This is a genomic window from Serratia sp. EWG9 (genome assembly GCF_019913725.1).
Lineage (GTDB): Bacteria > Pseudomonadota > Gammaproteobacteria > Enterobacterales > Enterobacteriaceae > Serratia > Serratia ureilytica.
The window spans coordinates 111,106-167,483 of the sequence record NZ_JADNRO010000005.1 but is presented as its reverse complement, the minus strand read 5'-3'; the positions used below and the strand labels follow the sequence as shown (position 1 = coordinate 167,483).

The following is a 56,378-nucleotide window of genomic DNA, read 5'->3' as shown; positions in this document are numbered from 1 at the left end:
CATCAGCTGATAGATCTCGAACTTGGCGCCCACGTCGATGCCGCGCGTCGGTTCATCCAGCATCAGGATCTCCGGTTGCGTCAGCAGCCAGCGGCCGATGATCACCTTCTGCTGATTGCCGCCGGACAGCGAGCCGATATGGGTGTGATGCCCCGGCGTTTTCACCCGCATGGCGTCGATCACCCACTGGGTGTCACTCTTCATCCGCGCGTTGTCCAGCAGGCCGAGCTTGTTTTTATAATTGCGGATGTTGGAGATCAGCGAGTTGAAACCCACGTCGAGGTAGGCGTAAATCCCGGTGGATCGCCGCTCTTCGGTCACCAGCGCGAAACCGTGGTTAATCGCTTCGTTGGCGCTGTGGTTGTCGATCGCCTTGCCGTGCAGCTTGATAGTGCCCGCCACCTTCTCGCGAATGCCGAACAGCGTCTCGACGATGTCGGTGCGCTTGGCGCCCACCAGCCCGGCGATGCCGAGGATCTCGCCCTGGTGCAGATCGAAGGACACATCGCGGATCGAAGGCTGGCGCAGCGACGTCAGGTTCTTCACCTCGAGGATCACCTCACCCGGCGTGTTCTGCCTGTCGGGGAAACGCTGGCTCAGCGAGCGGCCGACCATCATGGCGATGATCTTGTCCATATCCAGCCCTTCCAGCGGCTGGGTGGCGATCCACTGGCCGTCGCGCAGCACCGTTATCTCGTCGCACAGCTGGAAGATCTCTTCCATCTTGTGCGAGATATAGACGATGCCGCAGCCGCGCTCTTTCAGCTTGCGGATGATGGTGAACAGGTGATTGACCTCTTTCTCCGTCAACGAAGAGGTCGGTTCGTCCATGATGACGATCTTGGCGTCATAGGAAAACGCTTTGGCGATCTCGATCATCTGCATCTGCGACACCGACAGGTTGCCCACCTTTTCGCGCGGGTTGATGTCGATATCCAGCTCGTCGAAGATCGCCTGAGTGTCTTTGAACATCTTGTCCTGATCGACGAACAGGCCTTTGGTCGGGTAGCGCCCCAGCCACATGTTGTCCATCACGGTGCGCTGCAGCACCAGGTTCAGCTCCTGATGCACCATGGAAACGCCGTGCTCCAGCGCTTCCTTCGAGCTCTTGAAGTCGATTTCCCGGCCCTGAAATACAATGCTGCCGCTGTCTTTTTTGTAAATGCCGAACAGGCATTTCAACAACGTCGATTTCCCCGCGCCGTTCTCCCCCATCAGGGCGTGAATGGAGTGCGGACGGACGCGTAAATTGACATTGTCCAAGGCTTTGACGCCGGGAAATGACTTACAAATATCCGTCATTTCCAGCAAAAATTCGCGTGAGCTATCGGCCATAAATACACCTGGCTTAACGATCTTGCAGTCGTAAACATCCCCGCCGGCGGTATCCCTGGTGTTGGCGCCGCAGGCGGGGTCTTAGCGGGATCTCAATTCTTATTTAATGAACTGAGACAGGTTGTCTTTATCTACGCCGACGTAAGGGATACGCACGACTTTATTTTCGATTTTATATTGGGTGCCTTCGGTGGCCGGTTTGCCCGCCGCCAGGTTTTTCGCCAGCTCGAAGGTGGCCTTCGCCTGATTGTCGGCGTCGTTCAGCACCGTGCCCGCCATCGCGCCGGATTTCACCAGCGCCAGCGCTTCAGGCAGCGCATCCACGCCGAACACCGGAATACTGGTCTTGTTGTGCGCTTTCAGCGCTTCCACCGCGCCCATCGCCATGGCGTCGTTGTTGGCGATCACCACTTCGATCTTGTTGGCGTTCGGGCCGGAGAGCCAGGCGTCCATCTTGTCTTTCGCCTGCGCGGTATCCCACATCGCGGTATCCAACTGCAGCTGTTGGGTCTTGATGCCTTTCTCGTTCAGCGTTTTCACCACGTAGGTGGTGCGCGCTTCGGCATCCGGGTGGCCCGGCTCGCCCTTCAGCAGCACGAATTGGATCTGGCCGTCTTTGTTCAGATCCCAGGCCGGATTGGCTTTCCAGTGTTTGGCGATCAGTTCGCCCTGGATCACGCCGGACTCTTTGGAATCGGTGCCGACGTAATACGCCTTGTCATAGCTGTCCAGCGCTTTGCGGGAAGGTTCTTTGTTGTAGAACACCACCGGGATATCGTTTGCGCGCGCCTTATCGATAACCACCGGCGCCGCGGCCGGGTCGACCAGGTTGATCGCCAGCGCTTTCACGCCCTTGGCCAGCAGCACGTCGATCTGATCGTTCTGTTTGGACTGGTCGTTCTGCGAGTCATTCATCAACAGGGTAACGTCCGGTGAAGCCTTGGCGTCTTTCTCGATCGCTTTGCGCACCACCGACATGAAGTTGTCGTCGTATTTGTAAATCGTGACGCCAATACGGGTATCAGCATGGGCTGCGGCGCCAAACATCATGGCAGCGGCCATGGCGGCCAGGGTGAAAACCTTCTTATTCATTGTCAATCTCCGGTTCTGTGTAGGGTATTACTCGTCTTTGAGCCAATGGTCACCGGCAGTGCGCGCACCCCAGGCCAGGCGATTTCCACTCAACACCTGTCGTCCGTGGATCTTGTTATTTCCGAGAAATGCTGTGTCAGCGCGAGATAAACGGTTACAGCGGCAAGGGCCTTTGCGCCTGAAAACGCCTAGAGCATAGACGGCGTGATGTTAATATTCTGTGAATTTTCTCACAGATTGAAAACGGTTACACAAGATTAAATCGTCAGAGAGTGACCGTCGCCTCACTTTGCCAGGGGGCGACAGAATGGCGCCGCACCAGCGTCGGCATGAACAGATGGCTCGCCTGCGGCTCCGCCAGGCCTGCTGCGCCCTGTAATGCCAGCTCGGTCGCCAACGTGGCCATCGAAACGATCGGGTAACGCACCGTGGTGAGTTTGGGGCTGGTGTAGCGCGCGATGGGAATATCGTCGAAGCCGATCAGCGAGAAATGCTGCGGCACCGTGATACCGTTTTCTTTCAGCACCGCCATGGCGCCGGCGGCCATGGCGTCGTTGTAGGCGAACACCGCGCTCAGCTGTAAGTTGCGCCCCAGCAGCTCGACCATCGCCGCCTCGCCGCCCTGCAGATCCGGCGAACCGTACGCGCGCCAGCTGTCGGGCGTCGCCAGCCCGGCGGCGGCCATCGCCTGAGCATAGCCTTGCTGACGCAGCGGCCCGTCTTCGATCGGGTGATTGGAGCCCAGATAACCGATGCGCCGATGGCCCTGCGAGAGCAGAAGACGCATCGCCATGTCAGCGCCACTGACGTTGTCCAGCCCAACGCAGCGCGGCTCATAGCCGGGGATAATTCGATTGATCAGCACCATGCCCGGCACCTGCTCCAGAAAGCCGATCAGTTCGGCGTCGCTCAGGGCTTTGGCGTGAACAATCAGGGCGTTACAGCGCTGACGGATCAGCACTTCGATCGCATGGCGCTCTTTATCCGCCTGATGATAGCTGTTGCCGATCAGCAGATACTTGTGGTGTTTCTGCGCCACCGTGTCTACCGCTTTCACCAGCGCGCCGAAGAATGGATCGGACACGTCCATCACCACCACGCCCAGCGTATCGCTACTTTGGGTCGCCAGCGCCTGTGCATTGGCGTTGGGGCGGTAGCCCAGTTCCGCCACCGCCTGCAGCACCTGTTCGCGCGTCTCTTTGCTGGTCAGCGCGCTGTGATTGAGCACGCGAGACACGGTCGCCACGGAGACGCCGGCGCGTTTCGCCACGTCGCGAATAGTGATCGGATGAACTGGAGGCATGCGGGATCCTGAAATCGGGGTAGTGGCCGGTGGCGCTATCCTACCCCGATTGACCCGCAGCTCTGCGTGAATTACGTCACAGGAAAGAAAACGTTTACATACATTTTTTTAACCTGCCGATGGGCGCTCACTTCAGCGCTTTGGATTCCGTTTCACCGGCGGCCATCTGCGTCAATTTGCGCCACAGCCATTCCATCGGCCCCTGTTCGAAGTAACGCAGCCACAGTGCGGAAAAGACCAGGTTGACCAACCAGACCAGCGGCACAACCGCCAACAGCTGAAGCCGGTCGAACTGCTCATAGAGGCCAAAGCGATAAAACAGCGTAGTGCAGATCAGCGTTTGCAACAGGTAGTTGCTCAGCGCCATGCGCCCCACCTGGCTCAGCCAGTGGGCGATGCGCAGGCGCGACAGCGCGGGCCAGAAACCGTAACACAGCGCCAGATAGCCCAGCGCCTGCAGCGGCGCGCCCAGCTCGCGCGGCACCTGCAGCAGGAAACCGCTCCAGCGATAGTCCCAGTGCACCTGCCATTGCAGCACCACCGCCGGCAGTTGGATCAGCACGGATAGCGGCAACAGCCACGCCGCCTGCCGCAGGTAATAGCCGGAGGAATAGCTGCCGCGCAGCCAGCCGCTGCGCATTAGCCCGGCGCCGAACAGCATCAGCCCCGCCAGCTCCCAGCCATACTGCGCGCCGATGGCCAGCAGGCTGGACGAGAGCAGATCGGCGCGGCTGCGCCAGGCTTCGAAACCGCCCTGCAGCTTCCAGAACTTCTCGTACTGCAATTCCGCCACGCCCGGCTGCCAGAAGCTGCCCGGTTCACCGTGCGAGACAAAACCGAGCAGCAGCAGCACCGCCACGCCGATCAGGTAGAGCACCACGCCGGTTTTCAGCAGCTGGAATGTGTCTTTGGCTTCGCGGATCATGCGCCAGCACACCAGGCCGATCAGCCCGTAGGCCAGCAGAATGTCGCCGTCCCACAGGAAGATGGCGTGCGCGAGGCCGAACAGCACCAGCCATGACAGCCGCGCGCGGATCCAGCTTTTGCCGCGCCGCAGCAGCATTTGCAGCCCGGCGCCGAACAGCAGCGCGAACATCGCCAGGAACTTGGCCTGGGCGAAAAGATCCAGCAGCGCCCAGGTCCAGGCGTCGCGCGATGACGGCATCCCCAGATAGGCCGGATTGAGGTAGGCGGCCTTCGGCAAGCCGAAGGCGCTGATGTTCAGCAATAAGATGCCGAGGATGGCGATGCCGCGCACGCAGTCCAGCGTGGCGATGCGCGGCAGAGGATGACTGTTCATTTTTTATCGCTGTCTTCCGCTCATGAAAAAGGCGCCCGCAGGCGCCTGTTGTCGTTTTGCGAGTCGCCCCGCAACGCCATCACCCCTGGTGATGGCGCACCGCGCGCAGGAACTCCTGGCGGGTATTTTGGCTGGACTTGAACAGCCCCCCCAACGAGGTGGTGGTGGTGGCGCTGGTCGCGTCGCGAATGCCGCGCGCTTTGACACAATAATGGACCGCATCGATCGATACCGCCACGTTATTGGTGCCGAGCAGGGTCTGCAGCGCGACCAGGATCTGCTGGGTCAGGCGCTCTTGCACCTGCGGGCGCTGGGAGAAGAACTGCACAATGCGGTTGATCTTCGACAGACCGATCACCGAGTCTTTCGGGATATAGGCCACGGTGGCCTTGCCGTCAATGGTGACGAAGTGGTGTTCACAGGTGCTGGTCAGCGTGATATCGCGCACCGTCACCATCTCATCCACCTTCATTTTGTTCTCGATGACGGTGATTTTCGGGAAGTTGGCGTAGTCCAGACCGGAGAAGATCTCGTCGACATACATTTTGGCGATGCGATGCGGCGTTTCCGCCAGGCTGTCGTCAGACAGATCGAGATTCAGCAGCTGCATGATTTCGGTCATGTGCTCTTTGATGCGACGCTTGCGCGTTTCGCGATCCAGCACTTCCCCGCGCAGCGGTGTCTCCAGACCACGCTCTTCCAGTGCCGCATGCACCAGCGCGGCTTCTTTACTTAATGATGTCATGTATTTGTTCTCCTGCGGACGGAACCCGCCGGCGGCCTGATAGGGCGTGCGGCCGGCGAATTGCTTGCTCTCGTGACGGCAGAGTTTTCGTGGTGGATAACGTGAACCCGGTCAAGATTTTGCCCCCACTGTAGATGAGAGCGCGGCGATTATCCAGTGATAGTGCTTCATCCAGAGGTGAAATCTTCGCATTTAGCACAATCAGGCCGGCTGCGGGTCTCCACGCTTTTTGTATGGATTTTAATCACCGAGTCGCCGTTTTTTGCGCCAACCGCCGCGCCGGGGTATTCACCGCCAGCCCTCCGGCCACCAACAGCGCTATCACCGCCACATACAGCGCCGGTTCCAGCCGATGGGTCAAGGCGGTCGACAGCGCCGACAGCATCGGCCCAACCAGCTGGCCGATCGCATAACCGGTGGTCAGCAATCCGGCCATGTAACGCGCATGGCGCGGCGCCAGTTCACGGCCGTGCTGAAGGGCAAGCTGCACCACGCAGAGGAAACCGCCGCCGGTCAGCAACGCCCCGAGCGCCAGGCCGGCCACGCCCGGCACTACTTCGGCACTCAGTACGCCGAGCGCCTGTACCCACAGCGTGATCGCCAACCGGGTTTGGGTAGTCAGCCGATGGCGGGTCACAATGCCGATAACGATCCCCAGCACCGCCGCGCCGCCGAACACCGGCCAGACGAACTGTGCGAACAGGCTGTCGGGAAAACGCGCCGCCGCCATCTGCGACAAGAAGGTCGCCGGCAGGATATAGCCGAAGCCGGCCAGGCTGTAGCTCCACACCAGACGCTTGAGCGCCGGCGTCAGCAGCAGCGGCTCCGGGGCTACGTCCGGGCGATGCAGCTCGCCGCTGCGCGGCAGAAAGGCGCTAATCCCCCCGACCAGCACCAGCGCCAGCCCGCCATACACCAGCCAGGCCTGCGCCGCCGTCAGCCCCAGCGCGTTGATGCCCACCGCCAGCATGCCGCTGAGGAAAATGCCGGCGCCCGGCCCGGCGAACACCGCCGCGCTCAGCGCCGGCCGGCCGTAGTGCGCCAACCGCTCGTTGGTCCAGGCCGCCACCAGCACCATCGCCCAGCCGCTGGCCCAGCCGATGACGAAGCGCAGCGCGCCGTGGGTCCATTCATCCTGCGCCAACGCCGACAGCAGAGTCAGCGCCATCGCGCCCCATACGCCCAGCCACAGGCGCCGCTCGACGTGGCGCGTGGCGCGCATCGCGTCGTAGGCGCCGCACAGATAGCCCAAATAGTTGATCGCCGCCACCAGCCCGGCGCCGGTCAGGCTGAACTGGTGGTCAGCGATCATCAGCGGCACCTGAGGGGTGAAAGCGAAGCGGCCAATGCCCATCGCCACGATCAGCGCGGCAAACCCGCTCAAGGCAATACGTAAAGCCATACCGGTATCCAAAAGGTTAAAAGAAAGTTGCCAGTATCATGCCGCAGTATTAAACTCACAAAAACTGAATAATAGTAATCAAGTTCATCACGAAACGAGAATATTATGGATCTAATCCAGCTTCGCATGTTCTGCTGCGTAGCGGAAACCGGCTCGGTCGCCCGCGCCGCCGAGCAGCTGCACCGCGTGCCGTCGAATCTGACCACCCGGCTGCGCCAGCTCGAGCAGGAGCTGGGCGCCGATCTGTTTATCCGCGAAAAACAGCGCCTGCGCCTGTCGCCGATGGGCCATAACTTTCTGTGCTACGCCAATCGCATCCTGGCGCTGAGCGACGAGGCGATGAGCATCACCCATGCCGGCGAACCGGCGGGCAACTTCGCCCTCGGCTCGATGGAGAGCACCGCCGCCACCCGCCTGCCCTCGCTGCTGGCGGCTTACCACCAGCGTTTCTCGCAGGTGTCTCTGTCGCTGACTACCGGCACCTCCGGCGAAATCGCCGATCGGGTGCGCGCCGGCACGCTGGCGGCAGCGCTGGTCGACGGCCCGGTGCCCTATGACGAGCTGAACGGCTGCATCGCCTATCCTGAACATATGGTGGTGATCTCCTGTCTCGATCACGCGCCGATCCACAGCGCCATAGACGCCAACGGCGAAACGCTGTTCGCCTTTCGCGCCAGCTGTTCCTACCGCCTGCGGCTGGAGGCCTGGTTCAAGCGCGAAGGCGCGCGGCCGGGGCAGATCATGGAGATCCAGTCCTATCACGCCATGCTGGCCTGCGTCGCCAGCGGCGCCGGGCTGGCGATGATCCCGCATTCGGTGCTCAGCCTGCTGCCGGGCCATGAGCGGGTTCGGGTTCACACCCTGCCGCCGGACGTGGCCGACACCGCCACCTGGCTGCTGTGGCGCCGCGACGCGTTCGGGCCGAACGTGCGCGCGCTGAAAGAATTGATTATTGAACAGACGGAAACCGCCGCTGTTGATGAAAGCACCCCCAACGATTTATCAGACGTTGTCGATATCGCCTGATTTAAAAAGAAAACCACTGAGGAGACTATGATGGAGATGATCAAAACCCGCGCCGCCGTTGCCTGGGGCCCGAACCAGCCGCTGAAGATCGAAGAAGTCGAGCTGATGCCACCGCAAAAAGGCGAAGTGCTGGTGCGGATCGTCGCCACCGGCGTTTGTCACACCGACGCCTACACCTTGTCCGGCAAAGATCCGGAAGGCGTGTTCCCGGCGATCCTCGGCCACGAGGGCGGCGGTGTGGTGGAAGCGGTCGGTGAAGGCGTCACCAGCGTGGCGGTCGGCGATCACGTGATCCCGCTCTACACCCCGGAGTGCGGCGAGTGCAAATTCTGTAAATCCGGTAAGACCAACCTGTGCCAGGCGATCCGCGCCACCCAGGGCAAAGGCCTGATGCCGGACGGCACCACCCGCTTCTTCAAGGACGGCAAACCGATCTTCCACTACATGGGCACTTCCACCTTCTCCGAATACACCGTGGTGCCGGAGATTTCACTGGCGAAAATCAACAAGGAAGCGCCGCTGGAAGAAGTGTGCCTGCTGGGCTGTGGCGTCACCACCGGCATGGGCGCGGTGATGAACACCGCCAAAGTGCAGCCGGGCGACACCGTGGCGATCTTCGGCCTGGGCGGCATCGGCCTGTCGGCGATCATCGGCGCGCAAATGGCCGGCGCGGGCCGCATCATCGGCATCGACATCAACACCAGCAAGTTCGATCTGGCGCGCAAGCTGGGCGCTACCGATCTGATCAACCCGAAAGACTATGACAAACCGATTCAGGAGGTGATCGTCGAGCTGACCGACGGCGGCGTCGACTTCTCCTTCGAGTGCATCGGCAACGTCAACGTGATGCGTTCCGCGCTGGAATGCTGCCACAAGGGCTGGGGGGAATCGGTGATCATCGGCGTCGCGGGCGCCGGCGAAGAGATCTCGACCCGGCCGTTCCAGCTGGTCACCGGCCGCGTCTGGCGCGGCTCGGCATTCGGCGGCGTCAAGGGCCGTTCGCAGCTGCCGGGCATCGTCGAGCGCTATCTGGACGGCGAATTCGCGCTGAACGACTTTATCACCCACACCATGGGGCTGGAGCAGATCAACGAAGCGTTCGATTTGATGCACGAAGGCAAATCGATCCGTTCCGTCATCCACTTCGACAAATAAGCCAGGAGGCAGAGATGACGTTGTCATTGGAACTTCTCGAAGAGCACCGCATGTTCGGCGGCTGGCAACAGCGTTATCGCCACGCGGCGCAGAGCCTGAATTGCAACATGACATTCAGCATCTACCTGCCGCCGCCGCGCGATGACAACCCGCCGCCGGTGCTGTACTGGCTGTCGGGGCTGACCTGCAACGACGAGAACTTCACGTTGAAAGCCGGCGCGCAGCGCATCGCCGCCGAGCTGGGCCTGGTGCTGGTGATGCCGGACACCAGCCCGCGTGGCGACGAGGTGCCGAACGACGAAGGCTACGACCTGGGCCAGGGCGCCGGGTTCTACCTGAACGCCACCCAGGCGCCGTGGGATCGTCACTTCCGCATGTACGACTACATCAGCGCCGAACTGCCGGCGCTGATCGAACAGCACTTCAGCGTCAGCGATCGTCAGTCGATCTTCGGCCACTCGATGGGCGGCCACGGCGCGCTGATGATGGCGTTTCGCAATCCGCAGCGCTTCCGCTCGGTATCGGCCTTCGCGCCGATCGTCAACCCGTGCCAGGTGCCGTGGGGCCGCAAGGCATTCACCGCCTATCTGGGCAGCGACGAGAGCCAGTGGCTGCAGTACGACAGCTGCCATCTGCTGGCCAGCGGCGCGGAAAAAATGCCGGTCCTTATCGATCAGGGCGATGACGACCAGTTCCTGGCCGATCAGCTGCAGCCGGCGCGGCTGGCCGAACTGGCGCGCCAGCGCGACTGGCCGCTGACGCTGCGCATTCAGCCGGGGTACGATCACAGCTACTTCACCATCGCCACCTTCGTGGAAGATCACCTGCGTTTCCACGCCGAGCACCTGTTCCGCTGATAAAAAAATCCGGGCGGTTTAACCGCCCGGATTTCTTCAAAAGCCATCAATCAGAAAATCGATGGCGGCTTTAATTTGATTCCTGTGCTCATTGACATTACCAACGGCCTTCCCAATCTGCGAAATACGTACGGCAGCCATCTCATGCGTCATAACAAGAAACTTTTCGCCGTTGATCTCAATTTCCGGGCATAAACGTGCAGAAATTTTAACCCTGACGTTATCCAAAGCATAAAGAGGGATCACTAACCGGGTCGAGAGGACATCAATAAGATCGCTTTGAACGTCCAGTAAGTAGGGATAGGCTGATGCCGGATACGTATTGTCATATACGGTAAATTGCATATTTAAAATGTCCGATATTCATCAGACAACAAACCATTTTCTTCAGTGATACGATTAAGTTCTTCTAACGCCGCGCGATTTTGCTCGCGCCACTGTTGAATCTCAATATCCCTGACGCGGACGCTCAATGCGTCCGTCAATACGGATGACACATTGACGCCCAGGGATTTTGCACGCTGGAAAAGATCGCGATCGATGGTTACGTTGACTGTCTTTTTCGTCACATTGTTATTTGCCATATCCATTCCCCATCCCTGTAATATACACGGGTTAAATTTTCATCAATTATACTCGTAAAACAGGGGTATGCCAATTCAGCGATGCCCTCACCCCTTCAGTTTCGGATCGAGCGCGTCTCGCAATCCGTCGCCCAACAGGTTGAACGCCAGCACGGTGATGAATATCGCCAGGCTGGGGAAGATCGCCACGTGCGGCGCGATCACCATATCGGCGCGCGCTTCATTGAGCATCGCCCCCCACTCCGGCGTCGGCGGCTGGGCGCCCAGGCCCAAAAACGACAGGCTGGCGGCGGTGATGATCGAGGTGCCGATGCGCAGGGTGAAATAGACCACGATCGAAGACAGGGTGCCCGGCAGGATGTGCCGCAGGATGATGGTCCCGTCCGAGGCGCCGATGCTGCGCGCCGACTCGATATAGGTCAGGTGCTTCAGCACCAGCGTATTGCCACGCACCAGGCGGGCGAAGGCCGGAATGCTGAAGATCGCCACCGCGACGATCACGTTGGCCATGCCGCTGCCCATGATCGCCACCACGCCAATCGCCAGCAAAATGCCGGGAAACGCGAACAGCACGTCGCAGACGCGCATGGTGAGGCGATCCCACCAGCCCTCATAGTAGCCGGCCAGCAGCCCCAGTAGGGTGCCGATCGCCCCGCCCGCCAGCACCGAGAACACCCCGGCCGCCAGCGAAATGCGCGTGCCCATCAGGATGCGGCTGAAGATATCGCGCCCGAGGGAATCTACGCCCAGCCAGTGCACCAGCGAAGGCCCCTCATTCAGCCGGTCGTAATCGAAGTAATTTTCCGCATCGAACGGCGCCAGATAAGGCGCCAGCAGCGCCGCCGCAATCAGCAGCAGCACCAACAGGCCGGCGACCAGCGCCGCCCGCTGACGGCGAAAACGCCGCCAAAACTCACCCCACGGCGTGCGTACCGCGTTAGGGTCGATAAGCGGCATCGCCTTCAGTGCGGCGTTGCGCCGCCAATGCTTAATCATGCCGCATCCTCATTGGTAACGAATCGCCGGGTTGATCGCCGCGTACAGCATATCCACCAGCAGGTTGATCAGGATGAACTCCAGCGAGAACAGCAGCACCTCGGCCTGGATCACCGGGTAATCGCGCATTTCCACCGAGTCCACCAGCAAGCGCCCCAGCCCCGGCCAGTTGAACACCTTCTCCACCACGATCGAACCGCCGAGCAGGAAGCCGAACTGCAGCCCCATCATGGTCACCACCGGGATCATCGCGTTGCGCAGGCCGTGTTTCATCACCACCACGCTTTCCCGTACGCCCTTGGCGCGCGCGGTGCGCATGTAGTCCTCCTGCAACACCTCGACGAACGAAGCGCGGGTGAAACGCGCCATCACCGCCGCCACCGCCGCCCCCAAGGTAATAGAAGGCAGAATGTAGTGCCGCCAGCTGTCGGCGCCCACCGTCGGCAGCCACCCCAGCTCGACCGAGAACACCTGCATCAGCAGCATGCCGAGCGCAAAAGCCGGGAACGAGATCCCCGACACCGCCAGCGTCATGCCGAGGCGATCCGGCCAACGGTTACGCCACACCGCCGACACCACGCCGATCGCCAGGCCGAACGCCACCGCCCACAGCATGCTGGCCACGGTCAGCCAGAAGGTCGGCATAAAGCGCGAGGCGATCTCTTCGCTCACCGGGCGCTTGGACACCATCGAGATGCCGAAGTCGCCCCGCAGCGCGTTGACGAAAAAGTGCGCGAACTGCTGCGGCAGCGGCTTATCCAGCCCCAAATCCTTGCGCACCAGCTGCACCACCGCCTCGTCGGCCTCCGGCCCCGCCGCCAGCCGCGCCGGATCGCCCGGCAGCAGGTGGACGAACAGGAACACCAGCACCGCCACGATCAGCAGCGTCGGGATCAGACCCAGCAGTCGTTTCAGAAAATAATTGAGCATCTCATTCCTTCCCCCGCCCGCCGCCGTCGGGCCGCAGGCGGGGATGGGCGCCTTATTTCAGATCGGCGTTATCAAAGTTGAACGAGGTATCCGGCATCACGTAGAAACCGCTCAGCTGTTTGCTGTTGGCCGACAACAGACGTTCGGTCGCCAGGAAGATCCAGGGCGCGTCGGCCCAGATGCGATCCTGCGCGTCCTGATACAGTTTCTGCTTCTCGGCGCGATCGGTGGTCGCCAGCGCGTCGGTCAGATCCTTGTCCACCTGCGGGTTACTGTAGAACGCGGTGTTGAACTGCTTCGGCGGCGCCGCCTGGGTGGAGAACAGCGGCGACAGCGCCCAGTCCGCTTCCCCGGTCGAGGCCGACCAGCCGGTGTAGAACAGCCGCACGCCGGTGTCTTTCACCCCGACGCTCTCCACCTGCGCCGCGCGCTGCCCGGCGTCCATCGCCGTCACCGTCACTTTCACCCCCACCTGCGCCAGCTGCTGCTGGGTGAACTGCAGCACTTTCTGCGCGGTGCTGTGGTTGTGGGACGACCACAGCGTGGTAGTAAAACCGTTCGGGTAACCGGCCTCTTTCAGCAGCTCACGCGCCTTGGCCGGATCGTACGGCCACGGCTTGTAGCGGGCGGCGAAGTCGATCGCCGGCGGCACCGGCCCTTCCGCCGGCACCGCATAACCAGCGAACGCCACCTTGATCAGCGCGTCCTTGTTAATCGCGTAGTTCAGCGCCTGGCGCACCTTCGGGTTGTCGAACGGCTTTTGAGTGACGTTCATGCTGATGTAACGCTGCAGGATCGACGGGGCAGCCACCACGTCCAGCTTGGCGTTGCCCTCCAGCACCTTGGCCTGCTCGTAAGGGATCGGGAAGGCGAAGGTCGCCTCGCCGGTCTGCAGCATCGCCGCGCGGGTGTTGTTATCCACCACCGGGCGCCAGGTGATGCTGTCGAGCTTCGGCAGCCCCGGCTGCCAGTAGCCGTCGAACTTCTTCACCTTGACGAAATCGGTCTGGTTCCAGGTCACGAACTGATAGGGCCCGGTGCCGACCGGATGGAAACCGATCTCCTTGCCGTATTGCTTCAGCGCCGCCGGGGAGATAATCGCCGCCGCCGGGTGCGCCAGATTGTTGACGAACGCCGAGAACGGCGCCTTCAGCACGATCTTCACCGTATTGGCGTCCACCGCCTCGGTTTTGTCGATCATCTTGAACAGGTTGTAACGCTTGAGGTGGCTGTCCGGGTTGCTGGCACGATCGAGGTTGATCTTCACCGCTTCGGCGTTGAACGCGGTGCCGTCGTGGAATTTGATGCCCTGGCGCAGTTTGACGGTATAGGTCAAGCCGTCTTTGCTGACCTCATAGCTGTCCGCCAGCACGTTCACCAGCTTCATGTCCTTGTCGAAGCCGAACAGCCCCTGATAGAAAGACTTGGCCACCGCCTGCGACAGCGTGTCGTTGGCGTCGTAAGGATCGAGGGTGGTGAAGTTGGAAGCCACGGCGATCACCGCGTCCTTCGCCGCCCAGACCGGGCCGGTTCCCGCCGCCAGCAGTACGGCGGCCAACAGCGCATTGCGTTTGAATGTGTGCTTCATGTCGCTTGTCTCTCCTGAGGTCTTTAAAAAGCACCGGCGATCGGGTGGCGGGCGACAAAGTGCCCGGCGCCAACCTGCACCAGCGGTGCGGTAACGGGTTCATCGCCCAGCGCGCGCACCGGGCTGGGGATCTCATCGGCCGGCAGCGGCTGCCGTTTGTGGGCGTGAGCGGGATCGGCCACCGGCACCGCCGCCATCAGCTTGCGGGTATAGGGGTGCTGCGGGTTGTCGAACACCGCCTGCCGCGGGCCGATCTCGACAATTTGCCCGAGGTACATCACCGCTACCCGATGGCTGATGCGCTCCACCACCGCCATGTCGTGTGAAATAAACAGAAAAGCGATGCCGAACTCGCGCTGCAGATCGAGCAGCAGATTGACGATCTGCGCCTGAATCGACACGTCCAGCGCCGAGACCGCCTCGTCGGCGATCACCACTTTCGGGTTCAGCGCCAGCGCGCGCGCGATGCAGATACGCTGGCGCTGGCCGCCGGAAAATTCGTGCGGGTAGCGGCGCGCATGCTCCGGCTGCAGACCGACGCGTTCCAGTAGCCAGGCCACCCGCCTTTCCGCCTCACGGCCGCGCATTACGTTGTGCACCAGCAGCGGCTCCATGATGGAGAAACCGACCGTCAGGCGTGGATCGAGCGAGGCGTAAGGATCTTGAAAGATGAACTGAATATCGCGCCGCAGGTGCTGCAGCGCCGGCCCCTTCAACCGATCGATTCGCCGCCCGGCGAAGGTGATGGTGCCGCTCTGGCTGTCCACCAGCTTCAGCAAAGAACGCCCGGTGGTGGACTTGCCGCAGCCGGACTCGCCCACCAGCCCCAGCGTCTCGCCGGGGTAAAGATCGAAGCTGACGTTTTCCACCGCGTGCACCCGGCGAGTGACCCGATTGAACAGCCCGCCGCGCAGATCAAAACGCGTGACCAGATGCTCCACCCGCAGGATCGGCGCGGCGTCTGGCGGCACGGTATCCTGCGGCGCGGCATCACCCTCGCCATCCGGCAGCGGAAACTTCGCCGGCAGCGGCCGATCGGCCATCGCCCCCAGCTTCGGCACCGCCGCCAGCAGCGCCCGGGTATAGGCCTGTTGCGGCGCGGCGAACAGCTCGCGCACCCGATTCTGTTCCACCTGTTCACCACGGCGCATCACCAGCACCCGATCGGCGATCTCCGCCACCACGCCCATGTCGTGAGTGATGAAGATCACCCCCATCTGCATCTCCTGTTGCAGCACGCGGATCAGCTGCAGGATCTGCGCCTGAATGGTGACGTCGAGGGCGGTGGTGGGCTCATCGGCAATCAACAGCGCCGGCTTGCAGGAGAGCGCCATGGCGATCATCACCCGCTGGCGCATGCCGCCGGAGAGCTGGTGCGGGTAGCGCCCCAACACCTCTTTAGCCTCCGGAATGCGCACCAGATCGAGCATGCGCAGCGCCTCCTGGCGCGCGCTGCGGTGGTCCATGCCCTGATGCAAACGCAGCGATTCGGCGATCTGCTCGCCGACCGGAAACACCGGGTTGAGCGAGGTCATCGGCTCCTGGAAGATCATCGCCATATCGGCGCCGCGCACAGTGCGCAGCATGCGCTGCGAGGCGCGCGCCAAATCGAGCAATGCGCCGTCGCGCCGTCGCAACGTCATGGCGCCGCCGACGATGCGCCCGCCGCCCTGCTCCACCAACCGCATCAGCCCCAGCGAAGTGACCGATTTGCCGGAGCCGGACTCGCCGACGATCGCCAGCGTCTCGCCGCGATCGAGATCGAACGACAGGTTGCGCACCGCGTCTACGGCGCCGTCCGCTTGAGGAAAGCTGATGCTCAGATCGCGCACCGTCAGCACCCGCTGCGGCGGCAATGACAGCCCGTCGCCGGCGGGCCGGAATGAAACGTCGGTCATACACCCTCCCGGTGAACGCTTAGCGATAAATCCCGACGGACGGCGCATCGCCGACATAGCCAAAACCGCGGTACATCCCCTCGCTGTTGAACGGCAGCGCGATATTGCCGTGGCGATCGACGGCGATCATGCCGCCGCTGCCGCCCAGCGCCGGCAGCTTCTCCATCACCACCCGATCGCTGGCCTCTTGCAGGCTGAGCCCGCCGTATTCGATCAGGGCGGAGACGTCATAGGCCGCCACGCCGCGCATGAAGATTTCGCCGGTGCCGGTGCTGGAGACCGCCACGGTGGCGTTGTTGGCATAGCAACCGGCGCCGATGATCGGCGTGTCGCCCACCCGCCCGGCCTGCTTGTTGGTCATGCCGCCGGTGGAAGTGGCGGCGGCGAGGTTGCCCAGCGCATCCAGCGCCACCGCGCCGACGGTGCCGAATTTGCGATCGGGATCGAGCGGCTCGCCGGCCTGCGCCGCGCCGTCGTGATCGAGCAATACCCGCCCCTGCTCCGCCTGGGCGCGGTGCAACTGATCAAAACGTTCCTGAGTAAAGAAGAAGTCGGGGGAGACCATTTCCAGGCCGTGGGCGGCGGCAAACTTCTCGGCGCCTTCGGCGGCAAACAGCACGTGTTCGCTGTTTTCCAGCACCGCGCGCGCCGCCAGCACCGGGTTGCGGATGCGGCTGACGCCGGCGACGGCGCCGGCATCACAGGTGCGGCCGTCCATCACGCAGGCATCCAGCTCGTGGGAGCCCTGATGGGTAAACACCGAGCCTTTACCGGCGTTGAACAACGGGCACTCTTCGAGCAGCCGCACCGCTGCGGTCACCGCGTCCAGCGCGCTGCCGCCCTGCGCCAATATCGCCTGCCCGGCGGCCACGATCTCGGACAGCGCCTGAATATACTGCCGTTCCTTTTCCGCACTCAGCGCCGCCCGGGTAATTGCGCCCGCGCCGCCATGAATGGCAATCACTGGTTTGCTCATTTGCCTGACACCCTGTGTTAATCCCGCCGTTGCGCAGCGAATAAGCTGAACGCGGTATCATTATTATTCAGTCTTTTTCGACTCTATTTAGCCCGACTGTGGAAGTACAGCATAACGTCCACGCCCCACTTTTAGCGTAGTCCGCTTAGACCGTTTCGCACCTTGAAATAGCTTATTGGAATAAAAACAGCAGGTTATAAAAAGCGGCAAACCGCTGAGAGTGCGGCTGGGATTATTGGTAATTTCGCGAGAGGAAATAGCGGCATGGGGTCATGAAATAAACGTTCACGCTGAATAATCATTATTTCGACGCCCGGCCTGCCGTTTTTTTCCCGGCCGGGCGAAGATACTCCGCGATTAAAAACCGGAACCGGGTTGCTGTAAAAAGGCCTCTTCTTCCGGCGTGCTGATGCGCCCCAATATCGCATTGCGATGCGGGTAACGGCCGAAACGATCGATGATCGCCTTATGACGCAGTTCGAATTCCAGCTGATCGCCGTTATTGAGCTCGGTATACAACACCAGCGCCTGTTGGTGAATCAGCGGCGATTCCGAATGCATGAACGGCAGATAAAGGAAGCCGCGCTGCTCGCGGCTCAGCCGTTCGCACTCGCCGCTGCGGATCGCCTCCTGCGCCAGAATCAACGCCATGCCGTCGCAGGCGAACGACTGCGGCGTGCCGCGGAACAGGTTGCGGCTGAACTGATCGAGCACGATCACCTCCGCCAGCCGCCCTTCGATGGTGTCGCGCCAGTGAGCCAGCTCTCCCGCCGCCGCCGCCCGCCAGATTTCGCCGAAGCGGCTGTGCAGCAGACGATCGAAATCATCGTCCTTTTTAAACCACATCACCGGTTCGATCTCGTCGAACCAGAACTCGATAACCTGTTTATGCATCATGACTCTCCTCTGTTTTACGCAGTTTATACCCGATCGCCCCAGCGCCGCAGTGCGAAAGATGGCGGGCATAACCCGTTCTCCCCCCCGGCGTTCTCTGCCATAATACCCGCACTTTGTCGCTATCAATGCGCACCCTGATTACGGAGTTCCCCTTATGGATCATTGCCATACTTCCGATCTCATCTCCCTGGAGCAAGCGCTGGAAAAAATGCTCGGGCAGATCGCCCCGCTGCAACAGACCGAATCCGTCGCGCTGACCGCCGCCGCCGGCCGCATCACCGCCGCGCCGGTGGTCTCACCGCTCGACGTGCCGCCGTTCGCCAACTCGGCGATGGATGGCTATGCGGTGCGCCTCGCCGATCTGGCGGCCAATGCGCCGCTGCCGGTCGCCGGGAAAGCCTTCGCCGGCGCGCCGTTCGACGGCCAATGGCCGGCCAACAGCTGCGTGCGCATCATGACCGGCGCGCCGATCCCAGCCGGGGCGGACGCCGTGGTCATGCAGGAACAGGCCGAAGTGAGCGACCAGGGCGTGCGTTTTACCGCCCCGGTAGAAGCCGGCCAGAATATCCGTTTGGCGGGTGAAGACATTCGCCAGGGCGCCAGCGTGTTGCCGGCCGGCGTGAAGCTGGGCGCCGCGCAGCTGCCGCTGCTGGCCTCGCTCGGGGTCGCCGAAGTGCAGGTGATGCGTAAGCTGAAGGTGGCGGTGTTCTCCACCGGCGACGAACTGCAGCCGGTCGGCCAGCCGCTGCAGGCGGGCCAAATCTATGACACCAACCGCTTCGCGGTGCGCCTGATGCTGGAGCAGCTGGGCTGCGACGTGCTCGATCTCGGCATTATCCGCGACGATCGCGATGCGCTGCGCGCCGCCTTCGAACAAGCGGACAGCCAGGCCGACGTGGTGATCAGCAGCGGCGGCGTCTCGGTCGGCGAAGCCGACTACACCAAACAGATGCTCGACGAGCTGGGCCAGGTCAGCTTCTGGAAGCTGGCGATCAAACCCGGCAAACCGTTCGCCTTCGGCAAACTGGGCCACGCCTGGTTCTGCGGCCTGCCGGGCAACCCGGTTTCCGCCGCCCTGACCTTCTACCAACTGGTGCAACCGCTGCTGGCGAAGCTGGCCGGCCACAGCGACTGGCGCCTGCCGCCGCGCTTGCGCGCGCGGGCGCTGACGCCGCTGAAGAAATCGCCGGGCCGCCTCGATTTTCAGCGCGGCGTGTTCAGCAGCAACGCCGCGGGCGAACTGGAGGTGAGCACCACCGGCCACCAGGGCTCGCACGTCTTCAGCTCCTACAGCCAGGGCAACTGTTTCATCGTGCTGGAGCGCGAACGCGGTTCGGTGGCGGCGGGTGAAACGGTGGAGATCGAGCCGTTCAACGCCCTGCTGAGGAGCTGAACATGTTGCCGGAATTGACCGACGCCGAAGCGCTGCGTTACAACCGCCAGATCGTGCTGCGCGGCTTTGACTTCGACGGCCAGGAGAAGCTGAAGGCCGCCCGCGTGCTGATCGCCGGGCTGGGCGGGCTGGGCTGCGCCGCCGCGCCTTATCTGGCGGCGGCCGGGGTCGGCCATCTGGTTCTGGTGGATTTCGACACCGTCTCGCTCTCCAATCTGCAGCGCCAGATCCTGCACCGCGACGATCGCATCGGCCAGAGCAAAGTCGCCTCCGCCAGGCAGGAACTGAGCGCCATCAATCCGCATATCCGCATCGACGCCATCGACGGTCGTCTGGAAGACGATGCGGTTGCGGCAGAGATCGCCGCCTGCGATCTGGTGCTGGACTGCACCGATAACGTGGCGGCACGCGACGCGCTGAACCGCCTGTGCCACGCGCAGCAGAGGCCGCTGGTTTCCGGCGCGGCGATCCGCATGGAGGGCCAGCTCAGCGTGTTCACCTATCAGCCGGGCGAGCCCTGCTACCGCTGCCTGAGCCGGCTGTTCGGCGACAGCGCCCTCACCTGCGTCGAAGCGGGCGTGATGGCGCCGCTGGTCGGCACTATCGGCACCCTGCAGGCGATGGAAGCCATCAAGCTGTTGGCCGAGTACGGTCAGCCGCTGCGCGGCAAGCTGTTGATGTTCGATGCGATGAGCATGCAGTTCCGCGAGATGAAACTGCCGAAGGATCCGCACTGCGAGGTGTGCGGCGGAGAATGACAGATAAAAAAAGGGCGGGGTAATTCCCGCCTGATGCGTTGCCGCGAGGGTTATACGATGCCCTGGCTGCGCAGATAGTCTTCGTAGTTGCCGGTAAAGTCGATCACCTTGTTCGGGGTGATTTCCAGAATACGCGTCGCCAGCGAGCTGACGAACTCACGGTCGTGGGAGACGAAGATCAACGTGCCTTCGTACATCTCCAGCGCCATGTTCAGCGATTCGATGGATTCCATATCCAGGTGGTTGGTCGGTTCGTCCATCACCAGAATATTCGGGCGCTGCATCATCAGCTTGCCGAACAGCATGCGGCCCTTCTCGCCACCGGACAGCACCTTCACTTTCTTCTTGATGTCGTCCTGGCTGAACAGCAAACGGCCCAGTACGCTGCGCACCGCCTGCTCGTCGTCTTTTTCCTGCTTCCACTGGCTCATCCAGTCAAACACGGTCAGGGTGTCGTCGAACTCATATTCGTGATCCTGCGCGTAGTAACCGATACGGGCGTTTTCCGACCATTTCACGGTGCCGTTGTCCGGCTGTGCGTCGCCCACCAGCGTTTTCAGCAGGGTGGTTTTACCGATGCCGTTGGCGCCCAGCACCGCGACCTTCTCGCCCACTTCCACCATCAGGTTCAGCTTGCTGAACAGCGGGCCTTCATCGAAGCCCTTGGTGAGCGCTTCCACTTCCAGCGCGTTACGGAACAGCTTCTTGTCCTGCTCGAAGCGGATGAACGGGTTCTGGCGGCTGGAGGCTTTTACTTCTTCCAGCTGGATCTTGTCGATCTGGCGAGCGCGCGAGGTGGCCTGCTTGGATTTGGAGGCGTTGGCGCTGAAGCGGCTGACGAACGATTGCAGCTCATTGATCTGCGCCTTCTTCTTGGCGTTGTCCGCCAGCAGACGCTCGCGCGCCTGGGTGGCGGCGGTCATGTATTCGTCGTAGTTGCCCGGGTAAACGCGCAGTTCGCCGTAGTCCAGATCCGCCATGTGGGTGCAGACCATGTTCAGGAAGTGACGGTCGTGCGAGATGATGATCATGGTGCTGTTGCGCTCGTTGAGCACGTTTTCCAGCCAGCGAATGGTGTCGATGTCCAGGTTGTTGGTCGGTTCGTCGAGCAGCAGGATTTCCGGATCGGAGAACAGCGCCTGCGCCAGCAACACGCGCAGCTTCCAGCCCGGCGCGATTTCGCTCATCGGGCCATAGTGCTGCTCAACCGGAATACCCACGCCGAGCAACAGTTCGCCGGCGCGCGCTTCGGCGCTGTAGCCGTCCATTTCGCCGTAGGCCACTTCCAGATCGGCCACTTTATAGCCGTCTTCTTCGCTCATCTCCGCCAATGCGTAGATGCGGTCGCGCTCTTCCTTCACCGCCCACAGTTCGGTGTGGCCCATGATCACGGTATCCAGCACGCTGTACTGCTCAAAGGCGAACTGATCCTGACGCAGTTTACCCAGCCGCTCGTTCGGATCGAGGAACACGTTGCCGCCGCTCGGTGCCAGATCGCCGCCGAGGATTTTCATAAAGGTGGACTTGCCGCAGCCGTTGGCGCCGATCAGGCCGTAACGGTTGCCGCCGCCGAATTTGACAGAGATGTTTTCAAACAACGGCTTACTGCCGAACTGCATGGTGATGTTGTTAGTGCTTAACACAGCGCTCGCTCTTTATACATAGGGAATGTGATTTGGCGCGCATTATGCCACAACGGGGTGCAGAGATCGCGGGAAGTTTCGGTGACATTTTGAGCGGCGCCTGCGGCATCCGATCCTTTTCGCAGGCGGCATAGCTGAATTAACGCGGCGGGAACTTCGCGGCAATCATCGCCGCCGTCGGCTGCACGCCGCCCAGGCTCCATTGTTCGGGCGCATGTTCATCGATTCGGACCCAAACCGACTGCCTGAACGCCGGATCGCCTCGCCCTTCTATCTCTACCAGCAGTTCGGTAATGCGGGACAGCAACTCGCTTTTTTGCCGTTCATCCAGCATGCCTTTCACCGTTTGCACATTAACAAATGGCATTATACTCTCCTTGAATATAGATAAGTCTAAAAACAAGACTTAGATTAACGAAGGAAAATGCCCATGTCAAAATCTCCCGATCTCCCTACCGTTTCTCTTGCCCTGTGCGGGCTGGCGCAGGCCGCGGATCTGCTTGGCGATCGCTGGACGTTACTGATCCTGCGCGAGTCATTCTACGGCGTCCGCCGTTTTGAAGAGCTGCGCGAGAATATCGGCGCTTCACGCCAGGCGTTGAGCAACCGTCTGAATGCCATGGTAGAACAAGAACTGTTGGCCAAACGCGCTTACCGGGAGCCGGGCGAGCGCGAACGACATGAATATGTCTTGACGGACAAGGGGCGCAGCCTGGGGCCTATCCTGGTTGCGCTGATGGCATGGGGCCACCGGCATATTCTGCATGACAGCCCCCACGTTCAACTGGTGGATAAACGCAGCGGGCTGCCGGTGCAGCTGGCATTTATCGATGCGCAGGCGCACGTAGTGCCTGAAGACGCGCTGCAAATGTCGGCCGTTGAGCTCCCCCCGGCCTGACTTACCCATTCTGGTCTACGCTTGATACCAGACTGATTTAGGACAAGGATGCTGAACCATGCCACACCTCTATAACACCGCGCTGCTGATCGGCGCCGCGCTGAGCGCCATCGCCGCCCTGCTGCATATTTGGGTGATCGCCGCCGGGCCGCGCGGCTATCGACTGTGCGGCGCCGGCGATCGCTTCATTAAGGCGGCGGAAGCGGGTAAAAAGTTTCCGGCCGTCGTCACCGCCGGCATCGCGCTGGTGCTGTTTATTTGGGCGCTGTACGCGCTGTCCGGCTCGGGCCTGATCGCGCCGCTGCCGCTGCTGCGGCCCGCGCTGTTTATCATCACCTTTATCTACCTGCTGCGCGGCGTCGCCGGCCCTTTCGCCCTGCGCGATACCGGCCGCAGCCAACGCTTCATCGTCGTCAGCTCTCTGATTTGCCTCGGCTTCGGGCTGGTGCATCTGCTGGGGATGACGCAGCGCTGGAGTGCGTTGGCGTAACGCCCTGTTGCTGCAAGACGGCGATAAACGCCTGCGCGGCGGCGCTGCGGTAAGCGCCTTGGCGCTGCAGCAACACCGCCTGACGGGCCGGCATGGCGTTGGCCAGCGCCACCTTTTTCAACTGCCGGTTCTCGCGCGCAATCGCGGCCGGCAACAGCGTGGCGAGCTGCCCGCGCCGCACGATCTCGACGATGGCGCCCAGCGCATTGGCCTCCACCGCCACCTGCGGCCGAAACCCCAACTGCGTGCAGTAGCGATCGATAAACTGACGCGTAGCGAAGTCGCCGCTCAACAAGGCCAGCGGCAGATGCTGCCATTCCGCCAGCGTCAGCGGCTGGCGCCGCGCCGCCAGGGGATGTTCAGCGCCGACCATCAGCTCCAGCGTCTCGCTGAACAACGGCATCGCTTCCACCTCCACCGACTGCGCCATCTCAAAGGCAATCCCCAGATCCAGCCGATCCTGCGCCAGCAGCGCCTCGATTCGTTCTTGCGCCATCTCCTCAATGCTCAGCGTAATCCCCGGGTAGCGGCGATAGAACGCATCGATCGTCGGCCCCACCAGATAGGCGGTGAACGTCGGGGTCATCGCCAGCCGCAAATGGCCGCGCGCCAGCGTCGCCACGTCATGGATCGCCCGCGCGCCGGCGTCCAGATCCTGCAGCGCCAGGCGCGCATAGCGCATCCAGGCCTCACCGGCGTCGGTGAGCTGCACCCTTCTGCCGCTGCGATCGAACAGCGGCGCTCCCAGCGCATCCTCCAACTGTTTGATCTGTTGGGAGAGCGTCGGTTGCGAGACGTGCAGCGCTTCGGCGGCGCGGGTGAAATTGCCCTGTTCGGCAACGGCCAGAAAATATCGGATATGTCGCAGCAGCATAGCGCCCCAGCTATTAGTAAAACCTATAGCCAGCATTATAAATGGGTCTTAGACCCTATAACCAGAAGCGTTCATCATGCCGTCATCGCTTACCCCCCAGGGAGAAAGACAATGAAAGAGGTGATTGAAGGCTTCCTGAAGTTTCAGCGCGAAGCCTTTGTTGAACGCACGGCGCTGTTTCAGCGGCTGGCGACCCGCCAAAACCCGCGCACCCTGTTTATCTCGTGTTCCGACAGCCGCCTGGTGCCGGAGCTGGTCACCCAGCGCGAGCCGGGCGATCTGTTCGTTATCCGCAACGCCGGTAACATCGTGCCGTCTTTCGGCCCCGAACCCGGCGGGGTTACCGCCTCGGTCGAGTACGCCGTCGCTGTGCTGGGCGTGGAAGATATCGTGATCTGTGGCCATTCCGACTGCGGCGCGATGACCGCCATCGCCACCTGCCAGTGTCTGGATCACCTGCCGACGGTCGCCGGCTGGCTGCGTTACGCCGATTCCGCCAAGGCGGTCAATCAGGCTTATCCGCACGCCTGCGACGAAGCCCGGGTCGCGTCATGGTGCGCGAGAACGTCATCGCCCAACTCAACAACATCAAAACGCACCCTTCCGTCGCGCTGGCACTGGATCAGGGCCGCCTGGCGCTGCACGGCTGGGTCTATGACATCGCCAGCGGCGCTATCGAGGCGCTGGACGGCGAAACCCGCCGCTTCGTACCACTCGCCACCCATCCCGAGGTGACCGCCACCCCGGCGATCGCCCGTTTTTAAGCCGACAATAAGGAGCTAACATGACACACTCTCTGCATAACGCCGCCCCGCGCGAAGCGCTCACCGACACCATCATGGCCGCCAAAATTCGCCATAACCTGACGTTCGAAGCGCTGGCTGAGGGCACCGGTCTCAGCCTGGCGTTCGTCACCGCCGCGCTGCTCGGGCAGCATGCGCTGCCGGAACCGGCGGCGCGCACGGTAGCGACCAAGCTGGGGCTGGATGAAGAAGCGGTGCTGCTGCTGCAAACCATCCCGCTGCGCGGCAGCATTCCCGGCGGCGTGCCGACCGATCCGACCATTTATCGCTTCTATGAAATGCTGCAGGTTTACGGTTCCACGCTGAAAGCGCTGGTGCACGAGCAGTTCGGCGACGGCATCATCAGCGCCATCAACTTCAAGCTGGATATCAAAAAGGTCGCCGATCCGGAAGGCGGCGAACGCGCGGTGATCACCCTGGACGGCAAATACCTGCCGACCAAGCCTTTCTAATTGGCCTTTCGCCGGCGGCCTGCGTCGCCGGCAAATTGACAGCCAACCGGCCATTGGCTACATTATCTGCGCTGAAACGCCACCCTGGCGTTTTTCACTGCCCGAGGCCTGTATGTTGGAGATTGTAACCACCCGATAGTCGCTTCCTTGCCGTATGGCGAGGGACTCTGACGTATCCGACGCGCGTTTGCGCGGGGATGCGCGTATCTGGGGTTATTACAGGATCTCCCAACATGAACATTTCCAAAGCGGAACAACGCGTGCTGCACGTGTTGGCCAAAGGCGGCTATATCGCCTTCACCCGCAACGACGCCGGTCGCGTCACCCACGTTGAATGCTACACCCGCGAAGGGCTCGGCCTGGCCGACTGCTCGCTGGCCGTTTTCACCAAGCTCAAAACCAAACGCCTGATCCTCTCTCGCCAGGGGCGCCCTTATCGCGTCACCTTCGCCGGGCTCAAGGCCGTGCGGGCGCAGCTGGATAACCGTTAATCATCGATACCGGCCGGGCAGGCAGCTCGGTCGGCACAGCCTTATTTAATCAGGATACAACCATGAACATCACGTTACGCCACGAAACGCCGGCCGACGTCGGCGCCATCGCCACCCTGACCGCCGCCGCATTCTTGCATGCCGAACACAGCAGCCACACCGAGCAGTTTATCGTCAATGCGCTGCGCGCGGCGGGAGCTCTCACCCTGTCGCTGGTCGCCGAGCAAAATGGCACACCGATCGGGCACGCGTCCGTCTCGCCGGTCGTACTCAGCAACGGCGCCGCCGGGTGGTACGGGCTGGCGCCGGTGTCGGTGCTGCCGGCCTGTCAGAACCAGGGGATCGGCAACCGGCTTATCCGCCAGCTGCTGGCCGAGCTGCAGGAACGCGGCGCCGCAGGCTGCGTAGTGCTGGGCGATCCGAACTATTACGGCCGCTTCGGCTTCCAGGCGCAGTGCGCGCTGACCCTGCCGGGCGTGCCGCAAAACTACTTCCGCGCCGTCGCCTTCCAGGGCGCGCTGCCGTGCGCGGAGGTCACCCTCCACAACGCGTTTAACGCCGAAGCCTAACCCTGTTGCCGGCGCCGTCATGGCGCCGGTTTTCAGTCCCGTTCGCCATAACGCAAGACGGTCATCCCTTCCTCTTCCGCCGGGGGAACAAAGTACTGCGCCAGGTGCTCAAACTCCGCCTCGCTCAGGGCAAACGGGTGCTCACCGCGCGCATTTCTCAGCGTTATCCGGCTCAGGCACTGCGCATGGCTGACGTCGAGAAAGTGCAGGCAGTGCGCGACGCCGGCCTCCTCCGCCAAGGCTTTGGCCCAGCGCCGCCTGTCCGGCGTATTCATCGGGAAATCGAGCGCCACGGACCAACCGCCGCGCAGCAGCTGAACGAGGTGCCCGCCCAGCACTCGTCGCAGCCGGTCGGAACAGCGCGCGTAGTCTTGCAGACTGACCATCTCCTGTTCATACAGCGTCGCCAGCCACGCATCTTCGCTCAGCAACAGCGTTTGCGGCTGCTGGGCCAAACGCTGCGCCAACGTCGATTTGCCTGCGCCGGCCTTGCCGCACATCAGGTGTAAAACTGCAGGGTAGGTTTTCATGACGTTCTCCGGTCGTTGCCGGAAGGGGATAAAAAAACCCGCCTGCCGGCGGGTTTTTATTGGCGACACACGCGCTATCCCACCCTCTGGAGAAGGGTGATAATAATTTGCGCGAATGGGCGGTGGGATTTTTTCATAGCTAATGAATATGACAACCGTGCAGCGTTGTCAATTCGTCTCCGACGCAGGCTTGCTCTGTGCGTGATAACAACGGCTATCCTGTGGCGCCTGGTCGCGGCTCTCCAGCCCGTAGTCCCGCACCACTTCCGCCACCCGCAGCCGATACTGCGCCAACACCTCGCCACGGCCGCGCGCCTGCGCCGCCCGGTGCTGTTCGAGATTGCGCCACTGCTGCACCGCCGCTTCGTCGCGCCAAAAAGAGAGCGACAACAAGCGCGCAGGATCGGCCAGGCTTTGAAAGCGCTCGATGGAAATGAATCCGTCGATCTGCGCCAGCAGCGGCTTCAGCGCCGCCGCCAACTCCAGGTAGGTATCGCGCTGCCCATCGGCGGCCTGCAGTTCAAAAATCACGGCGATCATTATCTTCTCCTCTCAACGGTAAAATTACGGTACGCGCGCAGGGTAAGAATGGCGCCACTGCACCGGTTTCAACGCCCGCTCATCAATATCCAGCGAATACGGCCGCACAGCAGCAAAGTGCGATGACCACAGGCTAGCAATGGACGCACAGCCATACTTCGTCTAACCTCGAAGTATGTATAACATCGAGATAGAAGATCGTTTAGCGGCGCTGAGCGCCGCCATCGCCGACCGCACCCGGGCGCGCATGCTGTGCCTGTTGATGGACGGGCGCGCCTACACCGCCACCGAGCTCAGCGCGGCGGTCGAGGTCGCTCCGTCTACCGCCAGCGCACATCTGGCGAAGCTGCTGGAGCAGCAGTTGATTGCCTGTGTCAAACAGGGGCGCTATCGCTATTTCCGACTGGCCGGGCAACCGGTGGCCGCAGCGCTGGAAGGCCTGATGGCGCTGGCGGGCGTGCCGCGCCCGTCGGTGAAAAGCCGCACGCCCACCTCGCTGCAATATGCTCGCACCTGCTACGACCATATGGCGGGCGAGGTGGCGGTGAAGCTGCACGATCGGCTGCATGCGCTGAACTGGCTGACCGGCGAGGCAGACTACCGGTTAAGCGACATCGGTCAGGCCGCGCTGGCGCGGCTGGGCGTCGATTGCTCCCCCGCACCCACCCGCCGCCGCTTCGCCTGCGGCTGCCTGGACTGGAGCGAACGCCGATCTCACCTCGGCGGCGCGCTGGGCGCCGCGCTGTTGGCCGTCTTTATCAAACGCGGCTGGATGCTGCGCCAACTCGACAGCCGCGAGCTGCAGCTGACCCCCGCCGGTAAAAAAGCGCTGGCCGCACATTTTGACCTCACGGTGTAACCCGGCGACAGGGTAGTTTTACTGCAATACTCTAGGGGTACGCTTAAGCGCCCCCGTCAACCCGAGGAGTTTCCATGCTCGATTCCACCCAATTCCCGATCGTCAAACGCTGGCCGGCTCAGCATCCGGAACGGCTGCAGCTCTACTCTCTGCCGACGCCGAACGGCGTCAAAGTATCCATCATGCTGGAGGAGATCGGCCTGCCTTATGAAGCGCACCTGATCGACATCGGCAACAACGAAACCTGGACGCCGGAATTCCTGGCGCTGAACCCGAACGGCAAGATCCCGGCGATCATCGATCCCGACGGCCCCGGCGGCCGGCCGCTGCCGCTGTTCGAATCCGGCGCCATTCTGCTCTACCTGGCGGAAAAGAGCGGCCGTTTCCTGCCGCAGGACCCGGCGCAGCGTTACGAAACCATTCAATGGGTATTCTTCCAGATGGCCGCCGTCGGCCCGATGTTCGGCCAGCTCGGTTTCTTCCATAAATTCGCCGGGCGCGAATATGAAGACAAGCGGCCGCTGGAGCGCTACAAAAACGAATCGAAACGCCTGCTCGGCGTGCTGGAAACACGCCTTGAAGGCCGCGACTGGATCATGGGCGCGGAGTACACCATCGCCGATATCTCGCTGCTGGGTTGGGTGCGCAACCTGATCGGCTTCTATGAGGCGCGCGAACTGGTGGAGTTCGACAGTTTCCCTCGCGTCGCGCAGTGGCTGGAGCGCGGTCTGGCGCGCCCGGCGGTGCAGCGTGGGCTCGCTATCCCGGCGCGCGCGGCCTGATCGTCAAACGGGATGGCCGCCGAGCCATCCCGCCTTCCGCTGTCATAAAATTGTCATCCCTCTGCTCTACTCTCCTTTCGTAACAATTTGATGTTATTTACATTGTTGTATTACGACAAGGAGCTTACCCCATGCAACCTGCTGTATCCCTGATCGCCGGCGCCGTACTGTCCGCCCTACTCTGTTCCTCCGCCATCGCGGCGGAAACCTCGGCCAATGCCGATGGCCTGACCGATCGCGCCGCGCGCGGCAACCTCGTCGAACCGGGCGGCGCCCGCCGTCTGGCCGGCGATCAGACCGCCGCGCTGAAGGCGTCGCTGTCGGACAAAACGGCGAAAAACGTGATCCTGCTGATTGGCGACGGCATGGGGGATTCCGAGATCACCGCCGCGCGCAACTACGCCGAAGGCGCAGGCGGTTACTTCAAGGGCATCGACGCCCTGCCGCTGACCGGGCAATACACCCATTACTCGCTGGACAGGAAAACCCACAAGCCGGACTACGTGACCGACTCCGCCGCCTCCGCCACCGCCTGGGCCACCGGGGTGAAAACCTATAACGGCGCGCTCGGCGTGGACGTGAACGGCAAGGATCAACCGACGCTGCTGGAGATCGCCAAGGCGGCCGGCAAGGCCACCGGCAACGTCTCCACCGCCGAGTTGCAAGACGCCACGCCGGCGGCGCTGGTCTCCCACGTCATCTCACGCAAGTGCTATGGGCCGGAGGAAACCAGCGAGAAATGCGCCGCTAACGCACTGGAAAACGGCGGCCGCGGCTCCATCACCGAACAACTGCTGAAAACCCGCGCCGACGTCACGCTGGGCGGCGGCGCGAAATCGTTCAACCAGCTGGCGAAAAGCGGCGAATGGCAAGGAAAATCGCTGAAGGACCAGGCGGCGGCGCAGGGTTATCAGTGGGTGAGCAACGCCGACGAACTGCAGGCCGTTACCCTCGCCAACCAGCAAAAACCGCTGCTGGGGCTGTTCGCCGACGGCAATATGCCGGTGCGTTGGCTGGGGCCGAAAGCCAGCTACCATGGCAACCTCGACAAACCGGCAGTGACCTGCGAAAACAACCCGGCGCGCACCGCCGCCACGCCAACGCTGGCGGCGATGACCGAAAAAGCGATCGCGCTGCTGAAAGACAACCCGAACGGCTTCTTCCTGCAGGTCGAGGGCGCGTCGATCGATAAGCAGGATCACGCCGCCAACCCGTGCGGGCAGATTGGCGAAACCGTCGATCTGGACGAAGCGGTACAAAAAGCGCTGGCCTTCGCCCGCGCCGACGGCAACACGCTGGTGATCGTCACTGCCGACCACGCGCACGCCAGCCAGATCGTCTCCGCCGACGCCAAAGCACCGGGCCTGACCCAAAAGCTGACCACCAAGGACGGCGCGCGATGACCCTCAGCTACGGCAACTCGGAAGAGGAATCGCAGGGGCACACCGGCACCCAGCTGCGCGTCGCGGCCTACGGCCCGCACGCCGCCAACGTAGTGGGCTTGACCGATCAGACCGATCTGTTCTTCACCATGCGCGATGCGATGGGCATCAAGTAACCGCCTGCTGAACGATGGCCGCCCGCCACGGCGGCCATTTATTATTGGTTACCGATGCGCATTTGCAATTAATCCGCAATTATTGTGTGATAACGAAATAACGTCTAATTACGCGGCAATTAACCCATGAAAATAACGCGGTTATATTGTCTTCCGCTCCTCTCTGTTTATTCCTGCGACAGCAACCGGCCGTTTTTTGCTTATATTCATTTTTTTTAGTTACAAAAGTAGTTTTTAACATTCTCGCAAACAATAATACCCCGCCAGTAACGTGAACCGATCAATTTGCATCCGGACGGCCTGCAATAGTTCACTTTTCGTTAAAAACCCTATTAACAAAAAGGCATTATTGCTGCCTATCGGCTTTCGCCGGGCGGTCGGCTTCATTATTTCCAGGGTAACTCCCGCTAAATTCTTTCACCTGCAATGAGTAGAATTTACACACAAGAGATTTAATTCAATGAGAAAATTACTCGTCCTGATTTTCAGTCTCAGCCTGTTTGGCGTTACGCAACAGGCGGCGGCTGAAGAGAAGAATAAAACCGTCGACGTGGTTCTGATCGGCGGCGGCATCATGAGCGCCACCTTGGGTACCTATCTGCATGAGCTGGAGCCGACCTGGACCATCGACATGTACGAGCGCATGAACGGCGTAGCGGAAGAGAGTTCCAACGGCTGGAACAACGCCGGTACCGGGCACTCCGCCTTCAGCGAAATGAACTACACGCCGGAAAAAGCCGATGGCACCATCGACATCAGCAAGGCGGTGAAGGTCAACGAGTCTTTCGAAATCTCTCGCCAGTTCTGGTCTTATCAGGTGAAAAACAATGTCCTGAAAGATCCGAAATCTTTCATTAACAGCGTGCCGCACATGAGCTTCGTGTGGGGCGACGACAACGTCAACTTCCTGCGTAAACGCTATGCGGCGCTGCAGCACAGCACCCTGTTCCGCGGCATGGAATACTCCGAAGATCCTGCGCAGATCAAGCAGTGGGCGCCACTGGTGATGAACGGCCGCGATCCGGCGCAGAAAATCGCCGCGACCCGCATGCCGCTGGGTACCGACGTCAACTTCGGCGTGATCACCCACCAGCTGGTTGACGCGCTGAGCGCCAGCGACAAGTTCAAGCTGAACCTGAGCCACGAAGTGCGCGACATCAAGCGCAACGCCGACCAGACCTGGAGCGTGACCGTTGCCGATCTGAACCGCGACGGCAAAGAAACCACCGTTAACGCCAAGTTCGTGTTCATCGGCGCAGGCGGCGCGTCCCTGACCCTGCTGCAGAAATCCGGCATCCCTGAAGCCGACGGCTACGGCGGCTTCCCGGTCGGCGGCCAGTTCCTGGTCACCACCAACCCGGAGATCGCCAACCAGCACCTGGCCAAAGTGTATGGCCTGGCCAGCGTAGGTTCACCGCCGATGTCCGTGCCGCACCTGGATACCCGCATGCTGGACGGCAAGCGCGTGCTGCTGTTCGGGCCGTTCGCCACCTTCTCCAGCAAGTTCCTGAAGAACGGTTCGCTGTTCGATCTGATGCACTCGCTGAGCACCTCGAACCTGATGCCAATGACCCACGTCGGTCTGGATAACTTCGATCTGGTGAAATACCTGGTCGGCCAGCTGATGATGAACGACGACGATCGCTTCGCCGCGCTGAAAGAGTACTTCCCGGACGCCAAGCAGGAAGACTGGAAGCTGTGGACCGCAGGCCAACGCGTGCAGATCATCAAGAAAGACGCGGATAAAGGCGGCGTGCTGCAGTTCGGCACCGAAGTCGTCAGTTCTGAAGACGGCAGCATCGCCGCTCTGCTGGGTGCTTCGCCGGGCGCCTCTACCGCTGCGCCAATCATGCTGCATCTGATGGAAACCGTGTTCAAAGACAAAGTGGCGACGCCGGAATGGCAGAGCAAGCTGAAAGAGATCATCCCGTCTTACGGCCACAAGCTGAACGGCGATATCGAGATGACCAACAAGATCCGCGGTTACACCAGCAGCGTGCTGGGTCTGAACTACATTGAAGTGAAACCGGAAACTAACTGATTCCCCGTGGTTTCCTGCTGACAAGGCCGCTTTATGCGGCCTTTTTTCTATACCCCTGCCGCTCAAAGAGCATTTTTGGCCACCTATTTACCCCCGGTTTACCCTTGCGTAACGGCGTAGTCACGCCTATTATCAAAGTATATTCTTGGATAATTAAGCTAAGTCACTGTGACCTGAATGTCGTTTTTGCGGGAGAACTAAAACCATGGATCGCGTCAATATCATTCACGATTTACTAGACTGGATTGAAACTCATCTGGACCAACCGCTGCTGCTGGATAACGTCGCCGCCAAGTCAGGCTACTCCAAATGGCACCTGCAGCGCATGTTCCGCAGCACCACCGGCCACGCACTCGGCAGCTATATCCGCGAGCGGCGCCTGTCGCAGGCGGCGCAGGCGCTGCGCTCCACCCCACGCCCGATCCTGGATATCGCCCTGCAATACCACTTCGATTCTCAGCCGTCGTTCTCGCGCGCCTTCAAGAAACAGTTCGGCAAGACCCCGGCGGTGTATCGCCGCACCACCCGCTGGGACGTCGCGGAGTGGCCGGCGCAGCCGGCGCAGACGCAGACTGAGCAACACCGCGACGCCCCCGCCTTACCGCGCTGGTTTGCCGGCAAACTGCCGGAAGGCGTATGCACCAGCTGGATGGGGCTGCGTTAATCCTCATGGTAAAGGCACAAAAAAGGGTTCAGTTCGCGAGAACTGAACCCTTTCTTTATTGACGAGACACCGAATTATTTGAAGGTGACGTCGACGTTGGCAGTGGCGTTGAACACCCCGGTCTTCGGCGTATTGGTCAACCACTTCAGGTTCGCGATAAAGGTCTCTTTCACTTCGTTCTGCTTATCCTGCAGCACACCGCCGAAATCCACGTTGGTTTGCAGTGGGATCGGTTTTTTACTGGTGTCGCGCTGCTGCGTCAGGAAGATCGCCACGCCCGGTTGGGTGGTTGGCAGGATCTGCGTATTATCATTCGGATCCGCGTTGGTACTGCTGAAACTGGCCTGCAGAGATTGACCGGCACATTCGCCGCCGCTCAAGGTAGCCTTGATATCGAACGGCACCTGCTTGGCGATGGTGCCGGTTTTGGCGCTGGAGCTGGTTAGCACGCCGAAATCGACGCTGGCGCCGTTGTTGGCCAATACGGTGATCTGCGGGTTGCACTGGATCACGCGGATCTTGTCCAGCCCCTTGATGTAGGCGTTAAAGTTACTGTCTTTGGTGGCGTTCAGCCCCAACTCACCATCGATCTGGAATAGCGAAGCACGCGCCAGCGGCGGGAAGTTACCCGCAGGCGGTTTTACCCCGGTGGCTTTGATATACACCGAATAGGTGGCAGTCACCGCCTGAGGATCGGCTTTTCTTCTGTTACTACCCGGTTTGGTACCCGGCCCCAAATCAGGGCCCGTCGGCCGGTTGGAACTTTGCTTCAGGTTGATCGCATCATAATCACGCCCGTTGATCGAAACCCCGATTTCCAACGACTTATCCAGGGCGCCAAAGGAGTTCTGCGGGTTCCAATAGATATAAGCGTTCTCACCGCGCGGGTAGTTATCGGTATCCCAACAGGTAAAGGTCGAGGTAAAGTTCTGCGAACGCCAAATCAGGTTGCCTTTGACGAAGTCGCTGGCGGCAAGCACGATCGGGCGGCCGACGTCAATATCCTGCGTCACGCTGCCGGTTGGTCTGCTACTGCCGGTCGAGTTGCCGAAGCGGCATTGCATCGCCGCCGCCTGTTGCGCCATCGCCAACCCCGCCAGCCCCACCACCGACAGAAGTGTATTACGTGCTAATTTGCTCAAGTTCATGGTGTACCTTACAGTTTTTGGCATTGCAGGGTCAGTTCCTGATATCCCATGGCCGCTTGTTTGTCGCCCACGTCCGCCGGAATCGGCAGCACGCATTGCTGATCGGCTTTCGGGCCCCATTTGATCGTCAGTTTCTCACCCGCTTTCACGCCGGAAACATAGGTTGCGCCTTCCAGGCCCACGGTGCCGCTGTTGCGGCCGGACTCGTTGAACACGCCGGCGCCGATGGCCGGATAACCGTTGTCACCCAGACGAGCGTGAATCAGCAGGCTGACGCCCTTGAAGGTATCGAAGCTCACCTTCACCACCGATTTCTCGGTCGGCACCACTTGCTTACTGGCCACCGGCACATCCAGCCCCGGGCCGAAATCTTCGGTGCGCAGCGCCACATAGTTGTAGCGGTACGGGTTGGCCGACGGCACCACCGCGTAACCGAAGCGGTCGATGGTCACGCCCGGCTGGTTTTCCAGACGCACGCCTTTGGCGTCTTTCGCCTCCACCAGCAAAATAGTGTTCTGCAACGGCTGAGTCAGAGTCGCGCCTCCGGAGTGCACCAGCAGACCACCGGAGAGGCCCAGCCCTTCCTGGCGGTATTTCGAACTGTAGGCATAGCTACCGTCGATGTTACCGATGCTGCTGCTGTAGCCCAGGTTCAGGTTGCTGCTCTGACCGGAGGACTGCGTATGTCCGGTGGAAACCGAGTAGTTCATGCGACGGTCATCCAGCATGGTGCCGCTGATGCCGGTCGAGTAGCTGTCGCCGCTCTGTTTGCTGTGCGCCGCGCTGAAGTTGGCGGTGGTCGAGTTGTTGCTCTGGCCCCAATCCAACGGGATCGACATCGTGAAGTTCACGCTGCGATCGGAATAACCGTACTGGCCGCGCGTATCCTGCAGATACACGCCGTAGGAAATACGTTTGAAGCCGTCGTTGTAACCCAGTTGAATCGTGCGATCGTTACCGGACACGCCCCAGTAGTTCTGGTGGCTGACGTTGGCGTACAGGCTGGCCCCCGCCCACAGCTGCTGGCTGAGCGACAGCTCGACGCGTTCGCGCTTGTTGCCGTAGCGCGCGGTGTATCGGGTGCGTTTCTGGTTGTTGCTCCAGGAAGGCTGGCCCGGCTGCAGATCGTTTGGATCCCAGTAATCATTGGCATAAATGCCGTTGCGCCAGCTGTTGCGTTCCTGGACCGCATCGCTGAGATCATAGTAACCGGACGTCGCATAGCGATAGCCCGCCAACTGGAAGTTGGTGCCCATCTGGTTGAGCGACTTGGAGTACAGGAAACGGAAGCTCTGGCCCTGTTTGCGATCGCCGTTCGCCAGCTCGGTATCGGAGATCGAACCGTCTACGGAGATGGCGCCCCATGAGCCCAGACTCTTACCGATACCCACGGCAGCGGAACGGTAGTGCTCGGCGATGATGGCGCCACCGAACGGCGTCAGGCCATAGTTCATGCCGTATGCCGCCGTGCCCTGAATCAGCTTCGGCTGATAGCCGCCGTTACCGTTGTGGTATTTACCGGCGGTCAGCTGGAAGTTCCAAATACCTTCGCGCAGCATGTTGGCCACGGAGGAGTAGGCGACGCTGAACGTTTTATGCGAACCGTCGGCCTCGTTCACGGTCACCTGCAGGTCACCGTTATTGGTATGCGGGTAGACGTCGTGGATCTCGAACGGACCCGGCGCGACGTTGGTGCTATAGATGACGTAACCGTTCTGGCGGATCTCGACGCGGGCGTTGGTCGCCGCCACGCCGCGCACTACCGGCGCATAACCGCGCAGGCTGTCCGGCAGCATGTCGTCAACGCTAGAGAGTTGTACCCCGCGGAACTGGAAGCTGTTGAACACGCTGTTGTTGGTGCTCGCCTGCCCCATCACCAAACGGCTGCGCCATGGCACGATGTCGGTCTCGGCCCAGGAAGAGACGTTGGTCCAGTTGCTGCTGCTGCCACTCTGTTTGTCCCAGGTGGAGTTGTTGCGCAGGCGCCATCTGCCCAGGTTGAGGCCACTGTTCAACGCGAGGAACATGTACTCGCTGTCGTCGGCGTCATCTTTGCGATAGCTGTTCTTGTTGTAGTTGAAGTTATAGTTGGCGAACAGCGCGTTGATGCCTTCATCGTACATGCTTGGCGGGATCGCGCCAATGGCGCCCAGATCCATCATGGTCTGCGGTACGGAGATGTTGATCTGCTGCACCGCCGCGTCATAGCTGACGGTGGCGTCTTTAACCAACGCAGGCAGATCAACGCAGCTGCCGGCCTGCAGCGTTTCCGGCAGTTTGATGCCGTAGTTGCGCAGGTCTTCAACTTTCAGGCAAGGTTGAGACGCGGTCTGGCCTTTAACCTGACGAAAAGTAACATCTTTGTGATCGACCTGAGTCAGGTTGACGTAGATGTCGAATGGGTAAACGCCCGGTTGCAAAGCATCGCCCTGAGCGACCGCTTCCGCGTTACTCAGGTTTTCATCGCCGTGAATAAACGACATGTTAAACTCTGCCAGCGCCGTTTCACTCCATAACATCGGCGCGCTGGCGGCAATGATTGCAATACGGATCAGCTGCGTCAGCCGCGTCGTTCCGCCTGCTACTTTTCGTTGATTTGCCATTCCCTGTCTCTCTTATTGTACTGGAACGTCCTTGACTTCCGTTCTACCGCCAAAATCGTTGATATAACTGAAAGCAATCTTGTTGCCGACGCTGACGCCCGCCGGGATGTTGATCGATAAGCGATCTTTCGGGCTCACCATGTTGGCGTCCACATCCACGGTCTTGCCCGCGCTGTTTTTCAAATGCAGCGCCCCAAAGGTAATATGCAGCGGGCCATCGTTAATCACTTGCAGGCGTGAACCTTCACGCTGCCAACGCAAGTTTTGTACTTGCTCGTCCAGCGTCGTTTTCAACGCCACCGGCCGGTAAAAAAGTTTGATTCGGGTACGCACCGCAACCTGCAGCACGTTTTCTTGCTTCGGCGCCGGTGGAATTTCCTGCACGTTAATCCACAGCAGGGTTTCTTTATCCTGAGGTAAGCCATTACCGGAATAGATAAAGCGCAAAACCGCGGTTTTGGCAGCGTCCAATTTCAGAATCGGTGGAACGACAACGACAGGCAGATTTTTCGGCACTTGGTTTCTATCGCCGGTGTCCAGCCAGGTCTGCACCATATAAGCTTCTGAAGCATCGTTATGAATGGGCAGAGAGGCGGATTTGTCATCGCCTTTATAGATCACGCGAGTGGCATCTACCTGGATACCGGCGTAGCTGTTAAAGGTGCCCAGCATCAGCAGAGCAGCAAAGAACTTTTTCATCGGTTTCCTCTATGGGCCATCCTTGGCCGTATGTGTCCTGAAAGACGATTATTTGTATTCGATAGTGAACGGGCTGGTGGCGTTAGCCAGACCTGCAGTTACGTTGCTATCGAATGAACGGTAACGAGCCTGCAGGTTGAAGGTCGCTTTACCGTCAGCAGCGATGGTGACTTTCGCTACGTCGTCGTTGATGTTGGAACCGTCGCCGATAGCGAATGGCTTGCCGTTGTTATCGGTGATTTCGATACCCACGCCGGTAGCTGCAGCGCCGGTGCCGCCAACGTTGCTTACGGACAGCAGGTCTGGGTTGCCGGCAACGGTGTTACCGTCGAAGCGCAGGCTGTAATCGCCGGCATCACATTTTTCCAGAGAGATCTGGAAAGCTTTAGAAGCGGATTTAGAACCCACAGTTGGGAAAGCAGAAGTTGGGTAAGTACCCAGGTAAACTTCTTTATTTTGAGTATCGCTAGTTACCTGGCAGGTAGACTGTTTGATTTCACCGGTGAATTTAACAGTGCCGTTTGCTGCCATTGCGTTGGAAGCAGTTGCAGACAATACCAGGGCAGCCAAAGGCAATAATACTTTTTTCATTTCCAGCTCCATAGAACAATAAAATAATCGATTCAGTGGCGGGCTTATATATATATTGCCGCCACTGAGCATACACTCAGCGATAGCACTCCCTTGCTGAAAAGGAGCGTTGCCTCGATGAACTCATTGCCGGACGAAATATAGACTAAGCATATTCTTAATGTTAAATCGTTTAAAACATTCATAAGCCCCCTCTTGATAGGAATAAACTATCGGCGGATACCTATCGATCGATGTTGACGATTCATATGAATAGGAATAATCTGTGTTTGGGAAAGCTGCAGAGTTCAACATTTTGCGTTAAGGCCTGAAAATCAGAATATTATCCCGAATATTTACATTTAGTAACAGATTGCGACGTTTGGACTTTGGCACGAATTCCGCGTTAAATGGTCTGTCGACACGTTTCGGCCATCCTGACGCTTTAAATAAGAAATTTACCAATAAATACGGAGTAACTTTCTTTTTAATCATTTAAAATCAACAAGTTAAATATCAATCCAAGGATTGGGAAATGAGCGGTTCTTTCAGAGAGAAAAATAACGGCATTAATTATGTTTTCCAGCCAATGTTCGCGAAATCGGGACAATTGCTGGCCGTTGAATGCCTGTCTCGCTTTACGTTTAATAGCGAATATGCCCATTTTTCTCCTGAACAGTTCTTTCGCCATGCCGACAGCGCTACCCGGATTGAGATTTTGATGGATCAGATCAATCTGATCGATAAATACAAACACTGGTTTCATGAAAACCAAGTGATAGCCACTTTGAATGTTGACGATTATTCCCTGCAATCGCTGGCGAATACTCACTTTGCCGAAAGAATTAATGCCCTGCGCTGTATTCATTTTGAGATCAGCGAGAATTCAACCCGGCTGGTGAAAGATCGCGTGCACGGCGATCCGTCATTGAATAGTTATTCATTTTGGCTCGATGATTTTGGTTCTGGCTATGCGGGTTTTTCCGCGTTGTACAACAGCCAGTTCCGCTTCGTTAAGCTCGATCGTTTTCTGCTTTGGGACTTTATGAAAAAGTCCGGCGGCGAGGGCTTGATGCGCGCGTTACTGCGCTTCTTTTACCTTAATCATTACAAGGTAATTATCGAAGGAGTTGAAACTCCCGAACACAAGAAATGGCTGGATGAAATGCCATATTACGCACTGCAGGGAAAGCTGTGGAAGGAATCCAGCATCAAGGATTTGAACTCGCTTCTTACAGCTGAATACTTTTAACTCGGTATTGGTGTTTGCCCTATGTCTAAAAACAACGTTCTTGTGATTAGTGAGTGTAAGTACAGCTATGTTGGCCTGTCGGTGCTGCTGAAGAAACACTACGGCGCGTACGATATCCGCCTGTTTTCCGATTTCATGCACGGCGGCGCCAAAGCGGAAAAGATCACCAAGCACGATATCGCGCTGATTTTCACCTCGCAAAACCTGGAGCAGAGCGTCAACGTGATCGAAAGCCTGGTGTCCCTGCACCAGCAGTACAACAGTAAAACGCGCCTGTTGGTGTTCTATGACGACGAGCGCGTGGTGAAACTGCTGTCGATCCTGGGGATTTCCGTCGAGTTGGTCTCCACCCGCATTCCGCTTTATTCGCTGCAGGAAAAAATCCAGCGGCTGCTGGAAAGCAAAGAGCCGGGCGGTATCCGGGTACAGAAAACCCGCGAGCTCAGCCCGGCGGAAAGCGACGTGATCTTCAATCTGCTGCGCGGCGACAGCCTGCTGCATATCGCGGAAAAACGCGGCACGCACCCGAAAACCATCTTCTCGCAGAAATACAGCGCGATGAAAAAGCTGCGGCTGCGCAGCATGAGCACCATCTTCGTCGCCGGCAAATAACACGCCCTGGTTTGTTGCGCGGTACGCCGCGCGGCAACCCGCCCCCTCGCCGAGTTAAATTAATGTAACAACCGGCGACAAAGCAGCAACAGACACACAACATCCTCTCCTGTTGGCTACGATTTGCACACGGATTATCCGTGAGTCATGTCGTGTGGATTAAAAATAAACATCAGGAGATGTTATGAAGTCGTCCTTATTCAGCCGCTATACCTGCTTTGTGCTGAGCATCTTGCTCACCCTGGTTTTCTTGATCATGATGCACAACCATCCGTGGTTCTGGCTGCCGGCCCTGGCCTGCGGTTGCCTGATGGTGCTGGGTATCTACGATCTCACGCAGCAGCGCCACGCCATTTGCCGCAACTACCCGATCATCGGCCGCCTGCGCTTCTTCTTCGAGTTCATCCGCCCGGAACTGCGCCAGTATTTCCTCGAGCAGGATAATGAAGAGATCCCGTTCTCCCGCACCCAGCGCACGCTGGTGTATCGCCGGGCGAAAAACGAGATGGGCGACAAGCCGTTCGGCACCCTGCTGGACGTGTACCAAACCGGTTATGAATGCATCGGCCACTCGATGCGGCCGGTGGAAGCCGCCGATCCCACCAGTTTTCGCATCACCATCGGCGGCGCCGACTGCCGCCAGCCCTACTCCGCGTCAATCTTCAACATTTCGGCGATGAGCTTCGGCGCGCTCTCCGCCAACGCCATCCGCGCGCTCAACCTCGGCGCGGCCAAAGGCAATTTCTACCACGACACCGGTGAGGGCAGCATCAGCCGCTATCACCGCGAAAACAACGGCGATCTGGTGTGGGAGCTGGGCAGCGGCTATTTCGGCTGCCGTACCGCCGACGGCCATTTCGATCCACGCCGCTTTGCCGAACAGGCGCAAAGCCCGCAGGTGAAAATGATTGAAATCAAGCTCAGCCAGGGCGCCAAACCGGGCCACGGCGGCATTCTGCCGGCGAAAAAAGTGGATGCGGAAATCGCCGCCACCCGCGGCGTGCCGGAAGGCGTGGATTGCATCTCGCCGGCCTCGCACAGCGCCTTTACCACCCCGCTGGAAATGATGCAGTTCATCCAGCAGCTGCGCGAGCTGTCAGGCGGCAAACCGGTCGGTTTCAAGCTGTGCATCGGCCACCCGTGGGAGTTCGTCGCCATCGTCAAGGCGATGCTGCACACCCGCATTCTGCCGGACTTCATCGTGGTGGACGGCAAGGAAGGCGGCACCGGCGCCGCCCCGCTCGAACTCTCCAACTATATGGGCATGCCGCTGCGCGAAGGGCTGCTGTTCGTGCATAACACGCTAGTGGGCTGCGGCCTGCGCGACCAAATCAAGATTGGCGCCAGCGGTAAGATCATCAGCGCCTTTGACATCGCCAGCGTGCTGGTGCTCGGCGCCGACTGGGTGAATTCGGCGCGCGGCTTTATGTTCGCCGTCGGCTGCATCCAGTCGCAAAGCTGCCACACCAACCACTGCCCGACCGGCGTCGCGACGCAAGATCCGCTGCGTCAGAAGGCGTTGGTGGTGCCGAACAAGGCGGAGCGCGTCTATCACTTCCATCAAAATACGGTGAAAGCGCTGGCGGACATGCTGGCGGCGGCCGGCGTCAGCCGCCCGGAGCAGCTGACCTCGCACCATATGCTGCGCCGCATCACGCCGACCGAGATCAAGGTATACGCCGATATCTATTACTACCTGGAGCCGGGCGCGCTGCTGCAGCCGGAGATCAAAAGCGAGTTCTACGCCCGCATGTGGCGCATGGCGACGCCCAACAGTTTCGATCAGGCGATCTCGCTGCCGGCGGCATGATGGGATAAGGAATAAAAAGAGAGTTGCCCCCTCGCCTTGGGGAAGAGCATATGGAGAGGGGTTGCTTGCTACGGCGGCCCTCCCCCTCAACGGCGAGAGGGCGTGTCGGTTACTGCTTGCGCACCGGCGCATCGCCGGCGACGTAGTAGTCGGCGGTGCTGCGCGGCAACGGCGCGCGCTGGCGAATGCGGTCGGCGATCTTTTCGGCGATCATGATGGTGGTGGCGTTCAGGTTGCCGGTAATGATCAGCGGCATAATCGACGCATCCACCACCCGCAATCCTTCCATGCCGTGCACCCGGCCCTGGCCGTCGACCACCGCCATCTCGTCTTCGCCCATCTTGCACGAGCAGGACGGGTGGAAGGCGGTTTCGGCGTGCTCGCGCACGAAGGCGTCCAGCTGCTCGTCGGTCTGCACCTCCGGCCCTGGGCTGATCTCGCGGCCGCGGTATTCGTCCAGGGCAGGCTGCGCCATGATTTCGCGCGTGATGCGGATAGCATCGCGGAACTCCTGCCAATCCTGTTCGGTCGACATGTAGTTGAACAGAATGCTCGGGTGCTGGCGCGGATCCTTCGACTTCACCTGCACTCGGCCGCGGCTCGGCGAACGCATCGAACCGACGTGGGCCTGGAAGCCATGCTCTTTCACCGCGTTGCTGCCGTTATAGTTAATCGCCACCGGCAGGAAGTGATACTGAATGTTCGGCCAGGCAAACTCTGCACGGCTGCGGATGAAACCGCCGGCCTCGAACTGGTTGCTGGCGCCGACGCCGGTGCCGTTGAACAGCCATTCCGCGCCGATTTTCGGCTGATTGAACCATTGCAACGCCGGGTACAGCGACACCGGTTTCTTACAGGCGTACTGCAGATACATCTCCAGGTGGTCCTGCAGGTTTTCCCCCACCCCCGGCAGATCGTGCACCACGTTGATGTCCAGACTTTTCAGCAGCGCCGCCGGGCCGACGCCCGAACGCTGCAGAATTTGCGGCGAGGCGATGGCGCCGGCGCACAGCAGCACTTCGCGGCGCGCTTTGGCATGGGTCAGCTGATTGCTGTCGCCCTGCAGATAGTTAACGCCCACTGCGCGCTTGCCGTCGAACACGATGTGGTCGGTCAGCGCATGGGTAACGATCTTCAGGTTCGGCCGTGAACGGGCCTGATCCAGATAACCGCGGGCGGTGCTGGCGCGGCGCCCTTTCGGCGTCACGGTGCGGTCCATCGGGCCGAACCCTTCCTGCTGATAGCCGTTCAGATCGTCGGTGCGCGGATAGCCCGCCTGCACGCCGGCTTCCACCATGGCGTGGAACAGTTCGTTGTTACCGGCCTTCGGCGTGGTGACGCTCACCGGGCCATCGCCGCCGTGGTAATCGTTCGGGCCGATATCGCGCGTTTCCGCCTTGCGGAAATACGGCAGGCAGTCCAGATAGGTCCAGTCTTCCAGACCCGGCGCCTTGGCCCAGTTGTCGAAGTCCATCGCGTTGCCGCGAATGTAACACATGCCGTTGATCAGGGATGAACCGCCCAGCCCTTTGCCGCGGCCGCATTCCATTCGGCGGTTGTTCATGTGCGGCTCAGGATCGGTTTCATACGCCCAGTTATAGCGGCGGCCCTGCAGCGGAAACGCCAGCGCGGCCGGCATCTGGGTACGGAAATCCATCCGGTAATCCGGGCCGCCGGCTTCCAGCAGCAGGACGCTGACGTCGGCGTCCTCGGTCAATCGGGTGGCTAACACGTTGCCGGCTGAACCGGCACCGATAATGATGTAGTCAAATTCCATTCATTATCTCCTTACTTTATAGAGGCCTGGTCAGGCAAAGACGCGAAGCGCGGCTCGGCAACAGGCTGTGTATTTGGGCGCTCTAGAGATTGTCGGCCGCAGCCAACGCGGCTGCGGCTCGAAAGACGACGGGAAGATCAGAATACCGAGGCGTATTCGCCCAGCTCGACCTGCACCGATTTGATCTGGGTGTAGTGTTCCAGCGTCGTCAGGCCGTTCTCGCGGCCGACGCCGGACTGCTTGTAGCCGCCGACCGGCATTTCCGCCGCCGACTCGCCCCAGGTGTTGATCCAGCAAATGCCGGCTTCCAACTGGTGGATCACGCGGTGCGCGCGGGCCAGATCGTGGGTCACCACACCCGCGGCCAGGCCGAAGGTGGTGTCGTTGGCGCGGCGCACCACTTCCTCTTCGCTCTGGTAGCTGAGGATGCTCATCACCGGCCCGAAGATCTCCTCGCGCACGATTTCCATATCGTCACGGCAGTCGCTGAACACCGTCGGCGCCACATAAGCGCCCTTGCCGAATTCGCCATGGGTGACGCGTTCGCCGCCGCACAGCAGGCGCGCGCCGCTGTTTTTGCCGCTCTCGATAAAGCGCAGCACCGACTCCATGTGCGCGAAGCTGACCAGCGGCCCGAAGTTGGTTTGCGGATCGGTCGGGTCACCGAGGCGAATGCGCTTCACGCGTTCGAGGATTTTCGCCTCAAACTGCGCCTGCAGCGCCGCCGGCACGAAGACGCGGGTGCCGTTGGTGCACACCTGGCCGGAACTGTAGAAATTGGCCATCATGGCGATATCGGCGGCGCGATCCAGATCGGCGTCGTCGAAGATAATCAGCGGCGACTTGCCGCCCAACTCCATGGTGACTTCCTTCAGCGTCGAACCCGACGCGTTGGCCATCACCTTCTTGCCGGTTTTCACCCCGCCGGTGAAAGAGACTTTGGCGATGCCCGGATGGTCGGTCAGGTACTGCCCCACCTCCGCGCCGCTGCCGGTCACCACGTTGAACACGCCGTCCGGCAGGCCGGCTTCGGTGTAGATTTCCGCCAGCTTCAGCGCCGTCAATGACGTGACTTCGCTTGGCTTGAAGATCATCGCATTGCCCGCCGCCAGCGCCGGTGCGGACTTCCACAGCGCGATTTGAATCGGGTAGTTCCAGGCGCCGATGCCGGCCACCACGCCCAGCGGCTCGCGGCGAGTGTAGACGAACGAGGTATCGCGCAGCGGGATCTGCTCGCCTTCAATGGCCGGGATCAGGCCGGCGTAGTACTCCAGCACGTCAGCGCCGGTGACGATATCCACCGCGGTGGTTTCCGACATCGCTTTGCCGGTATCCAGCGTTTCCAGCGCCGCCAGTTCATCGTTGCGCTCGCGCAGAATATCCACCGCGCGACGCAGGATGCGCGAACGCGCCATCGCCGTCATCGCCGCCCACACCTTCTGCCCGCTGGCCGCGCTGGCCACCGCACGATCGACGTCTTCAGCGCCGGCGGACTGGACTTCAGCCAGAACTTCGCCGTTCGCCGGGTTAATGGCGTTGAAGGTTTTTCCAGCGGTGCTGTCTACATAGGCGCCATGAATATAGAGCTTCTGCAAGCCAAAACGGGACATAGGATCTCCTTGAGTTATCCTCCGGGCGGCGTTTGCCCCCGGAGTTGGAACGTGATGTATTCGGTCGTGAGCGCCAGCGCCTGCGCCTGATTGAACGCGGAGCCGCGCAGCGCGCTGCGCAGCCACAGCCCATCGATCAGCGCCGCCAGCCCCTTGGCCGCCAACCGCGCCTGCGGCTGCGGCATAACGCGGCGAAACTCGGCGCACAGGTTGGAATAGAGCCGACGGCCGTTCACCTGTTGCAAGCGGTTGAGCTGCGGCTGGTACAGACTGCTGGCCCAAAAGGCCAGCCAGGTCTTCATCGCCGCGCTGTTGATCTGGCTGTCGTCGAAGTTGCCGGCGACGATCGCCTGCAGCCGCGCCGCCGGGCTGTTGTCGGTCAGCGCCTGCAGCCGCAGCTTCACCGCCTCGCCCAGATGGCTGATCAGATAGCGCATCGTGGCTTCCAGCAGGCCGTTCTTATCCTTGAAATAATGGCTGATGATGCCGTTGGAAACGCCGGCCCGCCGCGCGATCTGCGCGATGGTGGCGTCATGCATTCCCACTTCGTTTACCGCGGCGAGCGTGGCATCAATCAACTGCTGCCTTCTGATTGGCTGCATTCCTACCTTTGGCATATTTCGACTCTCACAAAACCGACTTCGGCCTTATCTCAGCGGGCAAATTTCACTGCCGTTTCGCCCGTGATTCAGGTCATCATGAGGACTATTAAACTTTTTTTTGATTGAACGTTCAATAAAAATTGCATATATTTTATTGCCGCCTGGTTAAAAAAATGTATTTTCTGGTTGTGGAACTGGCTGATTTTTGTGAGGTAATTAACGAATCTGACCAAAATCAGTGGCTGTAAGCGGTTCCCGCCGCGAAGCGCTCCGGTGCTTCATAAGCAGGCGAAAGCGGCATCGTTCAGGCCATTCCCGTGGGGATGGCCGCCGCCTTCATTCGCCCGTTTTCCGGATGCGCCAACGCGCCCCAGAATGCGGAGCGGCACGATTTTACTCAGTTCAGAGGATGACGATGACAACACGCGAAACCTCCTCCAAACCGCAGCAGGACCGCCTCAACCCTGTGGTTTTCTTCACCTCGGCGGGGCTGATCCTGGCCTTCTCGCTGATGACCATCTTTTTCACCGACTTCTCCGGGCAGTGGATCACCCGCACGCTGAATTGGGTGTCGACCACCTTCGGTTGGTACTACCTGCTGGCGGCGACGCTGTACATCGTGTTCGTGGTGTTTATCGCCGCCTCGCGCTTCGGTGCCATCAAGCTCGGGCCGGAACAGTCCAAACCGGAGTTCAGCCTGATGAGTTGGGCGGCGATGCTGTTCGCCGCCGGCATCGGCATCGATTTGATGTTCTTCTCGGTCGCCGAGCCGGTGACCCAGTACATGATGCCGCCGGAAGGCGACGCGCAAACGCTGGAGGCCGCCCGCCAGGCGATGGTCTGGACGCTGTTCCACTACGGCCTGACCGGCTGGTCGATGTATGCGCTGATGGGCATCGCCCTCGGCTACTTCAGCTATCGCTACAATCTGCCGCTGACCATTCGCTCGGCGCTGTACCCGATCTTTGGTAAACGCATCAACGGCCCGATCGGCCATAGCGTGGACATCGCCGCGGTGCTCGGCACCATCTTCGGCATCGCCACCACGCTGGGCATTGGCGTGGTGCAGCTCAACTACGGCCTCAAGGTGCTGTTCGAGATCCCGGAAAACCTGACGGTGCAGGGCTCGCTGATCCTGCTGTCGGTGATCATGGCCACCATCTCGGTCACCTCGGGGGTCAACAAGGGCATCCGCATCCTGTCCGAGCTGAACGTGCTGCTGGCGCTGGGCCTGATCCTGTTCGTTCTGTTCTTCGGCGACACCGAGTTCCTGCTCAACGCGCTGGTGCTTAACGTCGGCGATTACGTCAACCGCTTTATGGGCATGACGCTCAACAGCTTCGCGTTCGATCGGCCGGTGGAGTGGATGAACAACTGGACGCTGTTCTTCTGGGCCTGGTGGGTGGCGTGGTCGCCGTTCGTCGGCCTGTTCCTGGCGCGCATCTCGCGCGGGCGCACCATTCGTCAGTTCGTGGTCGGCACGCTGATCATACCGTTCGTGTTTACCCTGCTGTGGCTGTCTATCTTCGGCAACAGCGCGCTGTACCAGATCATCCACGGCAACGCCGAGTTCGCGCAGGAAGTGATGCAGTTCCCGGAGCGCGGCTTCTACAGCCTGCTGGCGCAATACCCCGGCTTCACCTTCAGCGCCTCGGTGGCCACCATCACCGGCCTGCTGTTCTACGTCACCTCGGCGGACTCCGGCTCGCTGGTGTTGGGTAACTTCACCTCGCGCCTGGCCGACATCAATAATGATGCGCCGAACTGGCTGCGGATTTTCTGGTCGGTGGCCATCGGCCTGCTGACCATCGGCATGCTGATGACCGACGGCGTGCCGGCGCTGCAGAAAACCACGGTGATCATGGGCCTGCCGTTCAGCTTCGTGATCTTCTTCGTGATGGCCGGGCTGTACAAGTCGCTGCGGGTGGAGGACTACCGCAAGGCCAGCGCGCTCAGCACCCTGGCGCCGGTGCCGGTCTCCAGCCACGACGTGCTCAACTGGAAACAGCGTCTGTCGCGGGTGATGAACTACCCGGGCACGCAGTACACGCAGAAAATGTTGGATAAGGTTTGCCGCCCGGCGATGCAGGACGTGGCGCGCGAGCTGGAGTTGCGCGGCGCGAAGGTGGAGTTCAGCGAAGTGCCGCCGACCGAGGACGAACGCCTGAACCACCTGGAGCTGCTGGTGCACCTGGGCGAGGAACAGAACTTTATCTATCAGATCTGGCCGATGCGCTACTCGGTGCCGGGCTTCACCTACCGCGCCCGCTCCGGCAAGTCGCACTACTACCGGCTGGAAACTTCCTGATGGAAGGCACCCAGGGCAACGACCTGATGGACTACAGCAAGGAACAGGTGATTGGCGATATTCTCGACCAGTACGAGAAGCACCTGAACTTCCTGCACATTCATCGCGAAGCGCCGGGGGGCACCCTGACCTTCCCGGATATGTGACGGCCGAGAAATAACCAGAGGGCGTAGCCAGGCTACGCCCTTTTTTATGCCTGCTCGGCCGGCAAATCGGCCTTCAGCAGCACCAGGGAGCCGGCCAGCAACACCAGATCCTTGATTAAAAAGCTGGTGGCCCCGGCCATGGCGGGAAAACCGCCGGCGGAGGGCTCCCAGGCGCCCGGCGTGGAAAAGATCAGCGTCAGCGTGGTCAGGTAGGTCACCGTCGATCCGATCGCCCCCAGCAAACCCAGACGCCGCGACCAGAACCCCGCCAGCAGCAGCAAACCGAAGCTCCATTCAGCGACGCCCAATGCATAACTGGCGCCGCGAATGCCGAACGCCTGATGCATCCAGCTCAGCAGCGGGCTGTTGCCGATCAGCGGCACCAGCCCCTGCGCCTCGTAATCAAACCATTTGGCGTAGCCGAAGGCGGCGAAGATCACCACCAGCGCCGCGCGCATAAAAATAACGTCCCCGTTCGAGCGCCGAAAGCGCCGCAGCCATGTCGCCAACATCATCCTCTCTCCTTATGTTGCCCGCAGCCGCCGCGGTTTGCCGCTTGCGGCCGCGGGGTGAGGCGGCTTAGTGCCCCATCGCATCCTTTTTCATCTCGTCTTTCTTCATGCCGTCTTTGGCCATACCGTCTTGCGCCATGCCCTCTTTTTTCATGGCGTCTTTGCCCATTTTGTCTTTCTTCATGCAGTCCTTGCCCATGCACTCTTTCTTCATCCCATCTTTCGCCATGCCGTCGTGCGACATCTGGCTCATGCCGTCCTTTTTCATCGCGTCTTTACTCATGCCGTCCGCGGCGTTGGCGCCGGCCACGCCCAGCATCAGCGCGCTGCACATCATCATTGCGAATAACTTTTTCATGGTATTTCCTTCCGTCATGTCAAAGGCACCGGAGTGCCGGAGAATGGCCGGCGGCCGCCTCAGCTGCCGCCAAACCAGTTGTAACCCTGGTCTTCCCAGTAACCGCCCGGGAAGCGGTTGGTGACCTCGATCACCTGAATGTGCTTCGGATTCTTGTAGCCCAGCTTGGTCGGCATGCGCAGCTTCATCGGATAGCCGTACTTGCGCGGCAAGATCTGGCGTCGTAGGTCAGCGCGATAATCGTCTGCGGATGCAGCGCGGTGGCCATGTCGATACTGGTGTAGTAGTCGTCGGCGCATTTAAAGCTGACGTAGCGCGCGCTCAGATCCGCGCCGATTACCTTAAGAAAGTTGGCGAACGGCACGCCGCCCCACTTGCCGATGGCGCTCCAACCCTCGACGCAAATATGACGCGTCACCTGGCTAACCTGCGCCATCCGATGCAGCTGCGGCAGGCTCCAGGCGCGCTTGTCCTGCACTAATCCCGCCACTTCCAGCCGATAGTCGTCGCCGTTGATGTCGGGCGCCTCCTCCTCGGCGTAAAAGGCGTTGAACGGGAATGGCCGGGTGATCATCGACTCCGGGTAGACCGGCGCCAAACGATCGCCGTTGAACAGCCAGCCCTGCACCCGATCGTTGAGGCGCGAAATGCGGCTCAGCGCCTGCTCGACGTTGGCGTTGCCGCTGAGATCGCAGCCGGTAAGCATAGCGATACCGCCCAGCGTCAGGCCGTTGCGCAGAAAGCGGCGGCGGGACGACGCGGTCAACAAGCGCTGCGCTTCTTTGACGATCGCCTGCCCTTCAACGATCGTCATGATCTGTTTATCCTTTTTCATCGTGAACTCCTTAACGTCCGCGCAGCATGGCCAGCAGCGTGCGGGGCACCAGCGCCACCATCACCAGATGGATCGCGACGAAGGCCACCAGCGCCGACATGGCGAAAAAGTGGATATAGCGCGCCGCCTCATAGCCGCCGAGCAGCGTGCGCAGCAGCGGAAACTGCACCGATTTCCACAGCACCAGTCCGGACAGCGCGCTCAGCACGCCGAGGAGCATCACCGACAGATAGGCCACGCGCTGCACCATGTTGTAGTGGCGCAGGTCGGCGTGCTGCAGCCTGCCGCGCAGCGCCGCGCCGACATCGGCGAGAAACTGCTTCGGGCTGAGCGGCCAATATTTACGTTTGAAGCGCCCGCTGGCGAGGTTCAGCAGCAGGTAACACAGCCCGTTGACGCCAAACAGCCACATGCCGGCGAAGTGCCACTGCAGCGCGCCGCCCAGCCAGCCGCCGAGCGTCAGCTCGTTGAAAAAGCTGAAGTTGAACAGCGGCGAAGCGTTGTAGATGCGCCAACCGCTGGTCACCATGATCAGCATCGCCAGCGCATTCAGCCAATGCGTTAACCGCAGCCACAGCGGATGTACGGTCTGTCGTTGTTCCGGGGTGAGAGTGAGGCTCATAACGATTCCTGCCAGCTAACGATGCGATGAACCGAGTATTCCCCGGATTTGTTCCCCAAGACCTCACGCAAAGTTAAATAAAATGTGATAACTCCGCCGGTGGCGGTTGTGTAGACTTCAGAGAGAATCGGGCTAATCAGCGGTAATGAGAATGGACAAGCCAAAACGAATTTTGATCGTCGAGGACGACGGCGACATCGCCGAGCTGCTGCAGCTGCATCTGCGTGACGAGGGTTACGCCATCAGCCACGCCGCCGACGGCAATCAGGGCATGGCGATGCTGGAACAGGGCGGCTGGGACGCCTTGATCCTCGATCTGATGCTGCCGGGCGTAGACGGATTGGAGATTTGCCGCCGGGCGCGCACCATGACGCGCTACACGCCGATCATCATCACCAGCGCGCGCTCCAGCGAGGTGCACCGCGTGCTGGGGCTGGAGCTGGGCGCCGACGACTATCTGGCCAAACCCTTTTCCATGCTGGAGCTGGTGGCGCGGGTCAAGGCGCTGTTTCGCCGCCAGGAGGCGATGAGCCGCAACCTGCGCATGGACGCCGGCGCGCTCAGCTTCAACGATCTGACCATCGATCCCATCGCCCGCGAAGTGCGCCTGCACCAACAGCCGATCGAGCTGACGCCGCGCGAATTCGACCTGCTGTACTTTTTCGCCCGCCACCCGGGCCAGGTGTTCTCGCGCCTCAGCCTGTTGAATCAGGTCTGGGGCTATCAGCACGAGGGGTATGAGCACACCGTCAACACCCATATCAACCGGCTGCGCATCAAGATCGAGCGCAACCCGGCGGAACCCGAGCGCATCCTCACGGTGTGGGGCATGGGCTATAAATTCGCGGCCGCGCCGCAAGAGTGAGCCATGAAAAACCTTACGTTAGCGCAACGCCTCACGATTATCTTCGCGCTGCTGATCGTCATCGGCTGCGCCTTTTCCGGCTGGATGCAGGTGCGCAGCAATACCCAGTACAGCCAGGCGGTGATCCAGCGCCTGTCCGGCAACCTGGCGCAGCATATCGCCGACAGCAATCCGCTGCTGGGGGTGAACGGGCCGGATCCGCAGGCGGTGCATACCCTGTTCGATCAGCTGATGGCGGTGAACCCCAGCGTTGAGGTTTATCTGCTCGACAACCAGGGCGCAATCATCGGCAACGCCGCGCCGGCCGGGCATCTGAAGCGGCAGCGGGTCGCGCTGGCGCCGCTGCAGGCGCTGCTCGATGGCGCGCAGATGCCGGTGTACGGCGACGATCCGCGCAGCGCGGACGGGCGCAAGGTGTTCAGCGTTGCGCCGCTGAAGGTCGACGGCCGGGTCGAGGGCTATCTGTATGTGGTTTTGCTCGGTGAAGAGTACACGGCGCTGGCCAGCAACGCCCAGTTCAACTCGGCGGCCAGGATGGCGCTGTGGACCTCCGGGGTGATGGTGCTGTTCAGCCTGCTGGCCGGCGGTTTCGCGTTCTACTGGGTCACTCGCCCCATCCGGCGCCTGACCCGTCAGGTCAATGCGCTGGACAGCGGCGGCATTGAGGCGGTGCAGGCCTACGCGGCGCTGCCGGCGGTGCCGGCCGGGCGCGACGAGGTGAGCCAGCTGCAACAGGCCTTCCACCGCATGGCGCAGCGCCTCGCCGAACAGTGGCAAACGCTGGCGCAGCAGGATCGGCTGCGGCGCGAATTCATCGCCAACGTCTCGCACGATCTGCGCACCCCGCTCACCTCGCTGCACGGCTATCTGGAAACGCTGTCGGTCAAGGCCGCCACCCTGAGCGACGCCGATCGGCGGCGCTATCTGGAGATCGCGCTGGCGCAGAGCCGCAAGGTGGGCAAGCTGGCGCAGGAGCTGTTCGAGCTGGCGCGGCTGGAATATGGCGTGGTGAAACCGCAGAAAGAACCCTTCTCCCTCAGCGAGCTGCTGCAGGACGTGTTCCAGAAGTTCGAGCTGGCGGCGGAGGCGCGCAACCAGCGGCTGCACGCCGACATCGCCCCCGGCGTGCCGCCGGTGTTCGCCGATCTCAGCATGATTGAGCGGGTGCTGACCAACCTGTTGGACAACGCCATTCGCCATACGCCGCCCGGCGGCGACATCGGCGTGCGGCTGTGGCGGCAGGAAGACCAGGTGATGGTGCAGGTCAGCGACAGCGGCCCCGGCATTCCGCAGACGCTGCGCGCCGATCTGTTCGTGCGGCCGTCTATCCTGAGCGGCGCCCGACGCCCCGCCGGCGGGCTGGGGTTAATGATCGTGCGGCGCATTCTGCAGCTGCACGACAGCGACATTCAGCTGATCGAACAACCGCAAAGCGGCGCCTGCTTCCGCTTTGCCATTCCGCCGCGTTAATCCGGCATATCGGTTATTGCGCTAGCGGGAACCGCAGGCTGAAAATGAGGCTGGCGACAGGCGCGCGCTCGATACATTCGGCACGCACCTCACCGCCGTGCAGCGTCATGATGGCGCGCACGATGGACAGCCCGAGGCCGCTGGCGTGGCTGCCGGCGCTGCGCGCGGGATCGGCGCGGTAGAAACGATCGAACAGCTTTTCCAGATGCGCCGGCGCGATCGGCGGCCCCTGATTGATGACCTGCACCCACCAGGCATCGGCACGCCGTTCAGCCCGCAACACGATCAGGCTGTTTTCATCGGCATAGCGCACCGCGTTGGCCACCAGGTTGCTCAGCGCCCGCTGGAACAACATCGCGTCCGCCTTCAGCTCTCCTTCCCCTTCACAGCTCAGCACGATGCCGCGTTCTTCCGCCAGCCCTTCGAAGTAATCCGCCACCCGCCGCAGCTCGGCCGCCACCTCCAGACGACTGTAGTTCAGCGCGGACTGCGCCTCACCGGCGCGCGCCAGAAACAGGATGTTTTCCACCATGCGCGAAATACGCTCCAGCTCGTCCATATTGTTCGACAATAGGGTTTCGTACTCCTCCACGCTGCGGGGTTGATACAGCGCCACCTGACACTGGCCCATCAACGCGCCCACCGGCGTGCGGATCTCATGGGCCAGATCGGCGGAAAACTGCGTCAGCCGCTGATAGCCTTCATTCAACCGATCGAGCATCGCATTGAACGACCGGGTCAATTGCTGCAACTCCTTCGGCGCCCCCTGTTCGCTGAGGCGAGTGGACAATGTATTGGGCGCGATCTGCGACGCCTGCGCCGCCATGCGCCATAGCGGCTTCAATCCCCGGCGCATGACCCCATAGCCCAGCAGCGCAATCAGCAGGAAAGCCACAATGACCGCCGCGACAATGCGCCACAGGTAACGCGCCAGCATCTTCTGCTCGTTGACCATGACGTGCGCAGCGGAGATCTGCAGCAAACTGCCGTCTTCCAGACGCACCATCGCCGATGCCGCGCGCAGCGGCACCCCCTGCGCCGTTTCCCCGCCGCGCACGGCGGCCAGCGTCTGCGCCTGTTCGGGCGGCGTCGGCGCGATCGGCGGCAGGGCCACCCTGGCCGGATTCACATTGATGAGCGGTTTTTGCCCCGGAATTTGGAAAATCAACACATCCTGTTCATTGCCCAGCATATTTTCGAACAGGCCGTTATTGGCGGTCAGGCGCGCCAAAGGAAAGCGCTGCCCCAGTAAATGGCGGAAATACTCTACGCGCCCGGTCACCTGCAGATCGCTGCGGAGCGTCATTTCCTGGCGCATCGCGCCGAACAGATACCAGCCCGCCCCGCTCACCACGCAGGCGGCCACCAGTGCGAACAGCATGGCGGTACGCAGCGTCAGCGACACCGGCCGACGTGAAGCTCGGGCGTTCACGAGCGCGGCTCGCAAACATAGCCGATGCCGCGCACGCTGTGGATCAGCTTGACGTCGAACGGCCGGTCGATTTTGGCGCGCAGGCGTTTGATGGCCACGTCAACCACATTGGTGTCGCTGTCGAAATTCATGTCCCACACCTGAGAGGCTATCTGCGTGCGCGACAGCACTTCGCCTTCGCGCCGCACCAGCAGATGCAGCAGCATGAATTCTTTATTGGTCAACGAGATCACCTGATCCTGGCGCACCGCCCGGCGGCGCAATACGTCCAACTGCAGATCGGCGATGGCGTAATGATCGGCTTCGCGCGCCGGCCCGCGGCGCAGCAAGGTGCGCAAACGCAGCACCAGCTCGGTAAAGGAAAACGGTTTGATAAGATAGTCGTCCGCGCCCAGCTCCAGACCGTGGATGCGATCCTGCACGCCATCGCGGGCGGTGAGAAACAGGATCGGCACGTCGCTTTTCTTGCGCAATACCTCGATGATCTGCCAGCCATCCAGCCCCGGCAGCATGACATCGAGCACGATCGCATCGTAGTCCTGCTCCAACGCGCGAAACAGCCCGTCGGTGCCGTTGCGCGCCAAATCGACGCTGTAGCCCGCTTCCCCCAGCCCTTTCTTCAGGTAATCCCCTGTGCCGATATCGTCTTCAACTACCAGTATTCGCATGCTCGCCACCTCGTTACGTCTGCAAAAATACTAGCAGCTTCGGCGGACAAACTTGATGACATTAATGTCATCAAACGGCCATGGCGCTGACCCAGTAGGTCAACCATGCTTAACCGGCAAACTCATTTCAGGAGAACGTTATGATTACCCGTCATCGTATAGCCGGTTTACTGTTGTCCACGTTACTGCTTTCCAGCGGATTGTCCGCCGCCGCCCAAACGCCGGGCAAGGTGATTGCGCCGCTGCGCGGCACCATCACGCAGGTTGCCGACGGCAATCTGCAGCTGACCGACCGCAAGGGCGAGACACTCAGCGTCAAGCTGAACGAGCAAACTAAAGTGCTCAGCGTTTCCAAAGCCACGCTGGACGATATCAAGCCGGACAGCTTTATCGGCACCGCCGCCGTGCCGCAGCCGGACGGCACGCTCAAGGCACTGGAAGTGCACGTGTTCGCCGCCAGCCTGCGCGGCACCGGCGAAGGGCATTCGGCCTGGGAATCCGCCGACGGCAAAGTAGACACCATGACCAACGGCACCGTCGGCAAACTGGTGAAATCCAACGGCCGCACCCTGACCGTCACTTACGGTAACCAGCAGAAAACCGTCGTCGTGCCGGAAGACGTGCCGATCGTGACGCTGGATCCGGGCCATCTGAGCCTGCTGAAACCGGGCGTGCACATCGTGCTGTTCTCCGCCGCCGACGATAAGGGCCAGCGCGTCGCCACGCGCATTTCCGCCGGCAAAGACGGCACCGTGCCACCGATGTAACCGGAGGAATGCCATGAAGACCAACGCGTCGCCGCCGGTGCATCGCTGGCCGGTTCGAATCACTCATTGGATCAACCTGTTCGCCATGGTGTGCATGTTCATGAGCGGTTGGGAAATCTACAACGCCTCGCCGCTGTTCGATTTCCGCTTTCCGCCGCAGATGACGCTGGGCGGTTGGCTGGGCGGCGCGATTGGTTGGCATTTGGCGGTGATGTGGCTATTGGCGCTCAACGCCGTCTGCTATCTGCTGTGGAGCCTGTTCAGCGGCCATTTTCGCCGCGAT

The 56,378-nt window shown here is 60.8% G+C and carries 52 protein-coding genes and 4 pseudogenes (2 of these 56 only partly in view); 24 read left to right on the top strand and 32 right to left on the bottom strand.

All coding sequences use genetic code 11. The features are described 5' to 3' along the window. From mglA to ITX55_RS13545, 6 genes are all read right to left on the bottom strand, one after another. Positions 1–1,335: the 5' portion of a galactose/methyl galactoside ABC transporter ATP-binding protein MglA gene (gene mglA, locus ITX55_RS13570; RefSeq protein ID WP_004938959.1), read on the bottom strand. It extends 174 nt beyond the left edge of the window; 1,335 of the gene's 1,509 nt are visible here — the first part of the coding sequence; its start codon is at positions 1,333–1,335; its stop codon lies beyond the left edge, outside the window. A gap of 99 nt (positions 1,336–1,434) precedes the next feature. After that, on the bottom strand, positions 1,435–2,427 hold the full coding sequence (gene mglB, locus ITX55_RS13565) for a galactose/glucose ABC transporter substrate-binding protein MglB (RefSeq protein ID WP_033650594.1): 993 nt from the start codon (positions 2,425–2,427) through the stop codon (positions 1,435–1,437). A gap of 265 nt (positions 2,428–2,692) precedes the next feature. After that, on the bottom strand, positions 2,693–3,730 hold the full coding sequence (gene galS / locus ITX55_RS13560; RefSeq protein WP_042784038.1) for an HTH-type transcriptional regulator GalS: 1,038 nt from the start codon (positions 3,728–3,730) through the stop codon (positions 2,693–2,695). Positions 3,731–3,857: 127 nt separating this feature from the next. Further along, positions 3,858–5,030: a DUF418 domain-containing protein YeiB gene (gene yeiB / locus ITX55_RS13555; RefSeq protein ID WP_122017024.1), complete on the bottom strand. Its 1,173-nt coding sequence runs from the start codon at positions 5,028–5,030 to the stop codon at positions 3,858–3,860. A gap of 79 nt (positions 5,031–5,109) precedes the next feature. Beyond that, positions 5,110–5,775 (bottom strand): GTP cyclohydrolase I FolE, encoded by a 666-nt coding sequence (folE, locus tag ITX55_RS13550; RefSeq protein WP_004938969.1) that lies wholly within the window; start codon positions 5,773–5,775, stop codon positions 5,110–5,112. 244 nt (positions 5,776–6,019) lie between these two features. After that, complete coding sequence (locus ITX55_RS13545; RefSeq protein WP_033650593.1) at positions 6,020–7,177, bottom strand: YbfB/YjiJ family MFS transporter; 1,158 nt, start codon at positions 7,175–7,177, stop codon at positions 6,020–6,022. Between the two features lie 105 nt (positions 7,178–7,282). Here ITX55_RS13545 and ITX55_RS13540 point away from each other — a divergent pair, with 105 nt between their 5' ends. Genes ITX55_RS13540 through fghA form a run of 3 tightly spaced genes read left to right on the top strand, consistent with a single transcriptional unit; the run spans position 7,283 to position 10,215 of the window. Beyond that, a complete protein-coding gene (locus ITX55_RS13540) occupies positions 7,283–8,203 on the top strand; it encodes a LysR family transcriptional regulator (protein ID WP_223085148.1) in 921 nt (306 codons plus the stop codon). Between the two features lie 30 nt (positions 8,204–8,233). Beyond that, the gene (locus tag ITX55_RS13535; protein ID WP_016928454.1) at positions 8,234–9,358 is read left to right on the top strand and encodes an S-(hydroxymethyl)glutathione dehydrogenase/class III alcohol dehydrogenase; all 1,125 of its coding nucleotides are present in this window, start codon (positions 8,234–8,236) and stop codon (positions 9,356–9,358) included. 14 nt (positions 9,359–9,372) lie between these two features. Beyond that, positions 9,373–10,215, top strand: a complete 843-nt coding sequence (gene fghA / locus ITX55_RS13530) for an S-formylglutathione hydrolase (RefSeq protein WP_015377214.1) — start codon at positions 9,373–9,375, stop codon at positions 10,213–10,215. A gap of 36 nt (positions 10,216–10,251) precedes the next feature. Here the strand turns inward: fghA and ITX55_RS13525 are convergent, their stop codons facing one another. The 8 genes from ITX55_RS13525 to ITX55_RS13490 form a co-directional block, all read right to left on the bottom strand. Then, a complete protein-coding gene (locus ITX55_RS13525) occupies positions 10,252–10,560 on the bottom strand; it encodes a CcdB family protein (protein WP_089191399.1) in 309 nt (102 codons plus the stop codon). A 2-nt stretch (positions 10,561–10,562) separates the two neighbouring features. After that, on the bottom strand, positions 10,563–10,805 hold the full coding sequence (locus ITX55_RS13520; RefSeq protein ID WP_078061989.1) for a type II toxin-antitoxin system CcdA family antitoxin: 243 nt from the start codon (positions 10,803–10,805) through the stop codon (positions 10,563–10,565). 81 nt (positions 10,806–10,886) lie between these two features. Further along, positions 10,887–11,795, bottom strand: a complete 909-nt coding sequence (gene gsiD, locus ITX55_RS13515; protein WP_016928457.1) for a glutathione ABC transporter permease GsiD — start codon at positions 11,793–11,795, stop codon at positions 10,887–10,889. 9 nt (positions 11,796–11,804) lie between these two features. Next, a complete protein-coding gene (gene gsiC / locus ITX55_RS13510; protein WP_025302141.1) occupies positions 11,805–12,725 on the bottom strand; it encodes a glutathione ABC transporter permease GsiC in 921 nt (306 codons plus the stop codon). 52 nt (positions 12,726–12,777) lie between these two features. After that, positions 12,778–14,313: a glutathione ABC transporter substrate-binding protein GsiB gene (gsiB, locus tag ITX55_RS13505; RefSeq protein WP_016928459.1), complete on the bottom strand. Its 1,536-nt coding sequence runs from the start codon at positions 14,311–14,313 to the stop codon at positions 12,778–12,780. Between the two features lie 23 nt (positions 14,314–14,336). Continuing rightward, positions 14,337–16,211: a dipeptide ABC transporter ATP-binding protein gene (locus ITX55_RS13500; protein ID WP_223085146.1), complete on the bottom strand. Its 1,875-nt coding sequence runs from the start codon at positions 16,209–16,211 to the stop codon at positions 14,337–14,339. A gap of 19 nt (positions 16,212–16,230) precedes the next feature. After that, a complete protein-coding gene (locus tag ITX55_RS13495; RefSeq protein ID WP_164057306.1) occupies positions 16,231–17,187 on the bottom strand; it encodes an isoaspartyl peptidase/L-asparaginase family protein in 957 nt (318 codons plus the stop codon). Between the two features lie 357 nt (positions 17,188–17,544). Then, the gene (locus ITX55_RS13490; protein WP_033650589.1) at positions 17,545–18,081 is read right to left on the bottom strand and encodes a DUF924 family protein; all 537 of its coding nucleotides are present in this window, start codon (positions 18,079–18,081) and stop codon (positions 17,545–17,547) included. Between the two features lie 157 nt (positions 18,082–18,238). Between ITX55_RS13490 and moeA the strand changes: the two genes are divergently transcribed. Both moeA and moeB read left to right on the top strand, forming a co-directional pair. After that, entirely contained in the window at positions 18,239–19,477 is a 1,239-nt protein-coding gene (moeA, locus tag ITX55_RS13485) for a molybdopterin molybdotransferase MoeA (protein ID WP_069101134.1), read from the top strand. Positions 19,478–19,479: 2 nt separating this feature from the next. Beyond that, positions 19,480–20,235, top strand: a complete 756-nt coding sequence (gene moeB, locus ITX55_RS13480) for a molybdopterin-synthase adenylyltransferase MoeB (RefSeq protein WP_096242077.1) — start codon at positions 19,480–19,482, stop codon at positions 20,233–20,235. Positions 20,236–20,285: 50 nt separating this feature from the next. On the opposite strand, the gene ITX55_RS13475 is transcribed toward moeB, so the two are convergent. Together ITX55_RS13475 and ITX55_RS13470 are read right to left on the bottom strand one after the other, a co-directional pair. Continuing rightward, positions 20,286–21,878, bottom strand: a complete 1,593-nt coding sequence (locus ITX55_RS13475; protein WP_223085143.1) for an ABC-F family ATPase — start codon at positions 21,876–21,878, stop codon at positions 20,286–20,288. Between the two features lie 139 nt (positions 21,879–22,017). After that, positions 22,018–22,245 (bottom strand): tautomerase family protein, encoded by a 228-nt coding sequence (locus tag ITX55_RS13470; protein ID WP_033650586.1) that lies wholly within the window; start codon positions 22,243–22,245, stop codon positions 22,018–22,020. Between the two features lie 63 nt (positions 22,246–22,308). Between ITX55_RS13470 and ITX55_RS13465 the strand changes: the two genes are divergently transcribed. Continuing rightward, a complete protein-coding gene (locus tag ITX55_RS13465; RefSeq protein WP_033642428.1) occupies positions 22,309–22,776 on the top strand; it encodes a helix-turn-helix domain-containing protein in 468 nt (155 codons plus the stop codon). A gap of 58 nt (positions 22,777–22,834) precedes the next feature. After that, a complete protein-coding gene (locus ITX55_RS13460) occupies positions 22,835–23,266 on the top strand; it encodes a hypothetical protein (protein WP_223085141.1) in 432 nt (143 codons plus the stop codon). Here the strand turns inward: ITX55_RS13460 and cynR are convergent. Beyond that, positions 23,190–24,140: a transcriptional regulator CynR gene (cynR, locus tag ITX55_RS13455; protein ID WP_223085140.1), complete on the bottom strand. Its 951-nt coding sequence runs from the start codon at positions 24,138–24,140 to the stop codon at positions 23,190–23,192. The genes ITX55_RS13460 and cynR overlap by 77 nt on opposite strands. Positions 24,141–24,251: 111 nt before the next feature. Here cynR and ITX55_RS13450 point away from each other — a divergent pair. The 4 genes and pseudogenes from ITX55_RS13450 (at position 24,252) to ITX55_RS13435 (ending at position 26,455) form a co-directional block, all read left to right on the top strand. Then, positions 24,252–24,904: pseudogene (locus ITX55_RS13450) on the top strand (carbonic anhydrase). A gap of 20 nt (positions 24,905–24,924) precedes the next feature. Further along, positions 24,925–25,395: a cyanase gene (cynS, locus tag ITX55_RS13445; protein ID WP_042784021.1), complete on the top strand. Its 471-nt coding sequence runs from the start codon at positions 24,925–24,927 to the stop codon at positions 25,393–25,395. Between the two features lie 233 nt (positions 25,396–25,628). Then, on the top strand, positions 25,629–25,886 hold the full coding sequence (locus tag ITX55_RS13440; RefSeq protein ID WP_004939031.1) for a YjhX family toxin: 258 nt from the start codon (positions 25,629–25,631) through the stop codon (positions 25,884–25,886). A 62-nt stretch (positions 25,887–25,948) separates the two neighbouring features. Beyond that, positions 25,949–26,455 (top strand): GNAT family N-acetyltransferase, encoded by a 507-nt coding sequence (locus ITX55_RS13435; RefSeq protein WP_197801224.1) that lies wholly within the window; start codon positions 25,949–25,951, stop codon positions 26,453–26,455. 32 nt (positions 26,456–26,487) lie between these two features. On the opposite strand, the gene ITX55_RS13430 is transcribed toward ITX55_RS13435, so the two are convergent. Beyond that, positions 26,488–26,985 (bottom strand): ATP-binding protein, encoded by a 498-nt coding sequence (locus ITX55_RS13430; protein WP_223085137.1) that lies wholly within the window; start codon positions 26,983–26,985, stop codon positions 26,488–26,490. A 168-nt stretch (positions 26,986–27,153) separates the two neighbouring features. Beyond that, on the bottom strand, positions 27,154–27,525 hold the full coding sequence (locus tag ITX55_RS13425; protein WP_223085135.1) for an antibiotic biosynthesis monooxygenase: 372 nt from the start codon (positions 27,523–27,525) through the stop codon (positions 27,154–27,156). Positions 27,526–27,700: 175 nt separating this feature from the next. Here ITX55_RS13425 and ITX55_RS13420 point away from each other — a divergent pair, with 175 nt between their 5' ends. The 5 genes and pseudogenes from ITX55_RS13420 (at position 27,701) to ITX55_RS13400 (ending at position 33,429) form a co-directional block, all read left to right on the top strand. Then, positions 27,701–28,384 carry a helix-turn-helix transcriptional regulator gene (locus ITX55_RS13420; protein ID WP_223085133.1) on the top strand — a complete coding sequence of 228 codons (684 nt, stop codon included), beginning with the start codon at positions 27,701–27,703 and terminating at the stop codon, positions 28,382–28,384. 74 nt (positions 28,385–28,458) lie between these two features. Further along, positions 28,459–29,166 carry a glutathione S-transferase N-terminal domain-containing protein gene (locus ITX55_RS13415; protein WP_033642416.1) on the top strand — a complete coding sequence of 236 codons (708 nt, stop codon included), beginning with the start codon at positions 28,459–28,461 and terminating at the stop codon, positions 29,164–29,166. 131 nt (positions 29,167–29,297) lie between these two features. Further along, positions 29,298–30,724, top strand: a pseudogene (gene phoA, locus ITX55_RS13410) (alkaline phosphatase). A gap of 460 nt (positions 30,725–31,184) precedes the next feature. Continuing rightward, positions 31,185–32,765, top strand: a complete 1,581-nt coding sequence (locus ITX55_RS13405) for a malate:quinone oxidoreductase (RefSeq protein WP_033642414.1) — start codon at positions 31,185–31,187, stop codon at positions 32,763–32,765. Positions 32,766–32,970: 205 nt separating this feature from the next. Continuing rightward, entirely contained in the window at positions 32,971–33,429 is a 459-nt protein-coding gene (locus tag ITX55_RS13400; RefSeq protein ID WP_046686691.1) for a helix-turn-helix domain-containing protein, read from the top strand. 74 nt (positions 33,430–33,503) lie between these two features. Here ITX55_RS13400 and ITX55_RS13395 read toward each other — a convergent pair whose 3' ends face one another. From ITX55_RS13395 to ITX55_RS13380, 4 genes are read right to left on the bottom strand one after another with little or no spacing between them, the layout of a single operon-like run. Next, on the bottom strand, positions 33,504–34,571 hold the full coding sequence (locus ITX55_RS13395; RefSeq protein WP_042785668.1) for a fimbrial protein: 1,068 nt from the start codon (positions 34,569–34,571) through the stop codon (positions 33,504–33,506). A gap of 14 nt (positions 34,572–34,585) precedes the next feature. Then, entirely contained in the window at positions 34,586–37,180 is a 2,595-nt protein-coding gene (locus ITX55_RS13390) for a fimbria/pilus outer membrane usher protein (RefSeq protein WP_223085131.1), read from the bottom strand. A gap of 12 nt (positions 37,181–37,192) precedes the next feature. Then, positions 37,193–37,879, bottom strand: a complete 687-nt coding sequence (locus ITX55_RS13385; RefSeq protein ID WP_033650575.1) for a molecular chaperone — start codon at positions 37,877–37,879, stop codon at positions 37,193–37,195. Between the two features lie 48 nt (positions 37,880–37,927). Then, the gene (locus ITX55_RS13380) at positions 37,928–38,470 is read right to left on the bottom strand and encodes a fimbrial protein (protein ID WP_033647475.1); all 543 of its coding nucleotides are present in this window, start codon (positions 38,468–38,470) and stop codon (positions 37,928–37,930) included. A gap of 514 nt (positions 38,471–38,984) precedes the next feature. On the opposite strand from ITX55_RS13380, the gene ITX55_RS13375 reads away from it, so the two are divergent. The 3 genes from ITX55_RS13375 to ITX55_RS13365 all read left to right on the top strand — a co-directional run bounded on the left by ITX55_RS13375 (position 38,985) and on the right by ITX55_RS13365 (position 42,123). After that, a complete protein-coding gene (locus tag ITX55_RS13375) occupies positions 38,985–39,701 on the top strand; it encodes an EAL domain-containing protein (RefSeq protein WP_016928483.1) in 717 nt (238 codons plus the stop codon). Positions 39,702–39,722: 21 nt separating this feature from the next. Continuing rightward, positions 39,723–40,313, top strand: a complete 591-nt coding sequence (locus ITX55_RS13370) for a LuxR family transcriptional regulator (protein ID WP_004939094.1) — start codon at positions 39,723–39,725, stop codon at positions 40,311–40,313. A 184-nt stretch (positions 40,314–40,497) separates the two neighbouring features. Continuing rightward, complete coding sequence (locus tag ITX55_RS13365) at positions 40,498–42,123, top strand: FMN-binding glutamate synthase family protein (RefSeq protein WP_004939096.1); 1,626 nt, start codon at positions 40,498–40,500, stop codon at positions 42,121–42,123. A 109-nt stretch (positions 42,124–42,232) separates the two neighbouring features. Here the strand turns inward: ITX55_RS13365 and betA are convergent, their stop codons facing one another. The 3 genes from betA to betI form a co-directional block, all read right to left on the bottom strand. Further along, a complete protein-coding gene (betA, locus tag ITX55_RS13360; RefSeq protein ID WP_004939099.1) occupies positions 42,233–43,900 on the bottom strand; it encodes a choline dehydrogenase in 1,668 nt (555 codons plus the stop codon). A 137-nt stretch (positions 43,901–44,037) separates the two neighbouring features. Further along, positions 44,038–45,510 (bottom strand): betaine-aldehyde dehydrogenase, encoded by a 1,473-nt coding sequence (gene betB, locus ITX55_RS13355; protein ID WP_016928486.1) that lies wholly within the window; start codon positions 45,508–45,510, stop codon positions 44,038–44,040. Between the two features lie 14 nt (positions 45,511–45,524). Continuing rightward, positions 45,525–46,127 (bottom strand): transcriptional regulator BetI, encoded by a 603-nt coding sequence (gene betI / locus ITX55_RS13350; protein WP_033642409.1) that lies wholly within the window; start codon positions 46,125–46,127, stop codon positions 45,525–45,527. A 400-nt stretch (positions 46,128–46,527) separates the two neighbouring features. Between betI and ITX55_RS13345 the strand changes: the two are divergent. Then, positions 46,528–48,566, top strand: a pseudogene (locus ITX55_RS13345) (choline transporter). A 44-nt stretch (positions 48,567–48,610) separates the two neighbouring features. Here ITX55_RS13345 and ITX55_RS13340 read toward each other — a convergent pair. The 4 genes and pseudogenes from ITX55_RS13340 to ITX55_RS13325 all read right to left on the bottom strand — a co-directional run bounded on the left by ITX55_RS13340 (position 48,611) and on the right by ITX55_RS13325 (position 50,893). Then, complete coding sequence (locus ITX55_RS13340) at positions 48,611–49,081, bottom strand: YkgB family protein (RefSeq protein WP_004939115.1); 471 nt, start codon at positions 49,079–49,081, stop codon at positions 48,611–48,613. Positions 49,082–49,145: 64 nt separating this feature from the next. Continuing rightward, positions 49,146–49,436: a pentapeptide MXKDX repeat protein gene (locus ITX55_RS13335; RefSeq protein ID WP_089191386.1), complete on the bottom strand. Its 291-nt coding sequence runs from the start codon at positions 49,434–49,436 to the stop codon at positions 49,146–49,148. 59 nt (positions 49,437–49,495) lie between these two features. Then, positions 49,496–50,271, bottom strand: a pseudogene (locus tag ITX55_RS13330) (molybdopterin-dependent oxidoreductase). A gap of 10 nt (positions 50,272–50,281) precedes the next feature. Beyond that, positions 50,282–50,893: a cytochrome b/b6 domain-containing protein gene (locus ITX55_RS13325; RefSeq protein ID WP_033650571.1), complete on the bottom strand. Its 612-nt coding sequence runs from the start codon at positions 50,891–50,893 to the stop codon at positions 50,282–50,284. A 151-nt stretch (positions 50,894–51,044) separates the two neighbouring features. Between ITX55_RS13325 and ITX55_RS13320 the strand changes: the two genes are divergently transcribed. Next, entirely contained in the window at positions 51,045–51,758 is a 714-nt protein-coding gene (locus tag ITX55_RS13320) for a response regulator transcription factor (protein WP_016928494.1), read from the top strand. Between the two features lie 3 nt (positions 51,759–51,761). Beyond that, a complete protein-coding gene (locus tag ITX55_RS13315; RefSeq protein ID WP_164107257.1) occupies positions 51,762–53,228 on the top strand; it encodes an ATP-binding protein in 1,467 nt (488 codons plus the stop codon). Between the two features lie 13 nt (positions 53,229–53,241). Here the strand turns inward: ITX55_RS13315 and ITX55_RS13310 are convergent, their stop codons facing one another. Both ITX55_RS13310 and ITX55_RS13305 read right to left on the bottom strand, forming a co-directional pair. After that, positions 53,242–54,660, bottom strand: coding sequence for a heavy metal sensor histidine kinase (locus ITX55_RS13310; RefSeq protein ID WP_089191383.1), 1,419 nt, complete (start codon positions 54,658–54,660; stop codon positions 53,242–53,244). Then, a complete protein-coding gene (locus ITX55_RS13305; RefSeq protein ID WP_197849976.1) occupies positions 54,657–55,328 on the bottom strand; it encodes a heavy metal response regulator transcription factor in 672 nt (223 codons plus the stop codon). Before ITX55_RS13305 ends, ITX55_RS13310 begins: the two co-directional genes overlap by 4 nt. A 140-nt stretch (positions 55,329–55,468) precedes the next feature. Between ITX55_RS13305 and ITX55_RS13300 the strand changes: the two genes are divergently transcribed. Beyond that, entirely contained in the window at positions 55,469–56,095 is a 627-nt protein-coding gene (locus ITX55_RS13300) for a hypothetical protein (protein ID WP_072628051.1), read from the top strand. A 13-nt stretch (positions 56,096–56,108) separates the two neighbouring features. Continuing rightward, positions 56,109–56,378 carry the start of a cytochrome b/b6 domain-containing protein gene (locus ITX55_RS13295; RefSeq protein WP_033650566.1) on the top strand. Its footprint extends 336 nt past the window's final position, so 270 of the gene's 606 nt are visible here — the first part of the coding sequence; the start codon lies at positions 56,109–56,111; its stop codon lies off the right edge, out of view.

What these genes read in the sequence shown, in the direction of transcription:
- ITX55_RS13300 (WP_072628051.1), top strand. Translation starts at nt 55,469, where the DNA reads ATGATTACCCGTCATCGTATAGCCGGTTTACTGTTGTCCACGTTACTG.
- ITX55_RS13365 (WP_004939096.1), top strand. Translation starts at nt 40,498, where the DNA reads ATGAAGTCGTCCTTATTCAGCCGCTATACCTGCTTTGTGCTGAGCATC.
- ITX55_RS13460 (WP_223085141.1), top strand. Translation starts at nt 22,835, where the DNA reads ATGCCACACCTCTATAACACCGCGCTGCTGATCGGCGCCGCGCTGAGC.
- moeB (WP_096242077.1), top strand. Translation starts at nt 19,480, where the DNA reads ATGTTGCCGGAATTGACCGACGCCGAAGCGCTGCGTTACAACCGCCAG.
- ITX55_RS13535 (WP_016928454.1), top strand. Translation starts at nt 8,234, where the DNA reads ATGGAGATGATCAAAACCCGCGCCGCCGTTGCCTGGGGCCCGAACCAG.
- ITX55_RS13430 (WP_223085137.1), bottom strand. Translation starts at nt 26,985, where the DNA reads ATGAAAACCTACCCTGCAGTTTTACACCTGATGTGCGGCAAGGCCGGC.
- ITX55_RS13315 (WP_164107257.1), top strand. Translation starts at nt 51,762, where the DNA reads ATGAAAAACCTTACGTTAGCGCAACGCCTCACGATTATCTTCGCGCTG.
- betI (WP_033642409.1), bottom strand. Translation starts at nt 46,127, where the DNA reads ATGCCAAAGGTAGGAATGCAGCCAATCAGAAGGCAGCAGTTGATTGAT.
- ITX55_RS13520 (WP_078061989.1), bottom strand. Translation starts at nt 10,805, where the DNA reads ATGGATATGGCAAATAACAATGTGACGAAAAAGACAGTCAACGTAACC.
- gsiB (WP_016928459.1), bottom strand. Translation starts at nt 14,313, where the DNA reads ATGAAGCACACATTCAAACGCAATGCGCTGTTGGCCGCCGTACTGCTG.
- ITX55_RS13340 (WP_004939115.1), bottom strand. Translation starts at nt 49,081, where the DNA reads ATGATGTTGGCGACATGGCTGCGGCGCTTTCGGCGCTCGAACGGGGAC.
- ITX55_RS13320 (WP_016928494.1), top strand. Translation starts at nt 51,045, where the DNA reads ATGGACAAGCCAAAACGAATTTTGATCGTCGAGGACGACGGCGACATC.
- folE (WP_004938969.1), bottom strand. Translation starts at nt 5,775, where the DNA reads ATGACATCATTAAGTAAAGAAGCCGCGCTGGTGCATGCGGCACTGGAA.
- moeA (WP_069101134.1), top strand. Translation starts at nt 18,239, where the DNA reads ATGGATCATTGCCATACTTCCGATCTCATCTCCCTGGAGCAAGCGCTG.
- ITX55_RS13525 (WP_089191399.1), bottom strand. Translation starts at nt 10,560, where the DNA reads ATGCAATTTACCGTATATGACAATACGTATCCGGCATCAGCCTATCCC.
- ITX55_RS13370 (WP_004939094.1), top strand. Translation starts at nt 39,723, where the DNA reads ATGTCTAAAAACAACGTTCTTGTGATTAGTGAGTGTAAGTACAGCTAT.
- ITX55_RS13490 (WP_033650589.1), bottom strand. Translation starts at nt 18,081, where the DNA reads ATGCATAAACAGGTTATCGAGTTCTGGTTCGACGAGATCGAACCGGTG.
- galS (WP_042784038.1), bottom strand. Translation starts at nt 3,730, where the DNA reads ATGCCTCCAGTTCATCCGATCACTATTCGCGACGTGGCGAAACGCGCC.
- ITX55_RS13335 (WP_089191386.1), bottom strand. Translation starts at nt 49,436, where the DNA reads ATGAAAAAGTTATTCGCAATGATGATGTGCAGCGCGCTGATGCTGGGC.
- ITX55_RS13405 (WP_033642414.1), top strand. Translation starts at nt 31,185, where the DNA reads ATGAGAAAATTACTCGTCCTGATTTTCAGTCTCAGCCTGTTTGGCGTT.
- ITX55_RS13545 (WP_033650593.1), bottom strand. Translation starts at nt 7,177, where the DNA reads ATGGCTTTACGTATTGCCTTGAGCGGGTTTGCCGCGCTGATCGTGGCG.
- ITX55_RS13500 (WP_223085146.1), bottom strand. Translation starts at nt 16,211, where the DNA reads ATGACCGACGTTTCATTCCGGCCCGCCGGCGACGGGCTGTCATTGCCG.
- ITX55_RS13435 (WP_197801224.1), top strand. Translation starts at nt 25,949, where the DNA reads ATGAACATCACGTTACGCCACGAAACGCCGGCCGACGTCGGCGCCATC.
- ITX55_RS13540 (WP_223085148.1), top strand. Translation starts at nt 7,283, where the DNA reads ATGGATCTAATCCAGCTTCGCATGTTCTGCTGCGTAGCGGAAACCGGC.
- ITX55_RS13385 (WP_033650575.1), bottom strand. Translation starts at nt 37,879, where the DNA reads ATGAAAAAGTTCTTTGCTGCTCTGCTGATGCTGGGCACCTTTAACAGC.
- ITX55_RS13325 (WP_033650571.1), bottom strand. Translation starts at nt 50,893, where the DNA reads ATGAGCCTCACTCTCACCCCGGAACAACGACAGACCGTACATCCGCTG.
- ITX55_RS13375 (WP_016928483.1), top strand. Translation starts at nt 38,985, where the DNA reads ATGAGCGGTTCTTTCAGAGAGAAAAATAACGGCATTAATTATGTTTTC.
- ITX55_RS13425 (WP_223085135.1), bottom strand. Translation starts at nt 27,525, where the DNA reads ATGATCGCCGTGATTTTTGAACTGCAGGCCGCCGATGGGCAGCGCGAT.
- betA (WP_004939099.1), bottom strand. Translation starts at nt 43,900, where the DNA reads ATGGAATTTGACTACATCATTATCGGTGCCGGTTCAGCCGGCAACGTG.
- ITX55_RS13305 (WP_197849976.1), bottom strand. Translation starts at nt 55,328, where the DNA reads ATGCGAATACTGGTAGTTGAAGACGATATCGGCACAGGGGATTACCTG.
- ITX55_RS13440 (WP_004939031.1), top strand. Translation starts at nt 25,629, where the DNA reads ATGAACATTTCCAAAGCGGAACAACGCGTGCTGCACGTGTTGGCCAAA.
- betB (WP_016928486.1), bottom strand. Translation starts at nt 45,510, where the DNA reads ATGTCCCGTTTTGGCTTGCAGAAGCTCTATATTCATGGCGCCTATGTA.
- ITX55_RS13420 (WP_223085133.1), top strand. Translation starts at nt 27,701, where the DNA reads ATGTATAACATCGAGATAGAAGATCGTTTAGCGGCGCTGAGCGCCGCC.
- yeiB (WP_122017024.1), bottom strand. Translation starts at nt 5,030, where the DNA reads ATGAACAGTCATCCTCTGCCGCGCATCGCCACGCTGGACTGCGTGCGC.
- mglB (WP_033650594.1), bottom strand. Translation starts at nt 2,427, where the DNA reads ATGAATAAGAAGGTTTTCACCCTGGCCGCCATGGCCGCTGCCATGATG.
- ITX55_RS13390 (WP_223085131.1), bottom strand. Translation starts at nt 37,180, where the DNA reads ATGGCAAATCAACGAAAAGTAGCAGGCGGAACGACGCGGCTGACGCAG.
- ITX55_RS13415 (WP_033642416.1), top strand. Translation starts at nt 28,459, where the DNA reads ATGCTCGATTCCACCCAATTCCCGATCGTCAAACGCTGGCCGGCTCAG.
- ITX55_RS13380 (WP_033647475.1), bottom strand. Translation starts at nt 38,470, where the DNA reads ATGAAAAAAGTATTATTGCCTTTGGCTGCCCTGGTATTGTCTGCAACT.
- gsiD (WP_016928457.1), bottom strand. Translation starts at nt 11,795, where the DNA reads ATGATTAAGCATTGGCGGCGCAACGCCGCACTGAAGGCGATGCCGCTT.
- cynS (WP_042784021.1), top strand. Translation starts at nt 24,925, where the DNA reads ATGACACACTCTCTGCATAACGCCGCCCCGCGCGAAGCGCTCACCGAC.
- cynR (WP_223085140.1), bottom strand. Translation starts at nt 24,140, where the DNA reads ATGCTGCTGCGACATATCCGATATTTTCTGGCCGTTGCCGAACAGGGC.
- ITX55_RS13470 (WP_033650586.1), bottom strand. Translation starts at nt 22,245, where the DNA reads ATGCCATTTGTTAATGTGCAAACGGTGAAAGGCATGCTGGATGAACGG.
- ITX55_RS13465 (WP_033642428.1), top strand. Translation starts at nt 22,309, where the DNA reads ATGTCAAAATCTCCCGATCTCCCTACCGTTTCTCTTGCCCTGTGCGGG.
- ITX55_RS13495 (WP_164057306.1), bottom strand. Translation starts at nt 17,187, where the DNA reads ATGAGCAAACCAGTGATTGCCATTCATGGCGGCGCGGGCGCAATTACC.
- ITX55_RS13400 (WP_046686691.1), top strand. Translation starts at nt 32,971, where the DNA reads ATGGATCGCGTCAATATCATTCACGATTTACTAGACTGGATTGAAACT.
- gsiC (WP_025302141.1), bottom strand. Translation starts at nt 12,725, where the DNA reads ATGCTCAATTATTTTCTGAAACGACTGCTGGGTCTGATCCCGACGCTG.
- fghA (WP_015377214.1), top strand. Translation starts at nt 9,373, where the DNA reads ATGACGTTGTCATTGGAACTTCTCGAAGAGCACCGCATGTTCGGCGGC.